The 49,894-nt window shown below is 40.0% G+C and carries 44 protein-coding genes, 1 other RNA gene and 3 pseudogenes (1 of these 48 running past the window's edge); 27 read left to right on the top strand and 21 right to left on the bottom strand.

From position 1 onward, the window contains the following. Positions 1-117: pseudogene (locus tag FTU65_RS07075) on the top strand (transposase); the annotation flags it as partial. 7 nt (positions 118-124) lie between these two features. Here the strand turns inward: FTU65_RS07075 and FTU65_RS07070 are convergent. Further along, the gene (locus tag FTU65_RS07070) at positions 125-2,179 is read right to left on the bottom strand and encodes a M66 family metalloprotease (protein WP_180066536.1); all 2,055 of its coding nucleotides are present in this window, start codon (positions 2,177-2,179) and stop codon (positions 125-127) included. A 444-nt stretch (positions 2,180-2,623) separates the two neighbouring features. Here FTU65_RS07070 and FTU65_RS07065 point away from each other — a divergent pair, with 444 nt between their 5' ends. After that, positions 2,624-3,067, top strand: a complete 444-nt coding sequence (locus FTU65_RS07065; RefSeq protein WP_180066534.1) for a hypothetical protein — start codon at positions 2,624-2,626, stop codon at positions 3,065-3,067. An 89-nt stretch (positions 3,068-3,156) separates the two neighbouring features. On the opposite strand, the gene FTU65_RS07060 is transcribed toward FTU65_RS07065, so the two are convergent. Next, positions 3,157-3,900 carry a histidine phosphatase family protein gene (locus tag FTU65_RS07060; RefSeq protein ID WP_078188709.1) on the bottom strand — a complete coding sequence of 248 codons (744 nt, stop codon included), beginning with the start codon at positions 3,898-3,900 and terminating at the stop codon, positions 3,157-3,159. A 69-nt stretch (positions 3,901-3,969) separates the two neighbouring features. Next, a complete protein-coding gene (locus FTU65_RS07055) occupies positions 3,970-4,821 on the bottom strand; it encodes a 3'(2'),5'-bisphosphate nucleotidase CysQ (RefSeq protein WP_180059080.1) in 852 nt (283 codons plus the stop codon). A gap of 13 nt (positions 4,822-4,834) precedes the next feature. Here FTU65_RS07055 and FTU65_RS07050 point away from each other — a divergent pair, with 13 nt between their 5' ends. The 4 genes from FTU65_RS07050 to FTU65_RS07035 all read left to right on the top strand — a co-directional run bounded on the left by FTU65_RS07050 (position 4,835) and on the right by FTU65_RS07035 (position 7,883). Next, positions 4,835-5,536 carry an HAD-IA family hydrolase gene (locus FTU65_RS07050; RefSeq protein WP_180007774.1) on the top strand — a complete coding sequence of 234 codons (702 nt, stop codon included), beginning with the start codon at positions 4,835-4,837 and terminating at the stop codon, positions 5,534-5,536. Then, the gene (locus tag FTU65_RS07045) at positions 5,529-5,969 is read left to right on the top strand and encodes an RNA-binding S4 domain-containing protein (RefSeq protein ID WP_180007773.1); all 441 of its coding nucleotides are present in this window, start codon (positions 5,529-5,531) and stop codon (positions 5,967-5,969) included. The genes FTU65_RS07050 and FTU65_RS07045 overlap by 8 nt, the downstream gene beginning before the upstream one ends. Before the next feature lie 145 nt (positions 5,970-6,114). Further along, a complete protein-coding gene (gene recA, locus FTU65_RS07040) occupies positions 6,115-7,158 on the top strand; it encodes a recombinase RecA (RefSeq protein WP_078193524.1) in 1,044 nt (347 codons plus the stop codon). 80 nt (positions 7,159-7,238) lie between these two features. Continuing rightward, complete coding sequence (locus FTU65_RS07035; protein WP_180004627.1) at positions 7,239-7,883, top strand: regulatory protein RecX; 645 nt, start codon at positions 7,239-7,241, stop codon at positions 7,881-7,883. Between the two features lie 108 nt (positions 7,884-7,991). Here the strand turns inward: FTU65_RS07035 and ffs are convergent. Then, an RNA gene (gene ffs, locus FTU65_RS07030) (signal recognition particle sRNA small type) lies at positions 7,992-8,088 on the bottom strand. 291 nt (positions 8,089-8,379) lie between these two features. Between ffs and FTU65_RS07025 the strand changes: the two are divergent. Further along, positions 8,380-9,241, top strand: a pseudogene (locus tag FTU65_RS07025) (YbgF trimerization domain-containing protein). A gap of 60 nt (positions 9,242-9,301) precedes the next feature. Here FTU65_RS07025 and lpxA read toward each other — a convergent pair. The 12 genes from lpxA to rimO form a co-directional block, all read right to left on the bottom strand. Continuing rightward, positions 9,302-10,090 carry an acyl-ACP--UDP-N-acetylglucosamine O-acyltransferase gene (gene lpxA / locus FTU65_RS07020; protein ID WP_180003887.1) on the bottom strand — a complete coding sequence of 263 codons (789 nt, stop codon included), beginning with the start codon at positions 10,088-10,090 and terminating at the stop codon, positions 9,302-9,304. Then, positions 10,087-10,572 carry a 3-hydroxyacyl-ACP dehydratase FabZ gene (gene fabZ / locus FTU65_RS07015; protein ID WP_171263789.1) on the bottom strand — a complete coding sequence of 162 codons (486 nt, stop codon included), beginning with the start codon at positions 10,570-10,572 and terminating at the stop codon, positions 10,087-10,089. Before fabZ ends, lpxA begins: the two co-directional genes overlap by 4 nt. A 5-nt stretch (positions 10,573-10,577) precedes the next feature. Next, a complete protein-coding gene (lpxD, locus tag FTU65_RS07010) occupies positions 10,578-11,648 on the bottom strand; it encodes a UDP-3-O-(3-hydroxymyristoyl)glucosamine N-acyltransferase (protein ID WP_180065065.1) in 1,071 nt (356 codons plus the stop codon). Between the two features lie 3 nt (positions 11,649-11,651). After that, positions 11,652-12,152, bottom strand: coding sequence for an OmpH family outer membrane protein (locus FTU65_RS07005; RefSeq protein ID WP_180048911.1), 501 nt, complete (start codon positions 12,150-12,152; stop codon positions 11,652-11,654). 41 nt (positions 12,153-12,193) lie between these two features. After that, complete coding sequence (gene bamA / locus FTU65_RS07000; protein ID WP_180065064.1) at positions 12,194-14,671, bottom strand: outer membrane protein assembly factor BamA; 2,478 nt, start codon at positions 14,669-14,671, stop codon at positions 12,194-12,196. Between the two features lie 40 nt (positions 14,672-14,711). Continuing rightward, a complete protein-coding gene (gene rseP, locus FTU65_RS06995) occupies positions 14,712-16,067 on the bottom strand; it encodes an RIP metalloprotease RseP (protein WP_180065063.1) in 1,356 nt (451 codons plus the stop codon). 3 nt (positions 16,068-16,070) lie between these two features. Next, entirely contained in the window at positions 16,071-17,267 is a 1,197-nt protein-coding gene (gene ispC, locus FTU65_RS06990; protein ID WP_180065062.1) for a 1-deoxy-D-xylulose-5-phosphate reductoisomerase, read from the bottom strand. Next, on the bottom strand, positions 17,268-18,092 hold the full coding sequence (locus FTU65_RS06985; RefSeq protein WP_180065061.1) for a CDP-archaeol synthase: 825 nt from the start codon (positions 18,090-18,092) through the stop codon (positions 17,268-17,270). Next, complete coding sequence (gene uppS / locus FTU65_RS06980) at positions 18,093-18,848, bottom strand: polyprenyl diphosphate synthase (RefSeq protein WP_180066533.1); 756 nt, start codon at positions 18,846-18,848, stop codon at positions 18,093-18,095. 6 nt (positions 18,849-18,854) lie between these two features. Beyond that, positions 18,855-19,409, bottom strand: a complete 555-nt coding sequence (gene frr, locus FTU65_RS06975) for a ribosome recycling factor (RefSeq protein ID WP_078188724.1) — start codon at positions 19,407-19,409, stop codon at positions 18,855-18,857. Between the two features lie 79 nt (positions 19,410-19,488). Then, positions 19,489-20,217: a UMP kinase gene (gene pyrH / locus FTU65_RS06970; protein ID WP_078193535.1), complete on the bottom strand. Its 729-nt coding sequence runs from the start codon at positions 20,215-20,217 to the stop codon at positions 19,489-19,491. Positions 20,218-20,262: 45 nt separating this feature from the next. Further along, a complete protein-coding gene (gene rimO, locus FTU65_RS06965; protein WP_180041115.1) occupies positions 20,263-21,606 on the bottom strand; it encodes a 30S ribosomal protein S12 methylthiotransferase RimO in 1,344 nt (447 codons plus the stop codon). Positions 21,607-21,958: 352 nt separating this feature from the next. Here rimO and glnL point away from each other — a divergent pair, with 352 nt between their 5' ends. Both glnL and glnG read left to right on the top strand, forming a co-directional pair. Next, a complete protein-coding gene (gene glnL, locus FTU65_RS06960; protein WP_078188727.1) occupies positions 21,959-23,065 on the top strand; it encodes a nitrogen regulation protein NR(II) in 1,107 nt (368 codons plus the stop codon). Beyond that, positions 23,055-24,530 carry a nitrogen regulation protein NR(I) gene (glnG, locus tag FTU65_RS06955; RefSeq protein ID WP_078188728.1) on the top strand — a complete coding sequence of 492 codons (1,476 nt, stop codon included), beginning with the start codon at positions 23,055-23,057 and terminating at the stop codon, positions 24,528-24,530. The genes glnL and glnG overlap by 11 nt, the downstream gene beginning before the upstream one ends. 70 nt (positions 24,531-24,600) lie before the next feature. Here glnG and FTU65_RS06950 read toward each other — a convergent pair whose 3' ends face one another. The 3 genes from FTU65_RS06950 to mnmG all read right to left on the bottom strand — a co-directional run bounded on the left by FTU65_RS06950 (position 24,601) and on the right by mnmG (position 28,470). After that, positions 24,601-24,927 (bottom strand): hypothetical protein, encoded by a 327-nt coding sequence (locus FTU65_RS06950; protein WP_078193710.1) that lies wholly within the window; start codon positions 24,925-24,927, stop codon positions 24,601-24,603. Positions 24,928-25,041: 114 nt separating this feature from the next. Next, positions 25,042-26,247 carry a 3-(3-hydroxy-phenyl)propionate transporter MhpT gene (gene mhpT / locus FTU65_RS06945; protein ID WP_180010134.1) on the bottom strand — a complete coding sequence of 402 codons (1,206 nt, stop codon included), beginning with the start codon at positions 26,245-26,247 and terminating at the stop codon, positions 25,042-25,044. A gap of 342 nt (positions 26,248-26,589) precedes the next feature. After that, the gene (gene mnmG, locus FTU65_RS06940; protein ID WP_180003879.1) at positions 26,590-28,470 is read right to left on the bottom strand and encodes a tRNA uridine-5-carboxymethylaminomethyl(34) synthesis enzyme MnmG; all 1,881 of its coding nucleotides are present in this window, start codon (positions 28,468-28,470) and stop codon (positions 26,590-26,592) included. 253 nt (positions 28,471-28,723) lie between these two features. Here mnmG and FTU65_RS06935 point away from each other — a divergent pair, with 253 nt between their 5' ends. From FTU65_RS06935 to purD, 8 genes are all read left to right on the top strand, one after another. Beyond that, positions 28,724-29,074, top strand: coding sequence for a hypothetical protein (locus FTU65_RS06935; protein WP_078188731.1), 351 nt, complete (start codon positions 28,724-28,726; stop codon positions 29,072-29,074). Positions 29,075-29,221: 147 nt separating this feature from the next. Beyond that, on the top strand, positions 29,222-30,100 hold the full coding sequence (locus FTU65_RS06930; protein WP_180003878.1) for a bile acid:sodium symporter family protein: 879 nt from the start codon (positions 29,222-29,224) through the stop codon (positions 30,098-30,100). A gap of 75 nt (positions 30,101-30,175) precedes the next feature. After that, complete coding sequence (locus tag FTU65_RS06925) at positions 30,176-31,063, top strand: bile acid:sodium symporter family protein (RefSeq protein WP_180066531.1); 888 nt, start codon at positions 30,176-30,178, stop codon at positions 31,061-31,063. A 126-nt stretch (positions 31,064-31,189) separates the two neighbouring features. After that, entirely contained in the window at positions 31,190-32,092 is a 903-nt protein-coding gene (gene prmA / locus FTU65_RS06920; RefSeq protein WP_168377617.1) for a 50S ribosomal protein L11 methyltransferase, read from the top strand. 18 nt (positions 32,093-32,110) lie between these two features. Continuing rightward, positions 32,111-32,995: a DUF3426 domain-containing protein gene (locus FTU65_RS06915; RefSeq protein WP_180066529.1), complete on the top strand. Its 885-nt coding sequence runs from the start codon at positions 32,111-32,113 to the stop codon at positions 32,993-32,995. 392 nt (positions 32,996-33,387) lie between these two features. Further along, positions 33,388-33,657 carry a DNA-binding transcriptional regulator Fis gene (gene fis / locus FTU65_RS06910; RefSeq protein WP_001086304.1) on the top strand — a complete coding sequence of 90 codons (270 nt, stop codon included), beginning with the start codon at positions 33,388-33,390 and terminating at the stop codon, positions 33,655-33,657. Positions 33,658-33,752: 95 nt separating this feature from the next. Next, positions 33,753-35,327, top strand: coding sequence for a bifunctional phosphoribosylaminoimidazolecarboxamide formyltransferase/IMP cyclohydrolase (purH, locus tag FTU65_RS06905; RefSeq protein ID WP_180003874.1), 1,575 nt, complete (start codon positions 33,753-33,755; stop codon positions 35,325-35,327). 150 nt (positions 35,328-35,477) lie between these two features. Beyond that, the gene (purD, locus tag FTU65_RS06900; RefSeq protein WP_180065057.1) at positions 35,478-36,761 is read left to right on the top strand and encodes a phosphoribosylamine--glycine ligase; all 1,284 of its coding nucleotides are present in this window, start codon (positions 35,478-35,480) and stop codon (positions 36,759-36,761) included. Positions 36,762-36,820: 59 nt separating this feature from the next. Here purD and FTU65_RS06895 read toward each other — a convergent pair whose 3' ends face one another. Then, positions 36,821-37,600 carry a hypothetical protein gene (locus FTU65_RS06895; RefSeq protein ID WP_180054448.1) on the bottom strand — a complete coding sequence of 260 codons (780 nt, stop codon included), beginning with the start codon at positions 37,598-37,600 and terminating at the stop codon, positions 36,821-36,823. A 56-nt stretch (positions 37,601-37,656) separates the two neighbouring features. Between FTU65_RS06895 and FTU65_RS06890 the strand changes: the two are divergent. Further along, positions 37,657-38,211 (top strand): annotated as a pseudogene (locus tag FTU65_RS06890) (GNAT family N-acetyltransferase). Positions 38,212-38,586: 375 nt separating this feature from the next. On the opposite strand, the gene FTU65_RS16545 reads toward FTU65_RS06890, so the two are convergent. Next, positions 38,587-38,775 (bottom strand): pyrimidine/purine nucleoside phosphorylase, encoded by a 189-nt coding sequence (locus tag FTU65_RS16545; RefSeq protein ID WP_373683445.1) that lies wholly within the window; start codon positions 38,773-38,775, stop codon positions 38,587-38,589. Between the two features lie 656 nt (positions 38,776-39,431). Here FTU65_RS16545 and FTU65_RS06880 point away from each other — a divergent pair. The 9 genes from FTU65_RS06880 to FTU65_RS06840 all read left to right on the top strand — a co-directional run. Then, a complete protein-coding gene (locus FTU65_RS06880) occupies positions 39,432-40,304 on the top strand; it encodes a MetQ/NlpA family ABC transporter substrate-binding protein (RefSeq protein WP_168377622.1) in 873 nt (290 codons plus the stop codon). A gap of 75 nt (positions 40,305-40,379) precedes the next feature. Further along, a complete protein-coding gene (locus FTU65_RS06875; RefSeq protein ID WP_180003863.1) occupies positions 40,380-41,405 on the top strand; it encodes a methionine ABC transporter ATP-binding protein in 1,026 nt (341 codons plus the stop codon). Then, positions 41,402-42,097 carry a methionine ABC transporter permease gene (locus FTU65_RS06870; protein WP_078188742.1) on the top strand — a complete coding sequence of 232 codons (696 nt, stop codon included), beginning with the start codon at positions 41,402-41,404 and terminating at the stop codon, positions 42,095-42,097. The genes FTU65_RS06875 and FTU65_RS06870 overlap by 4 nt, the downstream gene beginning before the upstream one ends. Positions 42,098-42,461: 364 nt before the next feature. Beyond that, positions 42,462-42,863, top strand: a complete 402-nt coding sequence (locus FTU65_RS16290) for a hypothetical protein (protein ID WP_257222563.1) — start codon at positions 42,462-42,464, stop codon at positions 42,861-42,863. 233 nt (positions 42,864-43,096) lie between these two features. Beyond that, positions 43,097-46,669: a DNA polymerase III subunit alpha gene (gene dnaE / locus FTU65_RS06860; protein WP_180003861.1), complete on the top strand. Its 3,573-nt coding sequence runs from the start codon at positions 43,097-43,099 to the stop codon at positions 46,667-46,669. 51 nt (positions 46,670-46,720) lie between these two features. Beyond that, positions 46,721-47,563: an RNA methyltransferase gene (locus FTU65_RS06855; protein ID WP_180003859.1), complete on the top strand. Its 843-nt coding sequence runs from the start codon at positions 46,721-46,723 to the stop codon at positions 47,561-47,563. Further along, positions 47,556-48,365: a serine O-acetyltransferase gene (cysE, locus tag FTU65_RS06850; protein ID WP_180003858.1), complete on the top strand. Its 810-nt coding sequence runs from the start codon at positions 47,556-47,558 to the stop codon at positions 48,363-48,365. Before FTU65_RS06855 ends, cysE begins: the two co-directional genes overlap by 8 nt. A 105-nt stretch (positions 48,366-48,470) precedes the next feature. After that, the gene (locus FTU65_RS06845; protein ID WP_180003856.1) at positions 48,471-49,385 is read left to right on the top strand and encodes an ABUW_2363 family tetratricopeptide repeat lipoprotein; all 915 of its coding nucleotides are present in this window, start codon (positions 48,471-48,473) and stop codon (positions 49,383-49,385) included. A gap of 167 nt (positions 49,386-49,552) precedes the next feature. Then, positions 49,553-49,894, top strand: partial view of an esterase/lipase family protein gene (locus tag FTU65_RS06840; protein WP_373683043.1) — the beginning only. The gene runs 1,626 nt beyond the window's last position; 342 of the gene's 1,968 nt are visible here — the first part of the coding sequence; it begins with the start codon at positions 49,553-49,555; its stop codon lies off the right edge, out of view.

Below are 49,894 nucleotides of genomic sequence, written 5' to 3'. Positions count from 1 at the left end.
TGGAAGCAGATGAAATATTATTGGCGAGATTTTCAAGTCATGACAGCTGATAAAATAGAGCAATGGGTGGAGAAAGTATCAAACCAATTCGGAAAAGAATACATGTTTACTTTTTAATGACAACTTACACATTCATCCATCGATTTAGTCGGTATGCGGTGTTTTGTTGCGACTCATAACGAGTTAATTGCTGACGCGCCACACTATTCATCAATGACTTGTCATTTTTATATGACTCATACAGCATTTTTTCAGTTGGATTTAGTGCAACAACAGCATTTACAGCTTGCGCTTCCAAAGCACTTTCTAATTGAGGAAGTTCGATAGCACGCAATGCACTATAACCATGCTGACGTCCAATTTTGACGGCCGGCTTGATCGCTGTGCTGTAGACTGGAATATCAATATTTGCTAATAACTTGGCTTCTTCACCTGCTTTTTTACAATACAAATCAACTTTCTGTGGTTGATCTACCAAAGCTAAATTGACATGCAATTTATTGGCATTACTACCTAATCGTGCAGGTGCTAAAGCAATATTGTTGACTTTATTCGTGTATTGCACATTCAACCAACATGCCGCTTGATCCAAAGCGGTATTGGCAGCATTTAAGTCATACACATTACCCCAGTTTGAACGTGCCGCAGGATATAACAAACCGACTTGATTGACAGGATCATAACCACCTAAAATGGTAATGACAGGCTGACCAAATACTCGTGGTCGTGGATAATTTTGATCTGCGTTATACCAAACCGGAGCCGTCGAATTTGGCATCTTCGGTTGAGCGACTTCCATTTCACGAGTGGTTTTATTCCACTTTTTGTAGCCGGTAGGCGAAGTTTCATCCCAGACATAACGGTCAAAGTGTGGTTGAATTTTCAGGAATGTGCTGTAACCCGTATAGTGTGTGTAGCGTGATACATTACTATCAGGATACCCGCCGGACATGGCATCTTTTCCGTACGGGAACAAATTTTTAAAATTTGGGATACCATTCGCTCCATCCCACTTCCATGTCGCCGTCCATGATAGATTTCCGCGCATCATATTGCGATTGGCAATATAACCCCATCCACTGTCCGCATGATGTGCAGCCCAAAATAGATTGTCACCTACCTGACCAGGGTAATGTCCTAAACCATAGTGATGGCCAATTTCATGGCTAAATTCATTCCCTACAGAATCATAAAGCGTGAGCATGCCATTACCACCACTCAGTCCATGAGTATGCACACCATTGGCATAGTTCCCCTTCGTATGATGGACAACTACTGTTTGGGTTAATTGTGGCTGGCTCTGGTTGGCCATAGATGCACTGGTAATGCCCCAGTTGGCAAGGTTTATACCGACACTAAAGGTTGATTTACCGACATCCTCACGCATGTCTCCTGCGTAAACACCACCATCTCCGGCACTTTTACTGTCATAAATAACACCTGAGGAAACCATTGCACGTGTTAACTGCATATCATCATATTGTGCAACGGTCATTTCTGCTGCAGGAATGGTTTGGAAATAATCGGTACCCGCTTTTTCAGGCTCAAGCAGCATATAGTGACCGGTAGAATTTGGCTTATCTGCCAACATACCAACACGGATATTATTTAAAACCAATTCACCTGGTGCAGCAAAATCGATTTTATCTTCAGCCAATTCACCGCTGACTTTATTTGCATCGATAAATTTTAATCTTAGACCGGGTTTAACTTCATCCCAATTGAGTTTCGTGGTCCACGCGCGTTTACTGTACCAAACATCTGGACGACCTCTTTGCCCACTCTGGTCTGAAACAGGCATTTGCGTTGGATCATCCAATGTCGCGGTACGAATTAAGCGGTTGTTTTGATAGATTTCTACTTTGAGTTGCTTGATGTTTTGCATATCAAGTGTTGGCGTCACGATAAGCAGCGCTTCTTTTTCACTGGTTAACTGTGGCATTTTCTTGGCTTCGTTCGCATTCGGATCGACGACATGACTTTGACCAAATTGAACTTGCGCTGAAAAGTTGCCGACTAAATCATTTCGTATTTCACGAACAGCATCATTTGCATCGTAGTCATAAAAGCCAATACTGGTATCATCGACTATGTCTTGGGTCGGTTCTGGATAATTTGCAGTTGATGCAGAACCACTTGAACTATCACCACCGCCTCCACCACCACAAGCAACTAACATTAATGACACAATACAAATTGATAATTTGTTATATGAAAAACCTATCACACTTTTCACTACTATTCCCCAATTAGCCACAAAAAAATCCAATTAAGAGACTTACATAAAATATATAAATCAATAAGTTACAACAAATATAATGCTATTTTCTTTTTATTAATCATTCAATTGCCGCGTTTTGTCACTTATTAACAATTCAAATTAAATCTAAATATTTAGTATTGGCTGAATCACGATTGCTGTGACAGGTACTTCACTTATCAACTAAAATTAAGGTGTAGTCCTTTAAATACAATCGTATATTCCCGACAAAAATTGTCAGGATATTTTTAGAAACTTTGTAAATAAAAATTTTTAGAAATGGTTTAATCCCATATATTTTTTATGGTATTTTAATTTTCATCCTAGGCAGCCATTGCTGTACAAATGAAAAGAGGGATAAAAATGTCGATTAACCAATTTTTGCCATCATTAGAAAAATTTGCAGAAGCAGAAAATCAATATATTGAATATTTTACATCGAAAGGTGAAAAAGACATTTTAGGTAAAGTCATTTCAAATATGAAATCGACCGCTGAGATTCAAGCCTCTCAAGGCGTAGACTCATGGTTAGCATATGGCGTGTACTTACCAGCTGTAGAACGTATTTTTGCACTGCATCAAGGGGAAACAGAAGCTGAATTTTTTGAACGCACACAATATCCAGTTGAAATCGTACAAGCGTATAGCATTAAAGATCATGACATTGCCACATTGATTGCCGCAGACAAATACAGTCGAATCCACCAACAACATCTCCCTGTCAATACTAGCCGCTGGCCTTATAGTGACGACGGTTCAAGTATTGATTTAAATCAGTATCCTGCACGAATTAAAGCCAATATTTAATCTTTTATTTAATGAAATATTGAAAACAGATATAAAAGGCATCCGCACATGGATGCCTTTTATAAATTTTTTATTATTAGCAAAATTTCTTAAAGTTGCTGCTCAGCCTGCTGAAATTCACGAATATTTAATTCATTTAGTTCACCACGCCAAATCCATTTCAGTTTTGACTCAAGGAATACATCTCCTTCAAACCAAACAAATAAACCCTCCATCATTTTCGGCCAGTCTTCGCGTGTCACGATATTTTTACCTGAAATAATGGCAAGAATTGCAGCCAAAATCGTATCATGACTCACCGCTAGACTCAGACCATAATCATTGGTTGGATGAGTGTTGTAAATCAACTCCAAAACATCTACCACCCCATGAATGGGCTGTTTCATACCCGGCAAAGCATTATTCACAAAACTATTGATAAAGCCCAAGGCACCTTGCTTTTGAAAATATGGTCCTGCTTTTTTAATATCCAGCACAAAACTTCCCGGCTCGACCAATAATCCTTGTTCAATGATCTCGATATGGTGGGTATTTGGCTCAATCGTGACGTTATCTGCACCTTGAATCATCAATGCTGCCGTATCCACACAGCGCTGAATTGGACTAGAAATACAGTGTTGAATAACACGATCGGTATTTTCAACCAAATAGCTGCCCCACGCTTCGGCTAAATCACGTCCTTGATGCGTAAGTTGTAAGTCATAACCGGCCAAACCCTGTCCTTGTACAACTTCACGAATGGAATGACGTGTAAACAATGTTACAGGCGTCTTTTCATCCGGCAATAAGTCTATTGCTTTCAGCATACTAGGAGGGAGCAAATCTAGGGCCATAATTGACAGTTCTTAAATGCAGGAGATTTAACGGAGTGTGCTGACACTATAGCATGAACCCGATTTAGCTCAAGTTTTGTCAGGCATGTTTGCCAAAGCATTTAAGGCCAATTCTTTCATTTCGGCATTTTTAAATGCAATAAATCCACCATTTAATAAAGTCGTGCGTTGGTTATATAGAAATGCGCGACCTTTAAAATCAACCAAACCACCACCAATACGCTCGATTAAACATTGTCCAGCGCTCGTATCCCATTCACAAGTCGGATGAAAACGCGGATAAATATCCACTCGATCTTCTAACATCATACAAAACTTATATGCACTACCAGCATGGTAGGCCTGAAAAGGAGTGAGTTTTTCTAAAGCGTCTAGATAGTCCGTATAAATCGGCTTATTTTTGGCACTTTGACTCAAGCCAACGTGTACGACACTCTCTGCAGAGGTTTGAACATATTCATACCATGCAGTGGACTGGCTATCATATTTCAGCGGCAGTCCCGCAAAGGGGCAAATATATACGCTATATTCCCCCGGGATCGCCAATATGGCAAAAGTGGTATTGGCCCCATCTACCAAACTCAGATTAATGGTAAATTCAGGTCTTTTATGTAAAAACTCTTTGGTACCATCCAAGGGATCAAGCAGCCAAAATTTTTGCCATTGCATACGCTCAGACTTATCACCTTCTTCTGACAATACAGGCAAGTTAGAAACTTTGGATAATGCTTGGGTAATATAGCTATTTGCACGATAGTCCGCCTGCGTTACCGGTGAATCATCACTTTTACGTTCCACATCAAAATTCGCTCCTGAGCAATAACGCTGATATTCTTCTCGCAAAATTTCGCAAGCTTGTGTCACAATGGGAACCAACTGCAAAATCAGTGGGTCTTGCGGTGCTGTTGTTGTTTTAAACATAGAATACCTTTATATGCCAAATTACTCAGAAAAGCCGACGATCATTTTTGATATGGACGGTACTTTACTCGATCTTGCTTATGATGATTTCATTTGGAATGAGCTGCTGCCAATTCGTTATGCTGAACAGCATCAATGCTCACTCGAACAAAGCAAGCAAACGCTATTTAGTTTTTATCAACAGCATAATCATACCCTAAAATGGTACTCATCTCGCTTTTGGACGTCACAAGTTGGCGTTGATGTTTTGGCAATGCAAATAGAACAAAAAGCCAAAGTGGCTAAACGCGAAGGCTGCATTAAGCTGCTTACCTATCTAAAAGAAAATGGCTATCCTATTTGGCTTGCGACCAATGCCGACTTTGCAGGCTTACAATTCAAACTCGAAGAAACCGGTCTTCGTGATTATTTTGATGTTATCGTCAGTTCAGAAACTCTCGGTCATGCCAAAGAGTTTATTGAGTTTTGGCAAATATTAGCAAGCAAACACCCCTTCTATGCAAAAAACTGTTACTTCATTGATGACACAGAAAAAGTGCTCAATGGTGCAAAACTTTTTGGGATTGAACAGCTCTATTCGATTCAGCAACCTTCATCTGCCAAAGCGCCTCGCGAGACTTGCAATTACCCAATGCTGTCCGCATTAACAGATTTAATCCCTATTTTAGAAGCTCAAACGACTGAGCAAGCCGAGGAACAGAAAAAATATGCGTAAATCAAATCTATCCGAAGATGCGGTTGGTATGCGTATAGACAAATGGTTGTGGGCTGCACGTTTTTTTAAAACACGCTCTATTGCCAAAAATGCTATTGAAGGCGGTAAAGTTCATCATAATGGCGAACGCGTTAAAGTCTCTCGTGAAGTTCGTGTAGGCATGGAATTAACCATTGCACAAGGCCTTGAGAAAAAAACCGTGGTGGTGAAAGCACTGTCGGATGTTCGTGGGCCTGCCCCCACCGCTCAGCTGCTTTATGATGAAACTGAGGTCAGTATTGCAAAACGGGAATTGCTCGCATCCCAAAGAAAGTTGCATAATCTAGCTCGGCCAGATCATCGACCAAGTAAAAAAGATCGTCGAGATATTGGTAAATTTAAAAGAGAAAATGATCAACAGTTTGACCAGCAATGGTCTTATAATGATGATTAAGTTAAAGCGTCACAACATGTCGCACCTGTTGTGATTTTCATAGAACAAAAGGATGATTTCTGTCACTATACCCTCGTGGAACAGATCTAAACTGAATACATCCACTTGAGTATATTGTTTCGTGACATCGTATTGAGGTTGTAAGATGGATGATAATAAAAGCAAGGCGTTAAATGCGGCCTTAAGCCAAATTGAAAAGCAGTTTGGTAAAAACACCGTTATGCGTCTTGGTGATAATACCGTGCAGGCAGTTGAAGCTGTCTCTACAGGTTCTTTAACATTAGATATCGCACTAGGTATTGGTGGTTTGCCTAAAGGTCGTATCGTAGAAATCTACGGTCCTGAATCTTCTGGTAAAACGACTATGACATTACAAGCTATTGCACAATGTCAGAAAGCTGGCGGTACTTGTGCATTCATCGATGCTGAACATGCATTAGACCCTCAATACGCACGTAAACTTGGCGTAGATATTGATAACTTACTTGTTTCACAGCCAGACAATGGTGAACAAGCACTTGAAATTGCAGACATGCTGGTACGTTCAGGTGCCATTGACCTGATCGTTGTCGACTCGGTCGCTGCACTGACCCCTCGCGCCGAAATTGAAGGCGAAATGGGTGACTCACACATGGGCTTACAAGCTCGCCTGATGAGCCAAGCACTGCGTAAAATTACCGGTAATGCGAAACGTTCGAACTGTATGGTGATCTTCATTAACCAAATCCGTATGAAGATTGGTGTAATGTTTGGTAGCCCAGAAACCACAACGGGTGGTAATGCACTTAAATTCTATGCATCTGTACGTTTAGATATCCGCCGTATTGGTCAAGTGAAAGAAGGCGACGAAATCATTGGTTCAGAAACCAAAGTGAAAGTTGTGAAAAACAAAATGGCTCCTCCATTCCGTGAAGCGATTTTCCAAATTCTTTATGGTAAAGGCGTGAACCATTTAGGTGAGCTTGTTGACCTCGCAGTACAACAAGAAATTGTTCAAAAAGCAGGTGCTTGGTATTCATACCAAGGTGACAAGATTGGGCAAGGTAAAAACAATACCATTCGCCACTTAGAAGAACACCCTGAACTTGTGCAAACTATCGAAAAACTGATTCGTGAACAACTTCTGACTACGGGTACAGCACCTGTAGAAGACAAAGACGAAGAAGAACCAGACTTTTTAGATGCTTAATTACAGCATACTTTAATAGTAGACGAAACGCCCTACGGGGCGTTTTGTTTTGCACTCAAAATTTGTATTAAAATGACCCCATGACTAAAGACCATTTTCCACTCTTGCTCGACTACGAAGCACTAAAACAACAGTTCGCAGAAGCTGAAGAACCTACCTGCGCAAATCATACTGCACAAACTGACATTTCACATGACAATACTTCGGTGACCGATCACTCTGCGTTGCATTTTGATGCCAATGGTAAAGATGTTCATGCTGAAAAAAAACCAGGACTGCGCGGCTCTCGTTTACGCTCCTACGCCTTTGCAGTACTCACACGTAAAGAATACTCAAAAGCGGATTTAATCGAGAAATTAGCACTGTATGCGGATAGTCGTGAAGAAGTCATACACTTGGTGGAAGAACTCGCACGTGAGAACTATCAAAGCGATCAGCGTGTAGCAGAAATGCTGTTGTCGAGTCAAAAGCGTAAAGGTAAAGGTCCCAACCGTATAAAGCTCGCTTTAAAAAATAAAAAAGTAGACAGTGAATTAATTCAGGATGAATTAAAAGAAACAGATTGGGTCGCCGAAGCCTACCAGCTCAAGATCAAAAAATTTGGCAAAGCTGTTGAACGTGATCCAAAACAAAAAGCCAAACAAATACGTTTTTTACAATATCGAGGATTCGATCTCGATACGATTTTTAAAGTGATTGCACGTAAAGAATTTGATGCCGAATAACAAAGATATAGATCTAAATAAAGAATTAATAAAACTAAAATAAAGAAGAATCTAGGATTAAAAAAAATGAGAGGACGTTTAATTTATTATGATTGAAACTGGTGGCAACCCTACCAGCAAGACTTCGGCACATCATATTTCTACTACCGTTGCTACCTTCCGGTCCTGGCGGGGTTTGTAGAGTACAATTGCGAAGTAACCGGCAGGGCTACCATTGCAAGAACAGAGTATAGAGATTTTTGATAAACATGCAAGACTAAAACCAAGAATTCCTGAGTAGAAAACACTGTTTGATTATTTATAAATCAATATGATGGTCGATGATGTAGAAAACGTGAAACATCATCACTATATTTTTACTTTAATACACAACAAGATTGTAAAAGCTTATTGCAATTCAGAACTTTGGCGTTTTTAATGTGCTTATCGTTTTATCTAAAGCAGTCTGTAATAAAACTATTCAATACGGACATGCTTGCAACTACATGGAATTTTTATGATGTTTAAACAGCATGTATTGTGTGCCCTTACATTGACTTGCTCAGGTACGCTATTTGCCAATATTCCAATTGAATCTCGCGGTTTGAGTGGCGCAGATAATGGCACTGTGTATACAGCAAATAATACAGCCATTCAAACAGGTGCTGGCTCTACCCCTACGCCAACAAATTTAAATTGGCAGCTCATGCAGAAGAACCAACAGCTCGAAAATGAATTGCGTAGCTTACGCGGTAAAATGGAAGAGCAAGACAATATTATCGAACAATTAAAAAGTGAACTTACAAACCGCTATGCAGATTTAGATCAACGTTTAGAGCTACTCCAACAAAAAGTAGATCCGAGTGAAGACACAGAAGCTGCGGAGGATAACCAACAAGGTACTGCACCCAGCAGCAGCTAATACAACCCCTACACCAGCTAAACAACCTACGACCCAAGCAACATTAAGCTCATCTGCAAAACAACCTGTAAATGCAGGTGGTGACTCACTTGAGCTTGAGAAAGCAGCTTATACCGTTGCTTTAGATGCATATAAACAAGGTGGTGCGAAAAAAGCCATTGCACCAATGAAAAACTTTATTAAGAATAATCCTAATAGCGTCTACATCAGCAATGCATATTTTTGGTTAGCTGAGTTCAACCTTGCTGTTGAACCGACCAACTACGCAGAAGCGAAAAAGAACTATAGTATCGTGGTAAATCAATACCCTGAGTCGACCCGCGCGCCTAGAGCGTTATATCAACTGTATAGCATTGCAAAAGACGTAGATCGAAACAGCAGTTTAGCAACGCAGCTCAAAACCAAGCTTACCCAAAAGTATCCAAAATCTGAAGAAGCAGGCTTTGTTAAAAAATAGGACTTTTTTTTAACGCAAAAAAAAGACACCTTATAAGGTGTCTTTTTTTATTCGCAGCATTTAGCGTACGATACCGCGCTTAGACTGCTCAAGTGAGTCGATCAACAATTGCGCTTCTGCCACTTCAGGCAAAATTTCAGTACGAATACGTTCAATCGCTTCATTCGTCGTTAATCCATCTTTATAGATCAATTTAAAGGATTCACGTAAACCTTGAATCACATTTTTAGACCAACCTTTACGACGCATTCCTTCAATGTTCATGGCAAAAGCATGGGCTGGATTACCAGATACCATGACATAAGCAGGTACATCTTTCAAAATAAGAGATGCACCACCAATCATACTGTAAGAATCGATTTTACAGAATTGATGAATACCAGAGTTACCACCTACGATGACATAATCACCGATGTGGACATGGCCTGCAACGCCGACGTTATTAGCAAAGATATTGTGATCACCTACCACACAGTCATGTGCAATATGTGTATTGACCATCAATAAATTATGACTTCCAACTTTAGTTAGACCCTGATCTTGAACAGTACCACGGTGTAAACTACAGTGTTCACGAATCGAGTTATGATCCCCGATTTCTAACCACGTTTCTTCACCAGCATATTTCAAGTCTTGGCAAACTTCACCAACACTGGCAAATTGAAAAATTTCGTTATGTTGACCAATACGGGTATAACCACCCACCACAACATGTGAATGCAGTTTAGTACCCGCTCCAATTGTGACATGAGGACCAATAATACAATATGGTCCAATTTGCACATCCGGAGCAATTACTGCTGATGAGTCAATAATGGCGGTAGGATGAATTAATTCGTTATTGCTCATGCTGTCTCTGTTTTCTGATGCGAAACCATAATTTCCGCGGTTGCTGCGACTACGCCATCTACAGTGGCAACACAATTATATTTGTAAATGCCACGCTTTTGCATCACTAATTCTGATTTTAATACAAGTTGATCGCCTGCAACGACTTGTTTTTTAAATCGGACCTTTTCTGCACCAGCAAATAAGAACAACGAACCCGCTGAAGGTTTCTCATTATTCATGATGAAACCTAAGATACCCGACACTTGCGCCAATGCTTCAACAATCAGCACACCCGGCATAATTGGGTATTCAGGGAAATGACCCTGTAAAAATTCTTCGTTAATCGTTACATTTTTATAGCCTACAATCCCGTTGTCAGTCACTTCAACAACACGATCAACCAATAAAAACGGATAACGATGTGGCAAATATTCACGAATAGTCTGAATAGTCATTGGTAATTCAGGTTTTGTGAAAGCTGGGGTATTCGACTCTGTCATCATAATTATTTACGCAATTTAAATGTTGATTCAAGGGACTCAATTTGAGACTGCATATGATCAAGTCGTTTGACCAATTGGGTCAATGGCACATCTGCTAATTGTTTAAAGCGGATTGCTGCCTTTTTCCAAGAACCACTTTCAAGCATTGGCGTACCTGAAGAATAACTCCCAGCAACGGAAATACTTTTTGTGACCATTGACATACCAGTAATTGTCACATTATCTGCAATATTAATGTGACCTACGATACCAACAGCCCCTGCTAGCACACAATTTTTGCCAATAGTTGTACTACCTGCAATGCCACATTTCGCAGCCATTGCTGTATTTGCACCAACTTTGACGTTATGCGCGATTTGCACAAGGTTATCAATAATGACACCATCTTCCAAAATTGTGTCATCTAAAGCACCACGGTCGATACTACAATTTGAGCCAATACGCACATCATTCCCGATACGTACAGAACCTAATTGAGCAATACGATGCCATTTCCCTTGATAAGGTGCAAAACCAAATCCTTCACCACCGACCACCGTATTTGCATGGATACGTACACGATCACCTAACTTGGCTTCACCAGTAATCGTCACATGCGAATCGATAAAACAATCTTTACCAATTTCAACACCATGATCAATCTTCACTTGTGATTCAATGCGCGTTCCTTCACCCACCACACTATTCGCACCAATCACCACATAATGCCCAATATAAGCAGTATCAGAAATGATTGCGGAAGGATGAATTTGAGCAGTACTTTCAATACCTGTTTCTACAGATTTTTTTTCAAAAACATGCGTTAGAATAGCGAAAGCCAGATACGGATTGGGTACAACAATGAAGTTTTGCTGCGAAGAGATTTGTGACTGCATGTCTGCAGTCACAATCAGCGCACCAGCCTGAGACTGTTGAGCTTCATTCAGATACTTATCTGCGTTTAAAAATGCAAGCTGATGCGGTTGAGCACTCTCTAAACTTGCCATTCCACTGAATAGCAAATCTAGCTGGCCAATACATTGACCTTGAACAAGTTGAGCAAGCTTTTCTAAACTGAATTTTTGAGAATTCATTGATTATTTAATTGCATTAACCTTTTGAATCATTTTATCAGTTAAATCAAACTTAGGGTCATACGCAAGTGCTGAATTTTTATTCAAAACAACATCTAACTTATTTTCTGTGCGCAATTGTTCTGCAACTTGCTTGATTCGTGTATCCATCGTGCGATTTAAAGACTGAATATTCCCTTGAACCGAAGCTTGAACTTTTTGCTGTAAATCAGTCAGCTCTTTAAGTTTAGTTTGATACTGTTGACCCATTTGCTGCTTTTGCGCAGCAGTCAACTTATCACCACCCTGCTGAGCTTTTTGCTGCATTGCTTCCAGCTCTTTAGCCAGTGATTCAATTTTAGTGGTTTGTGGTTTCAATTGCTGTTGAATTTGAGCATTTTGTTGTTTTATATAAGTGCTTTGATCCACCACCTTTTCTAAATCAACCACACCGTAACCTGCTGCATGTACCACAGCAGAACATGACATACCCAATACCGCCAAACCAGCAAATAATTTATTCATCTTATCAACCTGTAATTTTGTTATTCCCAGAAGGGTCGTACTTAGAAGGTACGACCAATCTCGAATTGAATTTCTTTTGTTTCATCACCAGCTTTGTCATTAAGCGGGAATGCATAACTGAGTGAAATTGGACCAATCATCGTGATCCAAGTAAAGCCTGCACCAACGCTATAACGCATATTTTTCATATCAAAACCGAAGTTATCTTTACAGTATTTGCGATCTTCACTTGACTGAGATACATCACATTGGGTATCAAATACTTGCGCGCCTTCAGCAAACAATACTGGGCGTACTTGACGCGCCCAATCGCCTTTAAATGGCACAGGTAAAGCTAATTCAGTACCAAATTGAATTAAAGCATTACCACCAACTTCTTCCATATCATAATCAGTTTGATTGGTATCTTGGTAATAAACACCCGGATATTTTGGACCCAACGTACTGTTATCATAACCACGTACCGAACCAAAACCACCTGCATAGAAGTTTTTATAAAATGGTAAATCATTACCATAACCCAACTTACCATAGCCACGGAACACAAAGTCTTTACCTAATGGGAAGTAAGCCTGGGCATCATACGTAACTTTTTGATATTCAACATCACTACCAGGTAGCGCCACTTCGGCATTCACACGATGAGACATACCTGACGTTGGGAATACTGGACGGTTTAAGGTGTTATATGACCAACCTAAATTTAAATTATAAGTTAAAAAATCACCTTGATACTCAGCACCATATGGCAACGTATTAATCACATTACCTTTAGAGTCTACGCAACCTTTATCCACATCTGTTGTACCAGGACAATATTGACCTGTTTTTGTTTCCTTACCACCATGGCTCGTTAAATAATCAGCAACATATGTAGAAACATAAGGACCCGTAGTCACATCAGTTTTATCTACATTTAACCCCATACTGATACTTTGGTTTTCATCGATCGGATAACCAAAGTTAATACCACCACCAAAACTGTCAGTGACGTAGTTGTTAACGTTATAGTCGTCATCTAACTTGGTTTTACGGTAGTACATATTATAACCACGACGTACACCATCAATAGTGAAATACGGGTCAGTTACACTGAGGTTGTAGTAATCTTGAGTCTCAGAACGTGACAAATCGATAGAAACTGCATTACCTGTACCCAAGAAGTTGGTTTGACTCAAACCTGCTTGGAAAGTTACACCGCCACTTTGTGAGAAACCAACAGCCAAAGTACTTGTACCTGAATGCTGTTCTTCAACATTCACATTTAAATCAATTTGATCTGGCGTACCCGGAATACGTGCAGGTTTAACATCAACGGTTTTAAAGAAGCCTGTACGCTCTAAACGCACTTTAGACAAATCAATTTTTTCGTTACTTGCTAATGCGCCTTCCATTTGACGCATTTCACGACGTAGCACTTCATCAGCTGTTTTCGAGTTACCTGTAAAATTAATGCGGCGAACAGTGACTTGCTGACCCGGATTCACATAGTAATTTAAATCAACCAATTTGGTGTCTTTATTGATTTCAGGAACAATGTTCACTTCTGCAAAGTAGTAACCTGCGTTACCGTATTTACGAAGTAAAAGTTGTTTAACACCATTCACTTTTTCTTGTGAATATAAATCGCCATCTTTATAGAGTTTTAAAGCGTTTAAATCAGTTTGCGTATAAAGCGTATCACCTAAGAAATGGGTTTCACCAAACTTAAATTGTTCGCCTTCATCCACCGAAACTTCGATAAAGACATGTTTTTTATCTTCACTCAAATTCAGACTTGAGTTGGTAATGTTAAAGTTGATGTAACCTTTGTTGAGATACATCGCACGTAAAGCTTCTAAACTCGCAGCCATCTTTTCACGTGCGTAGCGGTCATTACGAGAAATGATCGAGTTCCAACCACTTTCTTTTAATGCAAAAATTTGTTTAATTTCGCTTTCTTTAAAAACCGTATTACCAATGATATTAATATCAAATACTTTGGCAGATTGACCTTCTTCAAACTCGATTAAGACATTTACACGGTTATTCGGTTGAGCGGTTGTAATAACTTTTACATCAGCATCGTAGCGACCTTGCTGCATGTACTGTTGTTCTAATTCAGTTTCAACCGTTTGCAAAGATGATTTCTTTAAAACTTCACCTTCGGACAGACCCATTTTCTTTAAGCCTTCTTCCAAGGCTTCTTTAGGAATAAGTTTATTGCCTTTTAGCTCAACTTTAGAAATTACTGGGCGTTCAACCACTGTATATACAAGGGTATTACCGACTTGTGAAGACTTCACATCATCAAACAAACCCGACGCAAACATGCTACGAATTGAGTTTGAAATGATTTGATCATTGACACGATCACCAGCGGAGAATGGGATCATTCCGGCTACATTGTCAGGAGTTAAACGCACTAAGCCATCAACACGAATATCTTGTACTACAAAATCATCTGCTGCATATACTTGTTGTGCTACGGCCATAGCACTAACCAGTGCCAATGGCATAAATAAATGTTTGTGCTGCATGCCAGTCTTTTCCGCTGTTAATTTATTTCGTATAACGTTCTTATAAACGCATAATGTCATTGAATAGAGCCAGTAGCATCATGCTACCCAGCAATACAATACCAATTTTTAATCCAACCAATTGTATTTGTTCAGAAACAGGTTTACCACGAATTAATTCAATAAAATAGTAAATTAAATGACCGCCATCGAGCATAGGAATCGGTAGTAAATTTAAAATACCCAAACTTACACTCATCAGTGCCATAAATGAAATGAAGGTTTGCCACCCCATCTCAGCACTTTGTCCAGCCACTTTCGCAATAGTAATCGGACCAGATAAATTATCTAAACCAACCAAACCACGCACCATTTTTACAATAGAATTCAGGATCATACTAGATATCTGACCTGTTTTTTCTACCGCTTTGCCCATCGCCTCTACAGGCGTGTATTGAATGGTTTGTTTGTATTCGGCTGGAATATTGACTTTACCCGGATCACTTTGTACACCTAAAAGCCCTGTGACTTTACCCATTTGGTCACGCTTACCTTGCGGCATCACGCTTAAATGCACAATTTTATTTTGTCGTAAAACATCAATTTTAAGTAACTTTTCTGGAGAAGCTTGTACAACTTGTACAACATCAAACCAGTCTTTCATTTTTACGCCATCGATCGAAACAATTCGATCACCCACCTGCATCCCTTGGCGTATTGCTGCACCATCTTCACTAAGCTTTGAAACCACTGCAGGAATTTCAGGACGATACGGTGTAAAACCTAGAACATCGAGTGGTGACTGAGTTTGATCGCGTAAGAAACTCTGAATCGGTAAACTAAAGTTTTGAATTTGCCCTGCACGTTCAGCTTGAATTTGAATATTGCCAGTTTCACCTACACGATCAACCAAGGCATAATTCAAGCGCTCCCAAGTGGATACTTGAGTGCCATCTACTGCAGTAATTTTATCACCAGTCTGCATTTGCGCAGCCGCTGCTGGCGTATTCGGTAAAATTTTACCTACGCGCGTATTGAGCTGTTCCTGAGCTGGTAAAAATAAAATCCAAAACAACACGACTGCAAAAGCTAAGTTTATGAGTGGCCCTGCCGCAACAATTGCAATACGCTTCCAAGGGTGTTGTCGGTTAAATGCTTTTGGTAAGTCTTCTGCTGCGACATCACCTTCACGCTCATCCAACATTTTGACATAACCACCGAGTGGCAATGCAGACAGTTGATATTGAATACCTGATTTCTTCGACGTCCACTTGAGCAGTGTTGGGCCAAAACCAATCGAATAAACTAAAACCTTTACGCCCAGTTTACGTGCAACAAAATAATGCCCAAATTCATGAATCGCAATCAGCGGTCCAAGTAACAATATTGCTGCAATAATCATAAACAAGGCATTCATGTCTTAACTTCCTGAATTCAATACTGCTTTTTCAGCAACCATACGTGCCGATTTATCTGCCTGCAAAATAACATCAATATTATTTGCAGCTGAGTTTTCAACTTGACCCAACACATGTTCCACAATTTGCGGGATTTGAGTAAATCCAATTTTCTCATGCAAAAATGCTGCCACGGCGATTTCATTGGCTGCATTTAAAATCGTTGGAGCTAAGCCTCCAGCCTTCATGGCTTGGCGTGCTAATTTAAGTGCTGGGAAACGATGTATATCAGGCTGTTCAAAGTTTAACTGTGAATGAACAAATAAATCTAATGGAGGCACATGTGTTTGAATACGATTCGGCCACGCTAATGCATGAGCGATAGGCGTACACATATCAGGATTTCCCATTTGTGCCAAAGTCGAACCATCTACATATTGAACCATTGAATGAATGATACTCTGTGGATGAACAACAACTGTTACAAATTGTTCTTCAACTGCAAAAAGATGACAGGCTTCGATCAATTCCAAGCCTTTATTCATCAGCGTTGCAGAATCAACAGAAATTTTTTGTCCCATCGACCAATTTGGATGCTTACAGGCTTGAGCAGGCGTTACACTTTGCAATTGTTCTAAACTATGATGCAAAAATGGACCACCAGACGCGGTGAGTAAGATTTGTTTGACACCCAGCTTTGGCTGACCACGACGCTCACCTTGTAGATATGTTTCAGGCAAGCATTGGAAGATTGCATTGTGTTCAGAATCGACTGGCAACAACAAAGCATTATTTTCACGTGCGGTCTGAATCATGATGTCACCCGACATCACGAGCGCTTCTTTATTTGCAAGCAACACGCGTTTACCTGCTTTCGCAGCAGCCAATGTAGGTAGCAACCCTGCCGCACCCACAATAGCTGCCATGACCACATCAACTTGTGGATGTTCTGCTACTGCGATTAATCCTGCTTCATCATGCAGGATTTCAATATCAGTTAATTTTTCAGCTACGAGTAATTGGCGCAGTTCATCCACTTTATTGAATGGAACAACTGCGATTTTCGGTCGATATTGTTTGCATATTTCGACAAGTTCAACAATTCGGCTATGTGCAGTGACTGCAAAAACTGAATACTCTTCGGGGTGCTGTTGCAGAATCTTTAAAGTACTTTGACCAATGGATCCTGTTACACCCAATATACAAACAGATTGTGACATCTATAAATCTACGCCAATTAATTTTAAAACATACATACCTGCTGCAAAGATAGGTGCTGCAGCAAGCAACGAGTCGATACGGTCCAGCACACCACCATGTCCCGGAAGAATACGACCAGAATCTTTGATCCTTGCACGACGCTTGATCATCGATTCAAATAAATCACCAAGTACTGAACTAAATACCGTTATTACTGAAAGTATTAAAAATAAAATATGTTCAGCGATGCTTAAATCTAGATAAATAATTTCAACAACAATAACAATTAGCATTGCAGTGAATAGACCGCCATATAAACCTTCGATCGATTTATTTGGGCTCACATCTGGTGCAAGTTTTTTCTTACCAAATTTACGTCCCACGAAGTATGCACCACTGTCTGCACCCCATACCAACAGGAACAGATACATGAGCCACCACGGTGAGTTCATCCACACAGAAAAAATAGCAGTTACCGCAGCAGGAACTAAGACTAAACCAATACCACTCAGACTTGGGTTATACCAATTGTCGTATTCAGGATAAGACTTCACCCAATAGACACTTAAGATCCAAGTAAAGATCGAAGCCGCCCAAAGCAGTAATGCAACATCTGTAAAATGCAATGCTAGTGCTGAAAGAATAGCAGTGACTAGACCATAGCCCCAAGCGAAAGGTTTAATCACATTTTGTGTATTCCGCGGCATGAGTTTGAACCACTCATAACCCGCGACAGCTGATGCAATAATCATCAGCACAAGCATTGGGTATTTAGACTCGGTTGCAAACATGCAACTCAGTACAACTGAAACCAGTACCAATGCGGTTATTATCCGCTCTAACATTTATTTATTCTCAAACTGCTCTTGTTGAATCTGCTCTGAGGTCTTACCAAAACGACGTTCACGACCACCAAATACTGCTAGTGCGTCGTCAAATTCTTCAATGGTAAATTCAGGCCATAATGTCTGGGTAAAATAAAGTTCTGCATAAGCAGCTTGCCAAAGCAAGAAGTTCGAGAGACGGAAATCACCACCTGTACGAATTAACAAATCTACCGGAGGTAGATCACTTAAACTGACATATTGACCAAAGACTTCAGCATCCACTGCTTCAAGATCTATTTTGTTAGTTAAAACATCTGCTGCGATTTGTTTTGCAGCCTGTGCCATATCCCACATACCACCGTAACTAATTGCAATAGTTAAAGTCATGCTGTCGAAATTAGCAGTCCTTTGTTCAGCTTGCAACATTAAGTCACATAAGTTAGGAGATAAACGAGAACGATCACCAATAAAACGTAGGGAAATGTTAAATTTTTCCATACGCGGCAACTGCTCATGAATGGTTTCTTCGAGAAGAGCCATCAACAGATCAACCTCAAACTGAGGACGATTCCAATTTTCACTCGAAAAAGCAAAAACGGTCAGTGCTTGGATATTTCTTTTACGACAATGTTCAACGATGGGATCTAGGATGTCCTTTCCAGAACGATGCCCTTCACCTTTTTGCATTTGATTCTTTTTGGCAAAACGATTGTTGCCATCCATAATGATGGCAACATGTTTTGGAAGACGGGAAGTTTCTTCAGATGAGGTCATTAAAACTTAGACCTTCATCAATTCAGCTTCTTTTGCAGCCAGACGTTTTTCAACTTCAGCAACGAATTTGTCTGTGATTTTTTGAATGTCATCACCCGCACGACGCTCATCATCTTCAGAAATTTCTTTTTCTTTCAACAATGCTTTGATATCACCCAAAACATCACGGCGGATGTTACGGATCGCAACTTTTGCATTTTCAGCTTCGTTACGTGCAACTTTCTGCATGTCTTTACGTGTTTCTTCTGTTAATGCAGCCATAGGAACACGGATGGCATCAGCAGTAATCGGGTTTAAGCCTAAGTCAGATTCACGGATTGCTTTATCAATTGCAGCAACCATTGAACGTTCAAAAGGCTGAACAAGTAAAGTACGAGAGTCTTCTACACCCACGTTCGCTACTTGGTTTAATGGCACATCAGAGCCATAGTAAGGAACCATAACACCATTTAAAATTGATGGGTGCGCGCGCCCTGTACGAACTTTAGCAAAACCATGCTCTAGAGAATCTAGAGATTTGTTCATACGGTCTTCTGCGTCTTTTTTAAGATCGTTAATCATGTGATCTTCCTTACTTAATTCGAAAAGATGTAAATTCTAAAATAGCTTGTAGTATAAAGAGCTTTAAGGCCCACGTACATTAGTTAGTAACGTGAGTACCCTCTTTTTCACCCATTACCACTGAAAGTAATGAACCTGATTTGTTCATATCAAATACTTGAAGTGGAACGTTGTGGTCACGGCATAAGCAGATCGCAGTTAAATCCATCACACCCAGTTTTTCATCTAAAACTTGGTCAAATGTTAATGCATCGTATTTCACTGCATCTTCATATTTACTTGGATCTTTGTTGTATACGCCATCAACCTTCGTCGCTTTAAGGATAAGATTGGCTTCAATCTCGATACCGCGTAAGCATGCCGCTGTATCTGTCGTAAAGAATGGGTTACCCGTACCTGCGACAAATACACACACTTCGCCACGAGTTAAATGACGAATAGCATCACGGCTAGAGTATGATTCAACTACTGCACCAATGGGTAAAGCTGACATTAGACGAGTTTTGATATTACGTCGTACCAAAGCATCACGAAGTGCCAAACCGTTCATCACAGTGGCCAACATACCCATTTGGTCACCTGTTACACGGCCAACCAAACCATCTTTTTGTAATTGGCTACCACGGTAAAGGTTACCACCGCCGACAACGATACCCACTTGAACACCTAAACCAACAAGGTGCGCAATTGCGAGTGACATTTGATCGAGCACTTGTGCATCGATACCCATCTCTTTATTGCCCGCTAAAGCTTCACCTGAAAGCTTAAGCAGGATGCGACCAAAACGTGGTTTTTTAGAATCAAGCATCATCAACTCCGAATTATTTAATTTCAATTATTTTTAATGAATCGTTTAAGCAGACTTAACCGAGATCAGTTTTGCAAATAAGTCATATTCATCTGCATCTGTAATTTCTACTTCAAGTAAATCACCTGCTTTAATCACTGACTTATCGATATCCTCAACAAAAACATTACCATCAATTTCAGGTGCATCTGCATAAGAACGCGCAACAGCAACTGGGAACTCTTCTTCAAGATCATCCACAAGTACTGTCATTTTCTGACCAATACGGCTTTGCAATTTCGCAGCAGAGATTTCTTGCTGAACTTGCATGAAACGCTCATAACGCTCTTGCTTGATTTCTTCAGGCACATGATCTGGCAAATCATTTGCAGTCGCGCCTTCAACTGGTGAGTAAGTAAAACAACCCACACGATCAAGCTGCGCTTCTTTTAACCAATCAAGCAACATTTGGAAGTCTTCTTCAGTTTCACCCGGGAAGCCCACAACAAATGTAGAACGAATCACAAGATCAGGACATTTCTCACGCCAAACTTTTAAACGCTCCAGTGTATTTTCACTGTGCGCAGGACGCTTCATGAGTTTTAGAATCTTAGGACTTGCGTGTTGGAATGGAATATCCAAATACGGCAAAATTTTGCCTTGTGCCATTAAGTCAATCACAGCGTCTACATGTGGATATGGATATACATAGTGCAGACGCACCCAGATACCCAATTGACCCAATGCTTCACACATGTCATAGAATTTGGTTTTAACGGGCTGACCGTTCCAGAAGTCCAATTTGTATTTGGTGTCTACGCCATAAGCCGATGTATCTTGAGAAATCACTAAGACTTCTTTTACGCCTGCTTTTTTCAGTGCTTGAGCTTCAGTCAACACTGAACCTACTGGACGAGAAACCAAATCACCACGCATGCTCGGAATAATGCAGAATGTGCAACGATGGTTACAACCTTCTGAAATCTTCAAATAAGCATAATGTTTTGGTGTTAATCGAATACCTTGCTCAGGGACTAGATCAATAAACGGATTGTGTTTTGGTGGCTCAGGCACGTATTCGTGCACAGCTTCCATCACTTCTTGATATGCCGCAGCACCTGTCACTTTTAAGACATTTGGGTGCATTTTGCGAATTTTGTCTTCGTCTTTACCTAAACAACCAGTCACAATTACGCGACCGTTTGAACTCATCGCTTCGCCAATGGCATCTAGCGACTCTTGTACTGCAGATTCAATAAAACCACAGGTATTTACAACTACTAAATCTGCACCATCATAATCTGATGCTACATCATAACCTTCAGTCTTTAACTGAGTTAAAATTCGTTCGGAATCTACCAATGCCTTAGGACAACCTAAAGAAACAAAACCGACTTTGGGGGATTTCATGAATCTGCGCTCCACTATAATCCGCGTATTGTATGTCTTTTCAAAACATAAAAACAGGTGAAAAGGTCACTCTTTATATCACGCACCAAAATAATGCTATAAATTCATCCATATAATTTCATTTGCACCATTTTAATGCATTTTTGATTTACAGCCTGTTTTTAATCGGCTATACACTTTATTTAAAGTCTTAAATAAGCGCATTTATTCAAATAAGCATCAAAACTTAGCGTATTTCTCAAATAGTTGGCTTATATCTTGCATAACTTGCATCAATTCGAACCTTATTAGATTGAACGATTTGCTTTATGAAGATGCCATTGCGCCATTTTAAGACAGGAACCTCTCGCTAATGGATCAGACTATGACGATTGATTACCGGCTTTTAGTGGATAATTTAACCACTGCCATTTTATTGGTCGATAGCAACCTGAATATTTTTTATTTAAATTCATCTTGTGAAGCGCTTTTTGACATCAGCTTACTTCGTGCATCAGGTCAGCCTGTATTAAATTTACTTCATATGCCCGATGATGAATTCAATACGCATGATGCATTAATGAATACATTAACTTCTGGTCAGCACTATACGCGCCGAGAAGCAACAATTAATGTCAACTTTAAAGACATTCATGTCGATTACACCGTGTCACAGCTCAACTCAGGTAAACCCTACCACCCTTTGCTATTGATTGAACTCAATCAAATCGACCGGATGTTAAAAATCTCTAAAGAAGAAAACCTGATTCAACAGCATCAAGTCGCACGACAACTGATTCGTGGTGTTGCCCATGAAATTAAAAATCCACTCGGTGGTATCCGTGGGGCGACACAACTTTTAGCGCGTAGCTTAAATGATCCGAAGTACAGCGAATTCACCGACATTATTATTAGTGAAGTAGACCGATTACGTAATCTTGCTGACACTATGCTTGGTTCAAGACAATTACCAAGTTACGAACCAGTCAATGTCCATGAACCCCTTGAACGTGTTCGTTCACTGATCGTCAACCAAACCAAAAAGAAAATTAAGATCACTCGTGATTACGACCTTTCTTTACCGGATGTTCTGGCAGATCGTGATCAATTAATTCAGGTCATGCTGAATATCAGTGTTAATGCTGTTCAGGCGATGACTGAAAATAAAGAGTTCTTTGTTGAGCATCAACCAGAACTCACCTTGCGCACACGTATTCAACGGCTAGTCACCATCAACGGTGTATTAAAACGTTCTGCGGTACGCATTGACATCGAGGACAATGGACCAGGTGTCCCACAAGAAATATTAGAATCCGTATTTTACCCTTTAGTGACAGGACGAGCGAAAGGCACAGGTCTCGGCCTGAGCATTGCACAAAATATTATGCATCAACATAACGGAATGATTGAATGCCAATCAGTTCCTGGAAAAACAGTATTTAGCCTATATTTACCTTGGGAGTCAGATCATGTCGCGTAATAAGATTTGGGTCATCGATGATGATCGCGCCATGCGTTGGGTGCTGGAAAAAACATTCAAAGAAGAAGGTTTTGATGTTACCAGTTTTGAAGAAGCACAATCCGCTTTAGATCAGTTAAGTGTCGATGCGCCAGATGTTATTTTGACAGACATCCGTATGCCGGGTATTGATGGACTGACCTTTTTAGGTAAAGTCAAAGGCAACTACCCTGACTTACCTGTGATCATCATGACCGCTCATTCAGATTTAGAATCTGCTGTGTCGAGCTATCAAACGGGTGCATTTGAATATCTACCAAAACCTTTTGATATTGATGAAGCCTTAGCTCTTGTAAACCGTGCAATTTTACATATCGCCAAATTACAACAACAAGAATCTGCTAAAACCGTTCAACCGATTCAATCTACAGAGATTATTGGTGAATCTCCTGCTATGCAGGAAGTCTTCCGTGCCATTGGTCGTCTTTCTCAATCACACATTACTGTATTAATTAATGGTGAATCAGGCACAGGGAAAGAATTGGTTGCGCATGCGCTGCATAAGCATTCACCACGTGGCAACAAGCCTTTTATTGCGCTCAATATGGCAGCAATTCCAAAAGATTTGATCGAAACTGAATTATTTGGTCATGAAAAAGGCGCATTCACCGGTGCTAACACACAGCGTCAAGGGCGTTTCGAACAAGCCAATGGCGGGACTCTTTTCCTTGATGAAATTGGCGACATGCCATTTGAAACTCAAACACGTTTACTGCGTGTTTTAGCGGATGGCGAATTCTACCGCGTTGGTGGTCACATCCCAGTCAAGGTGGATGTCCGTATCGTTGCTGCAACGCACCAAGACTTAGAAAAGTTAGTACATGAAGGTCGCTTCCGTGAAGACTTGTACCACCGTCTAAACGTCATTCGTATTCATATTCCAAAACTTGCACATCGTAGTGAAGATATTCCGATGCTTGCACAGCACTTCCTAGCAAGTGCAGGCAAAGAACTTGGGGTAAGCCCGAAAATTCTGCGTCCTGAAACGCAAGAATACATGCAAAAACTGCCGTGGCAAGGTAATGTGCGTCAGCTCGAAAATACCTGTCGCTGGCTAACAGTCATGATCACAGGCCGTGAAGTTTATCCAGAAGATTTACCTTCTGAATTAAAACAGATTCCAATTCAAGGCACAGATGGCAATCCTGCTACTCAAGGGATTGATCGTATCGGGGTGCATCATTGGGATGAATTACTTGGTCAATGGGCTGTGCAAAAACTTAAAAATGGTGAGATGAAAATTCTCGACATTGCCACACCAATGTTTGAACGCACCCTCATCAATGCAGCACTACAGCAAACACGTGGGCGTAAGCGCCATGCAGCAGAACTTTTAGGTTGGGGTCGTAATACCTTAACCCGTAAACTTAAAGAACTCGGTATGGACAGTGCCGAAGATGATGTCGAAGAAGAATTAGAAAGTTAATTTTCTAATTTACATTAAAAAAGCCACTCACTTGACTGGCTTTTTTATTTTGAGATTTTTTAGCAATATTTTATGCCGTAAAGCCGACATAACGTGAATAACCTTCCACCCCTAAATCAGACTTATATATCAGAAACTCAGGGAAACTTGAGGCGGTAATTTCAGTAAACATATGATATTGATCATCATTGGCATGCAAGTCATCGACTGTATGCTGCATGGTTTGCTCAAATTCATCTGTAATAAACTCAAAACCAATATCCATTGCAATAAACAGCACATGCTCACATGGCTGTACATACTGCTCTTCTGACCAATCAATCACTTGCTGCTGACAATGTGGACACTGAATGTTATCTGAAGGAGAAATATCAAGTTCGATCAATTGATAAGACATAGAAGTAAATTTATTCATAAATATTAGATTTATTCTAACAAAACTAAGTTTCAGCTAAAGATATTTATTCAATAAAAAAGGAGCCGTAGCTCCTTTAAATATGACTGATTTCGATTATTTCTTGAGGGATGACTTATAGGCTGACAATGCAGCCACCGCGATAGCCGACAAAGCAATACCCGGCGCACTTGCAATTAAAATACCTGTCGTTCCTAGACCTAGCGCCAAAATCTTGCCTGTAAGTAATGGACCTGTCATTGCACCCAAACGTCCCCATGAAATTGCACTTCCCACACCTGTCACTTTCCCAGCTGGTGTATAGAAAATTGGAGAGATCCCATACAAAATCGATTGACCACCTGTAGAGAAAATTCCGCCCATGATGCCTGCAGCAATAAGTACAGGAATGGAATTTGTTGTAAACAGCACAAACAATGCCACAAACAAACCTGAATAGATAATCACTGCCATTTGCCATAATTTTAGGCGATCCAGCAAGTAGCCTAAACCCAGCGTACCAATCACTGCGCCCACTTGGAACATCAACATGATCATAAAAGCTTGTTGCTTTTCCAACCCTTGTTCCATAAGCAAGTTAGGCAACCAACTGATCAGAATATAGTTCACCATTAAGGTAAAGAAGAAACTCAGCCAAAGCGGCAATGTATACTTATAACGCTGTTCAGCAAAAAGGATTTGCCCCATCGGTGGAACCGTTTCCTTGGTTTCTGCCTGAACTTTTTCTGTACGCTTATCTTTTAAGATAATCGCCATGAATGGAATCAAGATTAAAGGCGTTAAACCACCAATTAAAAATAGTGTATGCCATGAGATATCTTTAAAGACAATACCCAAGCCAGCAACAAAGATTGCACCTACGGGTAAGCCACAGTACATCAAACTATTTAAGCGCCCACGGTTAGCATCCGTCGCTTCATCACCCACCACCGAGATCATCGTTGGCATCGCAGCACCCAAACCTAAACCTGTAAAGAATCGTGCGATATATAAAATTTCAATACTTGGTGCAACTGCCGTAATCGACATAAATACACCGAAGATAAAAATCGACAGCATCAGAACTTTCTTCTGTCCCAAATAGTCAGCGACACGCCCCCCAAAGAACGCGCCAAATAACATACCAAACACACCTAAGCTAAACACATAGCCCATTTGCACTTGATCTAAGGAAAATGTCGCTGCGATTCCTTTTGCTGCGATACCGGGCGCTTGCAGGTCAAAACCTTCAAAAAATGCTACCCAGAAACACAAAAATACCGTTAGAAATTTTTGCATTTTTCCCGATTGTTGATTTGCCATAATCGAACTCCATTCATGTAGCGTAAACCCACTTGTACGCCATGCCCTGAAGTTTCGGCTTTATTGGGTAGAATAAATACCACTACAAAGGTCGAAATTCACACGACCAAAAGCCCACCATTAAAACCTAAAACTTTGTATATCAATATTTTTTAGATCTTATTTTTTATTTATAATTAATTATCAATCACTTAGGTTTATGAAAGGTTTTAATAATCAAACCATAGCTAAAACTAATGATGATCAAAATATTCATTTAATCCGATCAAATACCAACAGCCAATAATTTATTGGCAATAAAAAAACCCGCAACTGAGCGGGTTTTTTATTTAACTCAAAATCTTATGCAGATTTTTTCGCTTGGTTATTCTTACGAATCGTAATCATCACCAATTGAACAGCCGCAGGTGTAACACCCGGAATACGACTTGCTTGTGCCAATGTTTCAGGCAATACATTTTTCAGCTTCATGGTGATTTCACGTGAAAGACCAGAAACTACATCGTAATCAAAATCAGCTGGAATACGTGTATCTTCCAAACGCTTCATTTGCGCAACGTCTTCTTGCTGACGGTTAATATAACCTGCATATTTCACAGCAATTTCAATTTGCTCACCCACAAATGCCGAAACTTCAGAACCCGTCAATTCAGCAATTTGCGCAAAGTTGATATTTGGACGTTTGAGCAAATCAATTGCATTGGTTTCTTTTGACAGGTCATCACCCGTCATTTCAACGAATTTTTTGCCTAGTGGATTGTTTGGCGCTGCCCAAAGGTGTTGTAAACGACCTTTCTCCGTTTCTACAGCTTCCATTTTTTGGCAGAACGAATCCCAACGCGCATCATCCACCAGACCCATTTCACGACCAATGGCAGTTAAACGCTGATCTGCATTATCTTCACGCAACATCAATCGGTATTCCGCACGTGACGTGAACATACGGTATGGTTCTTTAGTACCGAGAGTAATCAAGTCATCAACCAACACGCCCATGTACGCTTCATCACGTTTTGGTGTCCATTGCTCTTGATCCCATGCACGACGTGCTGCGTTTAAGCCTGCAAGCAAACCTTGCGCACCCGCTTCTTCATAACCCGTTGTACCGTTAATTTGACCTGCAAAATACAGGTTATTAATCGATTTGGTTTCTAAAGAGAATTTCAATGATTGTGGATTGAAATAATCGTACTCAATCGCATAACCTGGACGCAATATATGCGCATTTTCCATACCACGAATCGATCGAACCAATTCAAATTGAACGTCGAATGGTAAAGAAGTTGAAATACCGTTTGGATAAAGCTCATGTGTGTCCAAACCTTCAGGTTCCAAGAACACTTGATGCGAATCTTTATCGGCAAATTTATGAATTTTATCTTCAATCGATGGGCAGTAACGTGGACCCACACCTTCAATCACACCAGTATACATTGGTGAACGGTCTAAGCCACCACGAATGATATCGTGAGTTTTCTCATTGGTATGTGTGATATAGCAATTGATTTGCTCAGGATGCATCGACGCATCACCCATGAACGACATAGTCGGAGATGGGAAATCACCCGGCTGTGGCGTCATCACAGAGAAATCAACTGATCGTGCATCGATACGTGGTGGTGTACCAGTTTTTAAACGACCTACAGGTAAGTTCAATTCACGAAGGCGCGCAGCCAATGAAATTGAAGGAGGATCGCCCGCACGACCGCCTGAAGCATTATTTAGACCTACGTGGATCACACCACCCAAGAATGTACCTGTAGTTAATACAACAGTTTTCGCATCAAAGCGAATACCCATCTGAGTAACCACACCTTTTACAGTGTCGCCCTCAACGATTAAGTCGTCAGCTGCTTGTTGGAAAATATCCAAGTTCGCTTGATTTTCTAAGGTTTCACGAATCGCAGCTTTATAACGAATACGGTCAGCCTGTGCGCGAGTCGCACGAACAGCTGCACCTTTACGTGAGTTTAAAATACGGAATTGAATACCGCCTTTGTCAGCAGCCAATGCCATTGCACCGCCAAGCGCATCAATTTCGCGTACTAAATGTGATTTACCAATACCACCGATGGCTGGATTACAGCTCATCTGCCCTAAAGTCTCAATATTATGAGTTAAGAGTAAAGTCTGTCGACCCATACGTGCCGCAGCAAGAGCTGCCTCAGTACCCGCGTGACCGCCGCCGATAACAATGACATCGTAAACTTTAGGATAATGCATAGTGGTAAAGGAGATTAAAAAAGGATGACGGAAGATTATAGCAAAAATTCACCGATAAGTTGACTGATTAACTCGATTTTATTGTTATTGACTACTGTTTTATGCCTATATATTTCTTTATGAACATACATACTTTGCATATTCCATATAAAAATATACATTTCTCAAGCAAATGTTACTCGAAGATTGTTGTTTTATTCTGATGATTTTTTATTCTGTTATAGATCCCATGAGAATCATAAGGACTATAAGCATGAATAAGAATATTTTGCTATCCACGGTTTTATGCGGTTTATGTTTATCACCACTTGCTGCCTCAGCCAATGATAAAGTTGAGAAAGTGTATGATGCACAGCGATATCAACAAGTCTGTAAAGGTAAAAGCCAAGGCGCTCAAGTATCATTTGCCTATCGCGGTATTATCTGGAATGGTACCTGCGAACCACAATTTTTTAGTTCTTCCAAAAATGCAAATCTTCATGGCGAAGAAGCCGAATTATTAAGCACATGTAGTGCAGATGCAAAAGCCACTACTGCAACGATTAATGGACAAGAAATTAAAGGAAAATGTGCTTTAGGGTTCACTCCTCCTCGTCCTAAATAAACAATTGTCGATAAAAATATCGACCAATTAACAGATCAAAAATAAAGCGGGTAAAACATCAGTTTTTACTCGCTTTTATTTATTGCTTATTTATCAAACTGAGATAAACTCAAAAACACTATAAGGATAAAAATATCAGGAAATTCCATGGATTCGGGATTATTTGCATTTTTTCTACCCATTGCTTTAGCCATTATGATGATGGGTTTGGGACTTGAACTTTCAGTCAAAGACTTTTTACGCGTTGGACGCTATCCAAAAGTTATTTTCATCGCTTTATTTACTCAGCTCATTCTACTGACCAGCATTGCGTTTTTCCTGTGTAAGTTGCTTGAGTTACCCCCTTTACTCGCGGTCGGGCTCATGTTGCTTGCGGCTTCACCCGGTGGCCCCACAGCAAACCTTTATAGCTACCTATATAAAGGTGATGTTGCATTAAATATTAGCTTAACGGCCATTAACTCAGTTGTTTCGTGCTTTACATTGCCTTTTATTGTCAACCTTTCCATTTTGCATTTTGTTGGTGAAAGTACCAGTATTGGCATGCCTATCGATAAGATCACCCATGTATTTCTGATTATTTTGATACCGGTATGTTTCGGTATGTTTATTCGTAACTCCTTTCCGACCATTGCATATCACATCAACAAACCGATGCGAATGTTATCTATTTTTTTATTAATTCTTATCTTTACACTCGCAGTTTTGCGCGAACAATCCAACATTATTACGTATTTTGCCAGCGTCGGCATTGCAACCTGTTTACTCTGTTTCAGTGGACTATTTTTGGGTTACTTAATTCCATTCCTCTCGGGTGTGCCTGAAAAACAGGCTCGTGCGTGTACCTTTGAGATTGGTATTCATAACACCAGTATCGCCCTAACCATCGCACTGAGTGTGCTTGAAAACACCACAGTGGCGATACCTGCCGGTGTTTATTCTATTTTTATGTATTTATTGGCGACCTTATTTGGTTTTATTTTGACGCGCCGTGGCAGTCACTTGATTCAACAAGTGAAAACCTAAACTATTTTTTCTAACGCAATCACCATAAGGACTTTGGTGAAAAACCATTAAATATGCTCAAGGAGAATAAATAAGATGGATTCTGGAATTATTACGGTTCTTTTGCCATTAGCACTGGCCTTTATTATGATCGGGCTTGGGCTAGAACTTACCCCCAAAGATTTCGCACGTGTCACCAAACATCCTAAAGCCGTGTTGATCGCATTATTTTGCCAACTCGTGTTGCTTGTCGGTATCGCCTTTCTACTATGTAAACTGTTAGCATTACCACCACTGCTTTCTGTCGGCTTGATGCTACTCGCAGCCTCACCTGGTGGTAGCACAGCTAACTTATTTAGCTATCTATTTAAAGGTGACTTGGCTTTAAATATTACCCTGACCGCCATCAACTCAGTCATTGCAGCATTAACCCTACCATTGATCGTGAATTTTTCGATCATGCACTTCATGCAAGAAGGCCAACAAATCAGTCTGCAATTTGGGAAAATCCTCCAAGTTTTCGGCATCATTATCATCCCCGTCTGTATAGGCATGCTGCTTCGTCACTATGCACCTAAACTGACTGAGAAACTGCATAAACCACTCCGTATCTTTGCTGTGGTCTTTCTCATCTTAATTATTATCGGTGCTATTTACTCTGAACGACATAATATTGCGGCTTATCTAACTCAAGTTGGCTTAGCAACGGTTCTATTCTGTATTTTCAGCTTATGTATCGGTTATTTTGTTCCGAGACTATTTGGCATCAATAGTGCTCAGGCACGTGCTTGTGCATTTGAAATCGGTATTCATAACAGTACGTTAGCCATGACCATCGCCTTAACGGTGATGGCCAGCTCTGCTGTAGCAATGCCTGCGGCGGTATATTCAATCTTTATGTACATCTTTGCCGCTGTATTTGGCTTCCTAATTACGCGTTTTGCACCAATCTCGACAACTACAACCGAAACAATTAAAAGTTAAGTCATTGAAAAATTAAAAGGATGCTACGTGCATCCTTTTATTTTTTGTCAATTTTGATAATCGCTAGCTGCAAGTTGCCGAGTTCCGTTACAATAGCTTTTTATAAAACTCATTTAGGTTATGTCCGTGAAGTGGTTACAAATTCATATTACTGTTGAAAAAGCTCAAGTTGATTACACTGAAACGCTGCTCAGTTCTTTAGGTGCAGTCAGTGTCACGCTAGATGATGCAGAAAATCAGGATTTACTTGAACCACTTCCAGGTGAAACACCACTTTGGAATAAAGTGATCGTTACTGGTATCTATGCACAAGAAGATGATGAAGAAATTGATGTTGCTGCATTAAAAACATTTATTAAAGCTCAACTTCCTGAAGCACTAATGCGTAGCGAATTCATTGAAGACCAAGAATGGGAACGCACATGGATGGATGCTTACGAGCCTATTAAAATTGGTGAAAAATACTGGATCGTACCAGAATGGATGGAAGCACCAGAAGCAGACGCCGTAAACATCAAACTAGACCCAGGTCTGGCATTTGGTACTGGTAACCATGCATCAACATTCTTATGCCTACAATGGTTAGGTAAAGTTGATCTTAAGGATAAAATCGTCATCGACTACGGTTGTGGTTCTGGTATTTTAGGTGTTGCCGCTTTACTTTTGGGTGCCAAAAAAGTTTATGCCACTGATATTGACCCACAAGCCGTTTTAGCAACACAACAAAATGCAGAATTGAATGGTGTACTGGAAAATCTGTATGTAGGCCTACCTGAAGAGTTCAACCAAGAGCTCGCTGGACAAAAAGCCGATGTGTTTGTTGCTAATATTCTTGCAGGCCCTCTAATGGCCTTGGCTGCAGAATTCTCAACTTTAATTAAATCTGAGGGCGAGTTCGCACTTGCAGGTGTAATTGAAGAGCAAGTTTCTGATGTTTCTAGTGTTTATTCTGAATTTTTTGATATATTAGACGTAGAAAAACGTGACGAAACATGGTGCCGAATTTCGGGTAAACGCCAACAGTATTAAAATTTAAAATGTGTACTTATGAGCGACAAATTAACTAACTGCCCAACTTGTTTTACAACATATAAAGTAACTGTTCCGCAGCTTACTGTCGCTCAGGGCATGGTTTGTTGCCCAAAGTGCTCTACATCTTTTAATTCACTGTCTCATTTGGTGGTAGATAAAGCGTTGTCTTTTTCTACCCCTGAGCAAGAAAATGCACCTCAAAAAAACTCCAATACTATTATTAATGTCAGCGAATTTAATAATACGCTTACACCAGTGACTGTTGAAGAAACACCAACCCACCATTTATTAAAACTATTTGATCAAAAAGTCGAAAACTCTAATATCGATCTAAAAACTTATTTAAATAACTTAAATTATTTCAGCACCGAACCGATCGGCAACCTTCCTGCAGTAAATTGGGCAGAACAGGCTGAAAAGGATAAAAAACGTACACCACTCAACTATTTTATGTGGTTCTGTATTAATGCCTTCTTATTTGGTGCACTTATATTCCAGTTTTTCTGGTTCAATCCACAATATTTAAAAAACAGCCCAGTAATGGGTGCAGCATTTACTGCGGTCTGTGATGTATTCAATTGTTCACGTCTAGAGGAACACTACAGTTTAATTAGTACCAAAAAAGTCAAAATTCGTAGCATTGGAAATAATGACACACGTTTTACTGGTGAAATGATCAATTTTCATGACCGTAGCCTTGCCTTACCCAATATGAAAATTTCACTAAAAGAAAATGGTGCTGAAATAGCAAACTATACGCTTTTACCTGAAGAGTATTTGGATAAAAGTCTTCATGGTATCCAACGGATCCCAAAAAGTAGTCCTTTTAAATTCCAATTTAGCTTACCGATTGCACGCAAAAGCTTCGATAATTATTCAATTGAGTTGATTCGCCCCTAATATTGAAAAAAACTATTAAAAAAGTAAAAAAAACATAAAAAAAATGCAGTTTTCTTGCTCACTTTTTCCTAGACAATGGTATGATACGCGCCACGAAAGCTTTGTGCTGCAAACTCCTCGCTAATTTTTCACAACAAATACAATCCCAACCGTGCGCTTTAATATTTATTGCGTATTGAGTAGATTTTTTGTTTGTTTTTTAGGCTGTAACAATTATTAATCTATTGTTACGCTTATTTTTCGAACAATTTTGCGAGTTGTGTCAAGCTACAAGTAATGTACAAGTTTTAGAACTCCGCATTAGGAACTAAAACGGAGTTCATTCAAGTTTATAGACCACTTTTAACAAATCACTTTACCCAAGTGATATTTGATTTTTCGGATTAATTCGCATGAATAGCAAATCTCCTATTTTTACTGCACAATCTGATGTCGCTCTTCGTATTCACGTAGATCGCGCAGTTCGCCATTACTTTGCACAATTGCAAGGCGAGCAACCATCTCAGGTATACGATATGGTGCTGGCGGAAATGGAGAAGCCTCTTCTATCTGTAGTTCTTGAATATACACGTGGTAATCAAACCCGTGCTGCTGAGATTCTCGGCTTAAACCGTGGTACTTTACGTAAAAAGTTGAAAGCTCACGGTTTAATGAGTGAATAAATGATAAAATGCTTGCGGCTTCCGCAGGCATTTTTTTTAACCTGCATTTTGCTAATTTTGTTTTAATCTGTTCCTTGAAAACTGTGACGAAGATCATGACTATTAAACGCGCTTTAATCTCTGTGTCTGACAAGACTGGAATTGTTGAATTTGCACAAGAACTTGCTGCTCTAGGGGTAGAAATTTTATCTACTGGCGGAACATACAAATTGTTGAAAGACAATAATGTTGCCGTAGTTGAAGTTTCAGAGCACACAGGTTTCCCAGAGATGATGGACGGCCGTGTAAAAACGCTACATCCGAAAATTCATGGTGGTATCTTAGCTCGTCGCGGTCTAGACGAAGCTGTGATGGCTGAACACAACATCGATGCAATCGATCTTGTAGTTGTTAACCTTTATCCGTTTGCTGCAACTGTTGCAAAACCAAACTGTTCACTTGCTGATGCGATTGAAAACATCGATATCGGTGGTCCGACTATGGTTCGTGCTGCTGCGAAAAACCATGCTTCTGTTGGTATCGTGGTAAATGCTGCTGACTATGCAACTGTCGTTGCTGAGCTTAAAGCTGAAGGTTCACTTTCACATGCAACTCGTTTTGACCTTGCGGTTAAAGCATTTGAACATACTGCTCAATACGACGGTATGATCGCTTCTTACTTAGGCGCTCGCGTAGGTAAGGAAGAAGGTCAAGCAGATAAATTTGCGCGTACTTTCAATACTCAATTGAACAAAGTTCAAGACTTACGTTACGGTGAAAACCCGCATCAATCTGCTGCTTTCTATGTAGAAGACACAGCGACTGAAGCTTCAGTTTCAACTGCGAAACAGCTTCAAGGTAAAGAACTATCTTATAACAACATCGCAGACACTGACGCAGCACTTGAATGTGTTAAATCATTCGCTAAACCTGCTTGTGTAATCGTTAAACACGCAAACCCATGTGGCGTAGCAGTATCTTTAGACGGCATCCAAGCGGCTTATGACCTTGCTTATGCAACTGACCCTGAATCTGCATTCGGCGGCATCATTGCATTTAACCGCGAATTAGATGTTGCAACTGCGCAAGCCATTGTTGACCGTCAGTTCGTTGAAGTGATCATTGCTCCAAGCGTTGCTGAAGGCGTGCTTGAAGTGACTGGCGCGAAGAAAAACGTACGTGTACTCGTATGCGGCGAGCTTCCTGCAATTACTGAACGTAAAGCTCAGTTAGATTACAAACGTGTGAATGGCGGTTTGTTGGTTCAAGACCAAGACTTAGGCATGATCACGAAAGATGACCTTAAAGTTGTGACTAAACGTGCGCCAACTGAAGCAGAAATTGATGACTTAATCTTTGCTTGGAAAGTTGCGAAATACGTTAAGTCTAACGCTATTGTTTATGCAAAAGGTCGTCAAACCATTGGTGTTGGCGCAGGTCAAATGAGCCGCGTTAACTCTGCTCGTATTGCTGCAATTAAAGCTGAACATGCTGGTTTAGTGGTTGAAGGTGCGGTAATGGCATCTGACGCATTCTTCCCATTCCGTGATGGCATTGATAACGCTGCGAAAGCGGGTATCAAATGCATTATCCAACCGGGTGGTTCTATGCGTGATGAAGAAACAATTGCTGCAGCTGATGAAGCTGGTATTGCAATGGTCTTCACTGGCATGCGTCATTTCCGTCACTAATTGATTAAAAGTCGTATTTATTAATCCCCCTAAATCCCCCTTTGTAAAAAGGGGGACTTTTCACGTAAGAAACCATAACTTTCAAGCGTGATCCCCTCCCTTTTTTAAAGGGAGGTCGGGAGGGATTCTATTCTTTTGAGGGATTTTTAGATGAATATTTTAGTTTTGGGTAATGGCGGTCGTGAACATGCATTGGCATGGAAAATCGCACAAGATGACAAAGTCGCAAAAGTATTTGTAGCGCCGGGCAATGCGGGTTCTGCAACTGAAAATAAATGCGAAAATGTTGCGCTTAACATTTTAGACAATGCAGCGATTATCGACTTTGCAAAAAACAATGCCGTTGATTTAATCGTGGTTGGCCCTGAAGCACCACTTGTAAATGGTGTGGTGGATGCTTGCCGTGAAGCTGGCGTAAAAATTTGGGGCCCAACTCAATTTGCTGCACAGCTTGAAGGCTCTAAAGCATTTGCGAAGCACTTCTTAAAACGCCACAACATTCCAACTGCTTTCTATGACGTGTTCACAGAAGTTGATGCAGCTAAAGCATTTATTGAAAAAAATGGTGCGCCAATCGTGATCAAGGCTGACGGTCTTGCTGCAGGTAAAGGCGTAATTGTTGCCATGACGAATCAAGAAGCATTCGATGCAATTGATGACATGCTTGCAGGCAACAAATTTGGTGATGCTGGCTCACGCGTTGTAATCGAAGAATTCCTTGCTGGTGAAGAAGCATCTTTCATTTGTATGATTGATGGCGACAACATCTTACCGATGGCAACTTCACAAGATCACAAACGTATCTTTGAAGGCGACCAAGGTCCAAATACTGGCGGTATGGGTGCTTACTCTCCTGCTCCTGTGGTGACGGCTGACGTATTTGAAAAAACCATGAATGAAGTGATGCGTCCTACCGTTGAAGGTATGAAAAAAGACGGTCACGTGTACACAGGTTTCTTATATGCAGGCTTAATGATTGATGAACAAGGTCAACCTAAAGTGATCGAGTTCAACTGCCGTTTTGGTGACCCTGAAACTCAGCCAATTATGATGCGTTTAAAATCATCTTTAGTTGACCTTGTTGAAGCTGGTATTGCAGGTAACTTACCAAAAGAAGCAGATTGGGATGAGCGTAAGACTGTAGGTATCGTACTTGCATCTAAGGGCTACCCTGAAACATCTAGCAATGGTGATGTAATTTCAGGTTTAGACACTGAAATGGCTGATGCTAAAGTTTTCCATGCAGGCACTAAAGCACTTGAGAATGGTGATATTGTGACTGCTGGTGGTCGTGTTCTTTGTGTGACTGCGCTAGGCAACACCATTGGCGAAGCGCAAGCGAAAGCATTAGAGCTGTGCCAAAAAGTAACGTTTGACGGCGTTCAATACCGTAAAGATATTGGTTACCGCGCAATTGCACGTGAAAATGCCTAATCATTCATTTGATTAAGAAAAACCCCGCTAAATGCGGGTTTTTTTTAATTGTCACATTTCTATGCACTAGGTTTGTGTTGAGGGCTTCCTTTCCATTTAAAAGAATTTAAAACTTCTGTCAAAATTGACTGCAAGTGATTCATTGATTCTGGTGAAACATCTACTTCACCATAATGACCATCTGCCATAGTTGATCCATACTTAGAGCCATTTAAACAATTTAATATTAATGCACCTTGTTGAGCATTAATAAAACTATTCTCAACAGGCTTTAAATCCAAAGGCTTATTATATGCCCCCAATCCCCTTGATCTATCTTCGAGATGCTGGGCGGTATTCCTAACACCACGTAAATCAGGAAAATATTCTGACATTTTCAAATACGTAGTTTTCAGCTCCGTTGGAACATCTTTATTATTTGATAAAACTTTAAGAAATTTATCAAAAGTATCCAAAGCATATAAAAATGCTCGTGCATATATAAATGCTAAATTATGATTAAACTCCCTAGGTATACGACCTTGACTCCATTTTTCTCTTTTAAAAATAATTTCCGTTTTTAAATTAATCTCTTCCATATAATCCCAATGATTCTTACCCTCTTGTAAAATCTCAACTTCAATCTCCTTCCTTATTTCACTTCTTCTATTATTTTCTCGAAGCCAATCATCTTTAGAAGTTGATTCTTGGTGAACCATTGAATGAAACAGATTTAAAGCTAAATTTGCCTCAAAAAATTGCGCTTCTAACGAACGAAGCTGACTTTCAATCGCCCAACTCCATTCACGATCTTCATAATCAAGCCAAGTCCCAGGTATAATTATTTCAAAAATATACATCACATCTACTCACGGTCTTTTTATAATAAGAATAAGGAAATTATAGTATTACATATATGATACAACTCCCAACCCCTCGCCTGATCCTACGCCAATGGCAAGACTCCGATACTGCTCCATTCATCCACATGTGTGCAGATGATGACGTCATGCGCTATTTCCCTAACAAACTTGATGCTTCCGAAGCCACTGCATTTATGCAACGCCTACACGATGCAATAGAAATACGCGGTTGGGGTTTATATGCTGTCGAGCTTAAAGCTACAGGAGAATTTATTGGCTTTATCGGCTTACACGCACATCCACCCGAGTTCGAAATAGCTGATGCCCCTGAAATTGGTTGACAACTACTGCCACAATATTGGCATCAAGGCTATGCTACCGAAGGTGCAAAAGCTGTACTTAAGCATGCTTTTAGAAACTTAAGATTAGATAAAGTTATTTCCTTTACAGCAAGCTTAAACACACCATCAGAACATGTCATGCAACGCATTGGTATGCAAAAAGTCCGTGAATTTAATCATCCACTTGTACCACTAGAGCATCGTTTAAATAAACATATCCTGTATGAAATACAGCGTAGTGATTACTTGCACATCCCCTTTTGCTAATTGAATAATTATTCACGGCAAAACTAAAGTACATTAACTCTGCCAAACAGTGACTATAGGTGATGTTAAATTCTTTAATTTTAGTAACTACAGGATTTCGCATAAGAAAGCTAAATCATTCATTAAATCATATAAAAAACCCTGCTAAATGCAGGGTTAAGAAAAAATATCAAATTCGATCACTAGCGATTAAAACATCTTGAGGTGTAAGCTGAAGCAACTGCAAACTTGTCTAAGCATGCTTAATCAAAATGGAATACATAATCAACAACATCGGTACATTGCACTTTAAAAAATTGAATCTTGAGGAACAATAAACCTTTCGCCAGAAGTATATTGAACAAACTCGACCTGCTCCCCAATTTGCACAACACACTACCCCGATGTGATTTCAACACGTTCTTTCACATGCACCTCAAACGTCATAGGTTGTTCTGATATCAAAAATACACCAATGGTTTTTTGGCTACCATCTTCAATTTTTAAAACATGGCTCACCCATCTACCGCCATAATGTACCGTAGGCTTTTTTACAATTGAGACGAAATCAAACTGATTTAACATAGCGTGCCGCACATAGCAATTTATTATGATCAATTATTAAGCAGTTTATATTAAACAATATAGTGGATTCAATCTTCATCAGATTTAGATCTAAAATTTTGAAAAACCATGAATCAAAGTTGAACTTCAAATATATCAATAAAGATTTCAACTCAGCTTAGATTGAAGCACTTCGTTATTTTCACATATGAATGTTACAAATTTTGTGTATGACAGGACTTATTTCATTTTTATCATTTTTTCAGCAATACTTTTTAAAATTTGTTATATAGACCTAAACTTATACAAATGACGTACTTAAATAGTTTAATTATAAATAATATATTGTTTTTACTTATTAAATTATTTAATTAAACATATTCCATATACATTTTTGGTGCTAAGCATAACTTTTTAAATCACTATATTGAATAATAAAAAATTGATATGATGCCTAGCGAAATATAGAGATTTGCTTTATTAAATCTTTTGTTTACAGCAGCTTGCAATGGCTATCTTTTCCCATTTGGAAATAGACTCAGATCTAATTGTATAAGTCTGTGTAGCATTTTAAATTATTAAGCATCTATCAGCCTGTCTGATAAAAGACTTAAGTAAATCTCTCCATAATATGATTTGTGAATTTATTAATTTTATAAATTTACTCGGGTGAATATATGAAAAAGCTCCTAGGATTAGTTCTCGGTTTATCTGTGGGCCTTTCAGGCTGTGGTAAACAAGAAGCTCCTGCAACTGACGCCGCACAACAAAAAGACACTGCAGAAGTGCAAACTGTTACCATGGCTTCGACTGGTTCAGATGCTGATATTTGGCGCTACATTGCTTCGCTTCCTGAAACCAAAGAAGCTGGCATTAAACTTGAAGTGAAAAACTTCACTGACTATGTGTCTATGAACACTGCTGTAGCGAATAAAGAAATTGATGTTAACGCATTCCAATCATATGCCTATATGGTTGCGTTCAATGACAACAATAAAGATAAAATTGCACCGCTTTCGACAACTTATTTAGAACCCATGGGTATCTATTCAAGCAAAGTTAAAAAACTTGAAGAGTTTAAAACAGGTGCAACCATTGCGATTCCAAATGATGGCGCAAACGAATCACGTGCATTGTTACTACTTCAATCTGCTGGCTTAATCAAACTTAAAGCAGATTTTGACGATGTAAAAGGCACACCTGCTGACGTAACTGAAAATGCGAAGAAAATCGTAATTAAACCAATTCAAATGGCGACTGCGGTTCGTGTTAAAGACGAAGTTGATGCGATTGTTTTGGGTAATACCCTTGCAATGGAAGGTGGTTTAAACGTACTGAAAGATGCGGTTTACTATGAGCCAATCGATCAAAGTACAAAAATGAACGTGAACATTCTTGCTGTTGCTGCTGACCGTCAAAATGACCCAGTACTACAAAAAGTAGGCGCGCTTTATCACACTCCAGCTGTTAAAGCTTACATCGATGAACATTTTGGTGGTACTAAAATTGATGTAAACAAACCAACTAGCTACCTCACTGAAGCAAAATAGTAATATAATTTCTTCAAATAAACAGGCAAAGTTTACTTTGCCTGTTTTTTCATTTCTGAACCCTTTTTTGACGCTATGATCCAATTTAAAAATATCTCCAAGCATTTTGAGCTAAAAGGCCAAACCGTTACAGCACTGGATCAGATTAATCTGGACATTCCAGATGGCTGTATTTTCGGTTTAATTGGCTACAGTGGTGCAGGCAAAAGTACCTTAATCCGTTTAATTAATTTGCTAGAACGTCCGAGTGAAGGGCAAATTATTATTCATGATAAAGACTTTACTGCTTTAAATTCGGCAGAGCTGCGTCAAGAAAGAACCAATATTGGCATGATCTTCCAGCACTTCAATTTACTGCAAACCAAAACAGTTGCAGAAAATATTGAAATGCCGCTTAAACTTTTAGGTGTGTCTAAAGCTGAACGCCAAAAACGTTTAGAAGAGTTGCTCGAATTTATTGACCTAAAACATAAGAAAAATGCCTATCCAGATGAGCTCTCTGGTGGTCAAAAACAACGTGTCGGGATTGCCCGTGCGCTTGCCAATCATCCTAAAATTTTACTGTGTGATGAAGCAACATCTGCTCTCGATCCGCAAACCACTAACTCGGTATTGGCGTTATTAAAGAAAATCAATCAAGAACAAGGCATTACTATTGTCATGGTCACCCATGAAATGGATGTGATTGAATCTGTTTGTGATTATGTTGCGGTGATGGAACAAGGGAAAATCATCGAACACGGCTCAACCTTAGAGATTTTTAGTCAGCCAAAACACAATACAACCAAAAACTTTATTCAAACTGTATTGCAGCAACAGCTTCCTGTTAATATTTTAAATAATCTAGAAAATCAAAACCATAACAGTATTTATTGTTTAAAATTTCTGGGCAGTTCGGCACAGGAAACCGTCATTCAAGCGGTAATTAAACAGTTTGATATTAGCCTGAATATTTTGTTTGCCAATATGACTGAAATTAATGGTGCGGTAATTGGTCAAATGTTCGTTCAGCTATTAGGTGATGCAGCATTGATTCAACAATCAGTGGCGTTCTTAGAACACCATGGGGTTGAAGTCACTCAAGCAGGAGTTCAGCAATGAGAGATTTAATTGTTCAATGGCTGACTCAAATTACAGCACCCTTTTGGAAAAGTTCTTTGTCTATGGATCAGTTCGTCACTGCCCTACAAGAAACTTTTCACATGGTGTTCTTCGCCATGCTCTTCGGCTGTATTTGGGGTTTTATCCAGGCCGTGATTTTATATGTCTCACGTCCACAAGGCATTTTGCCTAATCGTGTCATCTACCATGGTTTGAACCCGATTGTGAATGCGCTGCGTTCATTGCCATTTATTATCCTCTTGATTGCGGTCATCCCTTTGACCAAAGTCATTGTGGGTACTTCAATTGGTACTTGGGCTGCAATTGTTCCCCTCACAATCTATGTTGGTCCTTACATTGGTCGTCTGATTGAAACTTCGTTGCTTGAAGTGAATGACGGCATCATTGAGTCTGCTCAAGCGATGGGTGCATCTCCGCTGCAAATCATTACTAAATTTGTCCTACCAGAGTCTCGTAGCTCTTTAATTTTAAACTTAACGACTGCAACCATTAGCTTAATTGGTGCAACAGCCATGGCGGGTGCAGTAGGTGCAGGCGGTATCGGTGATCTTGCCATTTCTTATGGTTATCAACGTTTTGATAGTAGCGTGGTCATCATGACCGTGATTGTCTTGTTGATTTTGGTGCAAATTGTTCAAAGTCTGGGAGACTGGTTATCAAAACTGCGCTAAGCCTGCATAATTCATATATTTAAGCTCTCTTCGGAGGGCTTTTTAATGTTTAAGATTTGGTTTTTTTTAAGCTAAAATTAAACCAAAATTTTTTTTAGTTTTAAATTATTTTGACGGCAAATTAGCAACACCATAAAATTTAAAATATAACCTTCAATATTACGTTTACAAAAACTTGATTGAGTACAAAATATCAAAAGAACAGGATTTTATATTCCCCATGCAAACAATACTGCTAACACAAATTTTACGCTTAACTTTTTTCACAACGTGGATATTCATCACTTCAGCAGCATCTGCATCCATTGCTGATTATGACTATGTCACTAGTATTAAGGTAAATGATGTTGACTTAGCCTGACCCTTGCCTGCATCAAAAGCAAATGCATTAATCAGCAAAAATCCAGTAAAGCTTAAATATGAATATTCAGAATGTGCCGGCAATACTGAATTTCATGTCACATCAAAAGGTAAATTTCTAAAATTTGAAATTTATGCTGAGGACAATTCTCAAGTTAAAAATGATTCATTCTATAAAAATAAAAGCAGCTTCGCCCAACTTGGACAAACCAAAGGGAATGTTTGGATGGAATGGGATAAATCCACTCAAATACGCGTTAAAATTCAAATTGGGTCAAAACATCTGATAAGCCAAAATGACTATCAACAATTTGTAAAAGACTTTACCAAAAGTGCAAAATTGGCCAATCCAAATGAAGTGGCTTATGTGATTTTACTCTCACCACTCATGCAAAATCCGTACTGAAAGAGCCGCATAACTATGATTTACCCTATATTGGCAATCTAGCCTTCAACTTTAAAAATAGCAAATTAATAGCTTTTTCAGTTAATCAAGGTATTGCTTGCTAAATGGTGTTTGTCATACAGCGTTTATTGATTAAACAGTGAGTTTATAAATCTGCATAAAGCCATGCAATAAACGCAAGTTTGATCTCAGAGCATGCTAAAATCAGCAGCTGTTTTCGCAGGGACTCATCTATGCACTTTGTACATCTTGGTATTTTTACAGAATTTTCCATTACTGAATCTATTGTACGTATACCTGATCTTGTAAAAGCTGCAGCTGCAGATGAAATGCCCGCTCTGGCCATTACTGACCTTTCAAATCTACATGCTGCTGTAAAATTCTATAAAAAGTGCTTAGATAAAGGCATTAAACCCATATTTGGTTCAACCATTCGTTTGAATGATGCTGAACACAAAGCTACTCTTCTAGCGATGACCAATAAAGGTTGGCGCAGTCTAACAGAGTTGGTTTCTGAAGGTTATATTTCAGGTCAACAGCTTGATATTCCTTGCGTAAAAAAAGATTGGATTTTAAATCAACACCAAGATTTGATTGTTTTACTGGGTATGCAAAGTGATGTCGGCAAAATGCTTTGCTCTTCTAACCCGCAAAAAGCTGAACCCCTGTTAGCTGAATGGGTCGAAAAATTTGGCAATCGTGTTTATCTAGCGATTACACGAACTGAGCGCTCGGGTGAAGAAGACTTTATTCACGAAGCAGTAAAACTTGCGAAGAAATTTAACATTGGTGTGGTTGCTCATAACGATGTGCATTTTATACGTAAAGAAGATTTCGAGGCACATGAAGCACGCGTTTGTATTGCCGATGGCTATGTCCTCGGTGACAATCGTCGCCCTAAAAATTACAGTCCTGAACAGTATTTTAAAACTGCCGAGGAAATGACGGAGCTGTTTGCAGACATTCCAACGGCTATAGAAAATACCTATCACATTGCGCGACGCTGTAATGTGTCATTACGTTTAGGCTTCCACGACCTTCCCGATTATCCAATTCCTGAAGGTCATACAATTGACACCTATTTTGAACATTTATCAAAAGAAGGTTTAGAAGAACGTTTAGCGCATTTATATCCTGTCGAACAACGTGGTGACGACTGGCCAGAAATTCGTAAGCCTTATGATGAACGTTTGGCTTATGAAGTTGGGATCATCCTGACCATGCAATTCCCAGGTTACTTCCTGATTGTCATGGACTTTATTCAATGGTCTAAAGGTAATGGCGTCCCTGTTGGTCCAGGCCGTGGTTCGGGTGCAGGTTCCTTGGTTGCCTATAGTTTAAAAATTACCGACCTAGATCCACTGCGTTATGACCTACTGTTCGAACGTTTCTTAAACCCTGAACGTGTATCAATGCCCGACTTTGACGTCGATTTCTGTATTGCAGGTCGTGACCGTGTTATTGACTATGTTGCACGCACTTATGGTCGAGATGCGGTCTCTCAGATTGCAACTTTCGGTACCATGGCGGCAAAAGGTGCGATTCGTGACGTAGCCCGTGTCTTGGGTAAATCTTATGGTTTAGCTGACCGTATTTCTAAAATGATTCCGACCAAGCCTTTAGGTTTAAGTTTGGAAGAATCCATTGAGGCCGAACCACAGCTAAAAGACATTGTCACTAACCCATCTAACCCAGATAACGACGATGCAGCCGAAATTTGGGAAATGGCACTCAAACTTGAAGGCATTACCCGTAACACAGGTAAACATGCCGGTGGTGTGGTTATTGCACCAACTAAGTTAACTGACTATTCGGCTGTCCTATGTGATGCAGATGGAACTAACCGTGTCGCCCAATTCGATAAAGACGATGTGGAAGCTGCAGGTCTAGTTAAATTCGACTTCTTGGGCTTACGTAACTTAACGGTAATTGAAGATGCCATTAAGCACATTAATACCCGTCCAGATATCACTACACCTGTCGATATTTCCCTGATTCCTTTGGATGACAAACCTGCCTATGCTGTGTTCGCAGATGCGAATACCACAGCGGTCTTCCAGTTTGAATCCGTCGGCATGAAAAAAATGCTGAAAGAGGCACGTCCAAGTAAGTTCGAAGAAATTATTGCTTTCGTGTCTTTATACCGTCCAGGCCCGATGGATCTGATTCCTGACTTTATTTACCGTATGCATGGTGGCGAGTTTGAATACTTACATCCATTACTAGAAAGTGTCCTTGAACCGACATACGGTATTATGGTGTATCAGGAACAGGTAATGCAGGCAGCGCAGTTCTGTGCTGGCTATAGCTTGGGTGGCGCGGATTTACTTCGTCGTGCTATGGGTAAAAAGAAAGTCGAAGAAATGATTAAGCACCGTCAGATCTTTACTGAGGGTGCTGCAACCAAAGGTATTGATGCAGATACGGCCAACCATATCTTCGACTATATGGAAAAATTCGCAGGCTATGGTTTTAACAAATCCCATGCCGCTGCCTATGCCCTTGTTGCATATCAAACTGCTTGGTTAAAAGCACATTTCCCTGCTGAATTTATGTCAGCAGTGATGACCTCGGAAATGCAGAACACGGACAACGTGGTGTTCTTAATCGATGACTGTCGTATTAATGGTCTTGAAGTCTTACCACCTTCGGTCAATATGTCTTTATATAATTTCCATGCCAGCGATCCAAAAACCATCGTCTATGGTTTAGGTGCGATCAAGGGTGTCGGTGAAGCTGCCATGCAGTCTGTGATTGACTCACGTATCCAAGATGGCCCATATAAAGATCTGTTTGACTTCTGCCATCGTATTGACCTAAAAAAAATCAATAAGCGCACGCTTGAAGCATTGATTCGTGGTGGCGCACTGGATTGTTTAGGATTAGAACGCGCTGACTTGATGGCGCAATTGCCAGAAGCTGTACAAGCGGCTGACCAAGCCCGCACTAACCGCGAAACAGGGATGATGGATTTATTTGGTGAAGTTGAAGAAGTTCAGCGTAAACCTTCTAAACCTGTTAAACCGTGGTCAGATGAAGTTCGTCTTAAAGGTGAAAAAGATACTCTTGGGCTTTATCTAACAGGTCATCCGATCGATGTGTATCGATCAGAGTTAAAAGCCTTTATTTCACAGCGTATTAATGAACTTACGCCTACACGTCGCGGTGTCACTACAGTATTTGCAGGCCTAGTCGTCGATGTAGCCAACTTCCCGAACCGTATGATGGTGACACTCGATGATGGTACAGCACGTATTGAAGTGTCTGCGAATCACGAACGTTTTAACCGCTTCAAAGACGTGATTCAAAACGAAAAAGTGGTGGTCATTGAAGGTGAAATTTACGAACGTGAAGGTTTTGATCGGCCAATGGGTCGCTTAACTAAAGCCTTCAGTTTGAATGAAATCCGTCAAAAACGTGCCAATGCCATTCAAATTAAATTAACACCTGAACATTTTAGTAAAACGCTATCACGCGACATCCAAAATATTTTACTGCCTTTTTGCAATGTCGATATGTGTACGCATATACCTGTGCAGTTATATATTGACTATCCATATGCGACGGCCGACATTCATTTGGGCTTAAACTGGAAAGTTGCCCCACTAGATGAATTACTGTCTAAGCTGCGTGACTACTTCGGTAAAGAATCTTTGCATGTCGAATATCATGTCAAATCCAAAGCTGCCAAAGCGGTAAGTTATGAACAAGCCTCTATTCCTGCGCAGGTTCCGCCACCGCCAGATGGGATGAGCATGGATGATGCCATGGATTTATACCAAGCAGAAGCCAATCAATTTTCTTAAAGTTTAAACGCTGTTTGAACTGCTTTTTTAAATAAACATATTGGAAATATCATGAATCAAACTGACAATGCTGCGGTTTCAGCACATCTCTCCCATGTGCGTATTGTCATGGTGAATACAACATTACCCGCAAATATTGGTAGTGCATTACGTGCCATGAAAACCATGGGACTTTCAAAGCTGGTCTTAGTTGCACCGAAGACTTACCCGCATCCTGACATTAATGCTTTGGCTGCCGGTGCTGTCGATTTAATTGATCAAATTGAAATCGTTGAATCATTAGAAGAAGCCATTAAAGATTGTCATATTATCTTTGGTACTAGTGCGCGTAGTCGTACCATCCCATGGCCATTACTTGACGCTCGCCCTGCTGCCGAAATGTCTCTCAAAGCGGTCTGCGAACAACAGCAAGAAATTGCCGTGGTGTTTGGCCGTGAAGACCGTGGTTTGACCAATGAAGAATTGGCAATGGCCAACTACCATGTCACTATTCCAGTGAATACTGAATATGGCGTCTTAAACGTTGCCCAAGCGATTCAAGTCATTTGCTATGAAATGCGCATGGCCGCCCTTGCACATACTGAGTTAACTGCAAATCCTGATGCCAATATGCATGTTACCGATGACATCGATATGGAATGGGATGAACCTTTGGTGACCCATGAAATGATGGAACAGTTCTACCCGCATATTGAAAAAATGCTGGCAGAGATTGAATTTATGGATCCAAAAAATCCAAGATTATTACCTTTACGCTTGCGTCGCCTATTTGGACGTATACAATTAGATCGTATGGAATACCACTTATTACGTGGCATCTTTAGCCGAGTACAGGCTTTAAATAACGGAACATGGAAAAAATCTACAGACAATGAGGATCAATCTAATGCTTAAGCAGCTCAAAGAAGATATACAGGCTGTATTCGCGCGCGATCCTGCTGCACGAAATACGCTCGAAGTCTTAACGACTTATCCAGGAATTCATGCCTTAATCATGCATCGTATGGCACATGAACTTTGGAAAAAAGAGTGTAAAGGCTCAGCTCGTCTATTGTCTTCTTTTAGCCGCTTTGCCACAGGCATTGAGATTCATCCGGGTGCGAAAATCGGTCGTCGTTTCTTCATTGACCATGGTATGGGTGTGGTGATTGGTGAAACAGCTGAAATTGGTGATGATGTCACCCTTTACCATGGTGTGACCTTAGGGGGCACAACTTGGAATAAAGGCAAACGTCACCCCACCTTGGAAGATGGCGTAGTGGTTGGCGCTGGTGCAAAGATCTTAGGCCCATTTACGGTAGGTAAAAATGCCAAAGTCGGCTCAAATGCCGTGGTGACCAAAGAAGTTCCTGCGGATACTACCGCTGTAGGTAATCCAGCACGCTTTATCACGAAAGATAAGCCAAAAGATGAAGCTGAAAGCCGTCGTCGCGATTATGCAGAAAGTATTGGTTTCCAACCGTATGCTGCAACACAAGACCAAACTGACCCAATGTTAGAAGGTATGCGTGTGTTGTTAGATCGTATTCAGCACAATGAAAAACGTATGAATAATTTGTGTCAGCGTTTGTCTCTCCTTGACCCAACGTTCAAAAAGCAACAGCTTAATGAACAACCTTTTAGTCAGGAAGAACTTAAAATCATTGAAGATGTGCGCCGCGAATGCGAAGCTCAAAGTAATCAATCTAAAGCTTAACCAAAAGCAATCATAATAAGTTGCCTTTAACTTGCATGTTGTTCAGAGTTTTTTTAGACTGACCAACATGCTTTTTTGTATAAAATAAATTAATGGATGAATCATATGACGCTTAAGCCCTTGGCAGTTGCTTGTATTGCTTTAACCCTTGCCGCTTGTGGAAGCGCCCCAACTAAAAATAATGCTCCTAAAGATGCCATGATTTTTGTAGAGCCTGAACTGACTCCACCTTTCTACGCACTCAACCCATTTAACTACGATGCACCACCTCCTTTTGAATTAAATTTACAAAAAGCTGCAGCACAGCCTGTGACTAAGATGGTGGTAACTAGCCCAACCGACCCATCTAAGCAATTAACTCTTGAAGAAAACCGCCTGATTATCCCCACTGTTGACAGCAAAGAACGTTCGATGAAATTTGCTGCTTTAGCAGGTGACAATGAAATCGACATTACTGAAATTGATGATTTCTTACAGCTTGTTGAAGGTAAAGCACGTCACTATCCACCACGTTTTGTTCAACGCCAAGAACGCAAAGGGTTTGAGCTTAAACTTAAAGAAGTGACGCAAAAATTAGATACGCTTGCGTCTAAAGACAATGCTTCTTTTGATATTTTAGTTCGTGCATTTAAAGCCAGTGTGATGGCACGTAACCTCGACTTAGGTTCTGTGTACACAACTAAATCATTAACTTACGCACAACGTATTTTAAAAATCAACCAAGATGATGCTGAAGCAAACTTCTGGTTCGGTTTTGGTTTATCTGAAGGTGGTGGTCAACGTGAAGCGATTCCATACTTAGACAAAGCGATGAAAGCAGGTGTTCAAGAAGCCTATCTTTCTGCAGCAAATAACTATATTGCGATGGAACAAAAAAAGAACGCGATTCAGGTCTTAAAGAACTACAAAGTGAAATACCCACAAGAAGGCGAAGTCGCTGACCGCTTAATTCAAGAAATTGAAAAGCAAGGCCGTTGGAATGTTTGGCAAGTTTTAAATCCGCCTAAAGCTGCGTCTTAATTGTAACGATTTAGAAAATACTTTTGAAAAAAGACCGTTTTAACGGTCTTTTTTCATTTATGGCGAATTGAAAATCCTGACAATTATCGTATGATTTGAAAATATTTAACCCAATGTGCGACCCCTTTATGCAGCTAAATACTAAAACAATACTGCTCCTTGGAATCATGAGTACCAGCGTCCTGAGTGGATGTCAGGTCGTCAGTGTCAAAAACCAAAAACTCAACGTTTCTATTGCCAATGAACGTGAAAGTATTATTTCTCGAAACAAACTCAGCGAAGCCAGTTTAAATGTCTTGTCGATGACAGGTCGTGAAGCCAAAGCGTGTATAGAAGACCCGAAAGCCTGTGTTGATGAACTACAACAAATCCCACAAATTCAAGACGAACAGTTACTGTCTACGGCAAGTGAATTATATTTAGCAAAAGCCATTGAATATGAGTCTTCTTCTGCCTGTAAATTAGGTTTACTGAGTAGCCACAAATCAGAAGAAAAACAAAAAATTGAA

This window comes from Acinetobacter sp. YH12129 (assembly GCF_013418685.1).
In the GTDB taxonomy this organism is placed as follows: Bacteria; Pseudomonadota; Gammaproteobacteria; order Pseudomonadales; family Moraxellaceae; genus Acinetobacter; species Acinetobacter amyesii.
The sequence above is the reverse complement of the archived record's forward strand: the minus strand, read 5'-3'. Positions and strand labels throughout refer to the sequence as shown.

What these genes read in the sequence shown, in the direction of transcription:
- fis (WP_001086304.1), top strand. Translation starts at nt 33,388, where the DNA reads ATGAATAGCAAATCTCCTATTTTTACTGCACAATCTGATGTCGCTCTT.
- purD (WP_180065057.1), top strand. Translation starts at nt 35,478, where the DNA reads ATGAATATTTTAGTTTTGGGTAATGGCGGTCGTGAACATGCATTGGCA.
- FTU65_RS07045 (WP_180007773.1), top strand. Translation starts at nt 5,529, where the DNA reads ATGCGTAAATCAAATCTATCCGAAGATGCGGTTGGTATGCGTATAGAC.
- rimO (WP_180041115.1), bottom strand. Translation starts at nt 21,606, where the DNA reads ATGAAATCCCCCAAAGTCGGTTTTGTTTCTTTAGGTTGTCCTAAGGCA.
- FTU65_RS07070 (WP_180066536.1), bottom strand. Translation starts at nt 2,179, where the DNA reads ATGTTAGTTGCTTGTGGTGGTGGAGGCGGTGGTGATAGTTCAAGTGGT.
- FTU65_RS07035 (WP_180004627.1), top strand. Translation starts at nt 7,239, where the DNA reads ATGACTAAAGACCATTTTCCACTCTTGCTCGACTACGAAGCACTAAAA.
- frr (WP_078188724.1), bottom strand. Translation starts at nt 19,409, where the DNA reads ATGATTAACGATCTTAAAAAAGACGCAGAAGACCGTATGAACAAATCT.
- FTU65_RS06935 (WP_078188731.1), top strand. Translation starts at nt 28,724, where the DNA reads ATGAATAAGAATATTTTGCTATCCACGGTTTTATGCGGTTTATGTTTA.
- recA (WP_078193524.1), top strand. Translation starts at nt 6,115, where the DNA reads ATGGATGATAATAAAAGCAAGGCGTTAAATGCGGCCTTAAGCCAAATT.
- FTU65_RS06985 (WP_180065061.1), bottom strand. Translation starts at nt 18,092, where the DNA reads ATGTTAGAGCGGATAATAACCGCATTGGTACTGGTTTCAGTTGTACTG.
- mhpT (WP_180010134.1), bottom strand. Translation starts at nt 26,247, where the DNA reads ATGGCAAATCAACAATCGGGAAAAATGCAAAAATTTCTAACGGTATTT.
- FTU65_RS06845 (WP_180003856.1), top strand. Translation starts at nt 48,471, where the DNA reads ATGACGCTTAAGCCCTTGGCAGTTGCTTGTATTGCTTTAACCCTTGCC.
- pyrH (WP_078193535.1), bottom strand. Translation starts at nt 20,217, where the DNA reads ATGCTTGATTCTAAAAAACCACGTTTTGGTCGCATCCTGCTTAAGCTT.
- FTU65_RS06870 (WP_078188742.1), top strand. Translation starts at nt 41,402, where the DNA reads ATGAGAGATTTAATTGTTCAATGGCTGACTCAAATTACAGCACCCTTT.
- mnmG (WP_180003879.1), bottom strand. Translation starts at nt 28,470, where the DNA reads ATGCATTATCCTAAAGTTTACGATGTCATTGTTATCGGCGGCGGTCAC.
- FTU65_RS06895 (WP_180054448.1), bottom strand. Translation starts at nt 37,600, where the DNA reads ATGTATATTTTTGAAATAATTATACCTGGGACTTGGCTTGATTATGAA.
- FTU65_RS06855 (WP_180003859.1), top strand. Translation starts at nt 46,721, where the DNA reads ATGAATCAAACTGACAATGCTGCGGTTTCAGCACATCTCTCCCATGTG.
- FTU65_RS06875 (WP_180003863.1), top strand. Translation starts at nt 40,380, where the DNA reads ATGATCCAATTTAAAAATATCTCCAAGCATTTTGAGCTAAAAGGCCAA.
- lpxA (WP_180003887.1), bottom strand. Translation starts at nt 10,090, where the DNA reads ATGAGCAATAACGAATTAATTCATCCTACCGCCATTATTGACTCATCA.
- lpxD (WP_180065065.1), bottom strand. Translation starts at nt 11,648, where the DNA reads ATGAATTCTCAAAAATTCAGTTTAGAAAAGCTTGCTCAACTTGTTCAA.
- purH (WP_180003874.1), top strand. Translation starts at nt 33,753, where the DNA reads ATGACTATTAAACGCGCTTTAATCTCTGTGTCTGACAAGACTGGAATT.
- dnaE (WP_180003861.1), top strand. Translation starts at nt 43,097, where the DNA reads ATGCACTTTGTACATCTTGGTATTTTTACAGAATTTTCCATTACTGAA.
- glnL (WP_078188727.1), top strand. Translation starts at nt 21,959, where the DNA reads ATGGATCAGACTATGACGATTGATTACCGGCTTTTAGTGGATAATTTA.
- FTU65_RS07005 (WP_180048911.1), bottom strand. Translation starts at nt 12,152, where the DNA reads ATGAATAAATTATTTGCTGGTTTGGCGGTATTGGGTATGTCATGTTCT.
- FTU65_RS06950 (WP_078193710.1), bottom strand. Translation starts at nt 24,927, where the DNA reads ATGTCTTATCAATTGATCGAACTTGATATTTCTCCTTCAGATAACATT.
- ispC (WP_180065062.1), bottom strand. Translation starts at nt 17,267, where the DNA reads ATGTCACAATCTGTTTGTATATTGGGTGTAACAGGATCCATTGGTCAA.
- FTU65_RS06915 (WP_180066529.1), top strand. Translation starts at nt 32,111, where the DNA reads ATGAGCGACAAATTAACTAACTGCCCAACTTGTTTTACAACATATAAA.
- FTU65_RS06925 (WP_180066531.1), top strand. Translation starts at nt 30,176, where the DNA reads ATGGATTCTGGAATTATTACGGTTCTTTTGCCATTAGCACTGGCCTTT.
- FTU65_RS16545 (WP_373683445.1), bottom strand. Translation starts at nt 38,775, where the DNA reads ATGTTAAATCAGTTTGATTTCGTCTCAATTGTAAAAAAGCCTACGGTA.
- FTU65_RS06930 (WP_180003878.1), top strand. Translation starts at nt 29,222, where the DNA reads ATGGATTCGGGATTATTTGCATTTTTTCTACCCATTGCTTTAGCCATT.
- uppS (WP_180066533.1), bottom strand. Translation starts at nt 18,848, where the DNA reads ATGACCTCATCTGAAGAAACTTCCCGTCTTCCAAAACATGTTGCCATC.
- FTU65_RS07060 (WP_078188709.1), bottom strand. Translation starts at nt 3,900, where the DNA reads ATGGCCCTAGATTTGCTCCCTCCTAGTATGCTGAAAGCAATAGACTTA.
- glnG (WP_078188728.1), top strand. Translation starts at nt 23,055, where the DNA reads ATGTCGCGTAATAAGATTTGGGTCATCGATGATGATCGCGCCATGCGT.
- cysE (WP_180003858.1), top strand. Translation starts at nt 47,556, where the DNA reads ATGCTTAAGCAGCTCAAAGAAGATATACAGGCTGTATTCGCGCGCGAT.
- FTU65_RS07050 (WP_180007774.1), top strand. Translation starts at nt 4,835, where the DNA reads ATGCCAAATTACTCAGAAAAGCCGACGATCATTTTTGATATGGACGGT.
- FTU65_RS07055 (WP_180059080.1), bottom strand. Translation starts at nt 4,821, where the DNA reads ATGTTTAAAACAACAACAGCACCGCAAGACCCACTGATTTTGCAGTTG.
- rseP (WP_180065063.1), bottom strand. Translation starts at nt 16,067, where the DNA reads ATGAATGCCTTGTTTATGATTATTGCAGCAATATTGTTACTTGGACCG.
- FTU65_RS07065 (WP_180066534.1), top strand. Translation starts at nt 2,624, where the DNA reads ATGTCGATTAACCAATTTTTGCCATCATTAGAAAAATTTGCAGAAGCA.
- bamA (WP_180065064.1), bottom strand. Translation starts at nt 14,671, where the DNA reads ATGCAGCACAAACATTTATTTATGCCATTGGCACTGGTTAGTGCTATG.
- FTU65_RS06880 (WP_168377622.1), top strand. Translation starts at nt 39,432, where the DNA reads ATGAAAAAGCTCCTAGGATTAGTTCTCGGTTTATCTGTGGGCCTTTCA.
- fabZ (WP_171263789.1), bottom strand. Translation starts at nt 10,572, where the DNA reads ATGACAGAGTCGAATACCCCAGCTTTCACAAAACCTGAATTACCAATG.